The sequence below is a fragment of the Oleiphilus sp. HI0043 genome (assembly GCF_001634935.1).
Map to the genome: position 1 here is coordinate 1 of NZ_LWEY01001489.1, position 57,671 is coordinate 57,671.

57 protein-coding genes (1 of these 57 running past the window's edge) are annotated in these 57,671 nt (G+C 44.5%); 26 read left to right on the plus strand and 31 right to left on the minus strand.

Annotated elements, in window-relative coordinates:
• The 8 genes from A3729_RS21160 to A3729_RS21195 form a co-directional block, all read right to left on the minus strand.
• Positions 1–225 (minus strand): multidrug efflux SMR transporter (locus A3729_RS21160; RefSeq protein WP_068634254.1); only part of this gene is annotated, 225 nt, incomplete at its 3' end.
• A 186-nt stretch (positions 226–411) separates the two neighbouring features.
• Positions 412–702, minus strand: coding sequence for a hypothetical protein (locus A3729_RS21165; RefSeq protein ID WP_068511499.1), 291 nt, complete (start codon positions 700–702; stop codon positions 412–414).
• 102 nt (positions 703–804) lie between these two features.
• A complete protein-coding gene (locus A3729_RS21170; RefSeq protein WP_068634255.1) occupies positions 805–1,125 on the minus strand; it encodes a hypothetical protein in 321 nt (106 codons plus the stop codon).
• Between the two features lie 89 nt (positions 1,126–1,214).
• Positions 1,215–1,529 (minus strand): hypothetical protein, encoded by a 315-nt coding sequence (locus A3729_RS21175; RefSeq protein ID WP_068634256.1) that lies wholly within the window; start codon positions 1,527–1,529, stop codon positions 1,215–1,217.
• A 99-nt stretch (positions 1,530–1,628) separates the two neighbouring features.
• Entirely contained in the window at positions 1,629–2,090 is a 462-nt protein-coding gene (locus A3729_RS21180) for a hypothetical protein (protein WP_068553633.1), read from the minus strand.
• Positions 2,091–2,181: 91 nt separating this feature from the next.
• Positions 2,182–2,670 (minus strand): hypothetical protein, encoded by a 489-nt coding sequence (locus tag A3729_RS21185; RefSeq protein ID WP_068553631.1) that lies wholly within the window; start codon positions 2,668–2,670, stop codon positions 2,182–2,184.
• Position 2,671: 1 nt separating this feature from the next.
• Positions 2,672–3,268 (minus strand): hypothetical protein, encoded by a 597-nt coding sequence (locus A3729_RS21190; RefSeq protein WP_068553632.1) that lies wholly within the window; start codon positions 3,266–3,268, stop codon positions 2,672–2,674.
• Between the two features lie 122 nt (positions 3,269–3,390).
• Positions 3,391–3,807: a hypothetical protein gene (locus A3729_RS21195; RefSeq protein ID WP_156495027.1), complete on the minus strand. Its 417-nt coding sequence runs from the start codon at positions 3,805–3,807 to the stop codon at positions 3,391–3,393.
• Positions 3,808–4,103: 296 nt separating this feature from the next.
• On the opposite strand from A3729_RS21195, the gene A3729_RS21200 reads away from it, so the two are divergent.
• Positions 4,104–5,087 (plus strand): integron integrase, encoded by a 984-nt coding sequence (locus A3729_RS21200; RefSeq protein WP_068509422.1) that lies wholly within the window; start codon positions 4,104–4,106, stop codon positions 5,085–5,087.
• Positions 5,088–5,143: 56 nt separating this feature from the next.
• On the opposite strand, the gene A3729_RS21205 is transcribed toward A3729_RS21200, so the two are convergent.
• Positions 5,144–6,730, minus strand: coding sequence for an ABC-F family ATPase (locus tag A3729_RS21205; RefSeq protein ID WP_082865111.1), 1,587 nt, complete (start codon positions 6,728–6,730; stop codon positions 5,144–5,146).
• A gap of 204 nt (positions 6,731–6,934) precedes the next feature.
• On the opposite strand from A3729_RS21205, the gene mfd reads away from it, so the two are divergent.
• Positions 6,935–10,390, plus strand: a complete 3,456-nt coding sequence (gene mfd, locus A3729_RS21215) for a transcription-repair coupling factor (protein ID WP_068553071.1) — start codon at positions 6,935–6,937, stop codon at positions 10,388–10,390.
• A gap of 74 nt (positions 10,391–10,464) precedes the next feature.
• Here mfd and A3729_RS21220 read toward each other — a convergent pair whose 3' ends face one another.
• The 5 genes from A3729_RS21220 to zapE form a co-directional block, all read right to left on the minus strand.
• The gene (locus tag A3729_RS21220; protein WP_068509416.1) at positions 10,465–11,640 is read right to left on the minus strand and encodes a CaiB/BaiF CoA-transferase family protein; all 1,176 of its coding nucleotides are present in this window, start codon (positions 11,638–11,640) and stop codon (positions 10,465–10,467) included.
• Positions 11,641–11,658: 18 nt separating this feature from the next.
• Positions 11,659–12,804, minus strand: coding sequence for an acyl-CoA dehydrogenase family protein (locus tag A3729_RS21225; RefSeq protein WP_068553075.1), 1,146 nt, complete (start codon positions 12,802–12,804; stop codon positions 11,659–11,661).
• A gap of 75 nt (positions 12,805–12,879) precedes the next feature.
• Entirely contained in the window at positions 12,880–15,033 is a 2,154-nt protein-coding gene (locus A3729_RS21230; RefSeq protein WP_197475970.1) for a 3-hydroxyacyl-CoA dehydrogenase NAD-binding domain-containing protein, read from the minus strand.
• A 13-nt stretch (positions 15,034–15,046) separates the two neighbouring features.
• Entirely contained in the window at positions 15,047–16,255 is a 1,209-nt protein-coding gene (locus A3729_RS21235) for an acetyl-CoA C-acetyltransferase (protein WP_068511130.1), read from the minus strand.
• Positions 16,256–16,531: 276 nt separating this feature from the next.
• The gene (gene zapE, locus A3729_RS21240; protein WP_068511131.1) at positions 16,532–17,644 is read right to left on the minus strand and encodes a cell division protein ZapE; all 1,113 of its coding nucleotides are present in this window, start codon (positions 17,642–17,644) and stop codon (positions 16,532–16,534) included.
• A 232-nt stretch (positions 17,645–17,876) separates the two neighbouring features.
• Here zapE and A3729_RS21245 point away from each other — a divergent pair, with 232 nt between their 5' ends.
• Complete coding sequence (locus A3729_RS21245) at positions 17,877–18,374, plus strand: YhcB family protein (protein ID WP_068642351.1); 498 nt, start codon at positions 17,877–17,879, stop codon at positions 18,372–18,374.
• 4 nt (positions 18,375–18,378) lie between these two features.
• On the opposite strand, the gene A3729_RS21250 is transcribed toward A3729_RS21245, so the two are convergent.
• The 10 genes from A3729_RS21250 to A3729_RS21295 form a co-directional block, all read right to left on the minus strand.
• Positions 18,379–19,140: a Nif3-like dinuclear metal center hexameric protein gene (locus A3729_RS21250; protein WP_068511135.1), complete on the minus strand. Its 762-nt coding sequence runs from the start codon at positions 19,138–19,140 to the stop codon at positions 18,379–18,381.
• A 15-nt stretch (positions 19,141–19,155) separates the two neighbouring features.
• On the minus strand, positions 19,156–20,460 hold the full coding sequence (hisD, locus tag A3729_RS21255; protein WP_369808150.1) for a histidinol dehydrogenase: 1,305 nt from the start codon (positions 20,458–20,460) through the stop codon (positions 19,156–19,158).
• A 48-nt stretch (positions 20,461–20,508) separates the two neighbouring features.
• Positions 20,509–21,141, minus strand: coding sequence for an ATP phosphoribosyltransferase (gene hisG / locus A3729_RS21260; protein ID WP_068511138.1), 633 nt, complete (start codon positions 21,139–21,141; stop codon positions 20,509–20,511).
• A gap of 26 nt (positions 21,142–21,167) precedes the next feature.
• Positions 21,168–22,430, minus strand: coding sequence for a UDP-N-acetylglucosamine 1-carboxyvinyltransferase (murA, locus tag A3729_RS21265; protein WP_068511140.1), 1,263 nt, complete (start codon positions 22,428–22,430; stop codon positions 21,168–21,170).
• Between the two features lie 60 nt (positions 22,431–22,490).
• Entirely contained in the window at positions 22,491–22,730 is a 240-nt protein-coding gene (locus A3729_RS21270) for a BolA family protein (RefSeq protein WP_068511143.1), read from the minus strand.
• A gap of 221 nt (positions 22,731–22,951) precedes the next feature.
• The gene (locus A3729_RS21275; RefSeq protein ID WP_068511145.1) at positions 22,952–23,275 is read right to left on the minus strand and encodes a lipid asymmetry maintenance protein MlaB; all 324 of its coding nucleotides are present in this window, start codon (positions 23,273–23,275) and stop codon (positions 22,952–22,954) included.
• 1 nt (position 23,276) lies between these two features.
• The gene (locus A3729_RS21280; protein WP_068511147.1) at positions 23,277–23,996 is read right to left on the minus strand and encodes a phospholipid-binding protein MlaC; all 720 of its coding nucleotides are present in this window, start codon (positions 23,994–23,996) and stop codon (positions 23,277–23,279) included.
• A gap of 71 nt (positions 23,997–24,067) precedes the next feature.
• Positions 24,068–24,526, minus strand: a complete 459-nt coding sequence (mlaD, locus tag A3729_RS21285; protein WP_068509377.1) for an outer membrane lipid asymmetry maintenance protein MlaD — start codon at positions 24,524–24,526, stop codon at positions 24,068–24,070.
• Positions 24,527–24,572: 46 nt separating this feature from the next.
• Positions 24,573–25,355 (minus strand): lipid asymmetry maintenance ABC transporter permease subunit MlaE, encoded by a 783-nt coding sequence (mlaE, locus tag A3729_RS21290; RefSeq protein WP_068511149.1) that lies wholly within the window; start codon positions 25,353–25,355, stop codon positions 24,573–24,575.
• 32 nt (positions 25,356–25,387) lie between these two features.
• On the minus strand, positions 25,388–26,182 hold the full coding sequence (locus A3729_RS21295; protein WP_197475971.1) for an ABC transporter ATP-binding protein: 795 nt from the start codon (positions 26,180–26,182) through the stop codon (positions 25,388–25,390).
• A 249-nt stretch (positions 26,183–26,431) separates the two neighbouring features.
• Here A3729_RS21295 and A3729_RS21300 point away from each other — a divergent pair, with 249 nt between their 5' ends.
• From A3729_RS21300 to yjgA, 12 genes are all read left to right on the plus strand, one after another.
• Positions 26,432–27,409, plus strand: a complete 978-nt coding sequence (locus A3729_RS21300; protein WP_068511153.1) for a calcium/sodium antiporter — start codon at positions 26,432–26,434, stop codon at positions 27,407–27,409.
• A 45-nt stretch (positions 27,410–27,454) separates the two neighbouring features.
• On the plus strand, positions 27,455–27,997 hold the full coding sequence (locus tag A3729_RS21305; RefSeq protein ID WP_068511157.1) for an HAD family hydrolase: 543 nt from the start codon (positions 27,455–27,457) through the stop codon (positions 27,995–27,997).
• 18 nt (positions 27,998–28,015) lie between these two features.
• A complete protein-coding gene (lptC, locus tag A3729_RS21310) occupies positions 28,016–28,585 on the plus strand; it encodes an LPS export ABC transporter periplasmic protein LptC (RefSeq protein ID WP_068553988.1) in 570 nt (189 codons plus the stop codon).
• Positions 28,569–29,177, plus strand: a complete 609-nt coding sequence (gene lptA, locus A3729_RS21315) for a lipopolysaccharide transport periplasmic protein LptA (protein WP_068511162.1) — start codon at positions 28,569–28,571, stop codon at positions 29,175–29,177. The genes lptC and lptA overlap by 17 nt, the downstream gene beginning before the upstream one ends.
• 12 nt (positions 29,178–29,189) lie before the next feature.
• Positions 29,190–29,915, plus strand: a complete 726-nt coding sequence (gene lptB, locus A3729_RS21320; RefSeq protein WP_068511164.1) for an LPS export ABC transporter ATP-binding protein — start codon at positions 29,190–29,192, stop codon at positions 29,913–29,915.
• 310 nt (positions 29,916–30,225) lie between these two features.
• Positions 30,226–31,770 (plus strand): RNA polymerase factor sigma-54, encoded by a 1,545-nt coding sequence (locus A3729_RS21325; protein WP_068511168.1) that lies wholly within the window; start codon positions 30,226–30,228, stop codon positions 31,768–31,770.
• A 102-nt stretch (positions 31,771–31,872) separates the two neighbouring features.
• Positions 31,873–32,181 carry a ribosome hibernation-promoting factor, HPF/YfiA family gene (gene hpf / locus A3729_RS21330; RefSeq protein WP_068510392.1) on the plus strand — a complete coding sequence of 103 codons (309 nt, stop codon included), beginning with the start codon at positions 31,873–31,875 and terminating at the stop codon, positions 32,179–32,181.
• Positions 32,182–32,207: 26 nt separating this feature from the next.
• A complete protein-coding gene (gene ptsN, locus A3729_RS21335) occupies positions 32,208–32,669 on the plus strand; it encodes a PTS IIA-like nitrogen regulatory protein PtsN (RefSeq protein ID WP_068510396.1) in 462 nt (153 codons plus the stop codon).
• A gap of 42 nt (positions 32,670–32,711) precedes the next feature.
• Entirely contained in the window at positions 32,712–33,584 is an 873-nt protein-coding gene (gene rapZ, locus A3729_RS21340) for an RNase adapter RapZ (RefSeq protein ID WP_068510397.1), read from the plus strand.
• Between the two features lie 37 nt (positions 33,585–33,621).
• Positions 33,622–33,891 (plus strand): HPr family phosphocarrier protein, encoded by a 270-nt coding sequence (locus tag A3729_RS21345; protein ID WP_068509651.1) that lies wholly within the window; start codon positions 33,622–33,624, stop codon positions 33,889–33,891.
• A gap of 233 nt (positions 33,892–34,124) precedes the next feature.
• Complete coding sequence (mgtE, locus tag A3729_RS21350) at positions 34,125–35,489, plus strand: magnesium transporter (RefSeq protein ID WP_068553992.1); 1,365 nt, start codon at positions 34,125–34,127, stop codon at positions 35,487–35,489.
• 50 nt (positions 35,490–35,539) lie between these two features.
• The gene (gene yjgA, locus A3729_RS21355) at positions 35,540–36,064 is read left to right on the plus strand and encodes a ribosome biogenesis factor YjgA (RefSeq protein WP_068508115.1); all 525 of its coding nucleotides are present in this window, start codon (positions 35,540–35,542) and stop codon (positions 36,062–36,064) included.
• Positions 36,065–36,070: 6 nt separating this feature from the next.
• Here yjgA and A3729_RS21360 read toward each other — a convergent pair whose 3' ends face one another.
• The 6 genes from A3729_RS21360 to A3729_RS21385 all read right to left on the minus strand — a co-directional run bounded on the left by A3729_RS21360 (position 36,071) and on the right by A3729_RS21385 (position 44,943).
• Positions 36,071–36,895, minus strand: a complete 825-nt coding sequence (locus A3729_RS21360) for a carbon-nitrogen hydrolase family protein (RefSeq protein WP_068510930.1) — start codon at positions 36,893–36,895, stop codon at positions 36,071–36,073.
• 37 nt (positions 36,896–36,932) lie between these two features.
• Positions 36,933–40,925: a YhdP family protein gene (locus tag A3729_RS21365; protein WP_068507585.1), complete on the minus strand. Its 3,993-nt coding sequence runs from the start codon at positions 40,923–40,925 to the stop codon at positions 36,933–36,935.
• Positions 40,926–40,934: 9 nt separating this feature from the next.
• Positions 40,935–42,410: a ribonuclease G gene (rng, locus tag A3729_RS21370; RefSeq protein ID WP_068507582.1), complete on the minus strand. Its 1,476-nt coding sequence runs from the start codon at positions 42,408–42,410 to the stop codon at positions 40,935–40,937.
• Between the two features lie 80 nt (positions 42,411–42,490).
• Positions 42,491–42,970 carry a rod shape-determining protein MreD gene (gene mreD / locus A3729_RS21375; protein ID WP_068507580.1) on the minus strand — a complete coding sequence of 160 codons (480 nt, stop codon included), beginning with the start codon at positions 42,968–42,970 and terminating at the stop codon, positions 42,491–42,493.
• The gene (gene mreC / locus A3729_RS21380) at positions 42,967–43,884 is read right to left on the minus strand and encodes a rod shape-determining protein MreC (protein ID WP_068507578.1); all 918 of its coding nucleotides are present in this window, start codon (positions 43,882–43,884) and stop codon (positions 42,967–42,969) included. Before mreC ends, mreD begins: the two co-directional genes overlap by 4 nt.
• A 21-nt stretch (positions 43,885–43,905) precedes the next feature.
• Positions 43,906–44,943 carry a rod shape-determining protein gene (locus A3729_RS21385; RefSeq protein WP_068507576.1) on the minus strand — a complete coding sequence of 346 codons (1,038 nt, stop codon included), beginning with the start codon at positions 44,941–44,943 and terminating at the stop codon, positions 43,906–43,908.
• Between the two features lie 273 nt (positions 44,944–45,216).
• Here A3729_RS21385 and gatC point away from each other — a divergent pair, with 273 nt between their 5' ends.
• The 4 genes from gatC to A3729_RS21405 all read left to right on the plus strand — a co-directional run bounded on the left by gatC (position 45,217) and on the right by A3729_RS21405 (position 49,990).
• The gene (gene gatC, locus A3729_RS21390) at positions 45,217–45,504 is read left to right on the plus strand and encodes an Asp-tRNA(Asn)/Glu-tRNA(Gln) amidotransferase subunit GatC (protein ID WP_068507575.1); all 288 of its coding nucleotides are present in this window, start codon (positions 45,217–45,219) and stop codon (positions 45,502–45,504) included.
• An 81-nt stretch (positions 45,505–45,585) separates the two neighbouring features.
• Complete coding sequence (gatA, locus tag A3729_RS21395; protein ID WP_068507573.1) at positions 45,586–47,043, plus strand: Asp-tRNA(Asn)/Glu-tRNA(Gln) amidotransferase subunit GatA; 1,458 nt, start codon at positions 45,586–45,588, stop codon at positions 47,041–47,043.
• A 15-nt stretch (positions 47,044–47,058) separates the two neighbouring features.
• On the plus strand, positions 47,059–48,507 hold the full coding sequence (gene gatB / locus A3729_RS21400; RefSeq protein ID WP_068554455.1) for an Asp-tRNA(Asn)/Glu-tRNA(Gln) amidotransferase subunit GatB: 1,449 nt from the start codon (positions 47,059–47,061) through the stop codon (positions 48,505–48,507).
• Positions 48,508–48,724: 217 nt separating this feature from the next.
• Positions 48,725–49,990 (plus strand): 6-phosphofructokinase, encoded by a 1,266-nt coding sequence (locus A3729_RS21405; RefSeq protein ID WP_068510974.1) that lies wholly within the window; start codon positions 48,725–48,727, stop codon positions 49,988–49,990.
• A 129-nt stretch (positions 49,991–50,119) separates the two neighbouring features.
• On the opposite strand, the gene A3729_RS21410 is transcribed toward A3729_RS21405, so the two are convergent.
• The gene (locus A3729_RS21410; RefSeq protein WP_197470100.1) at positions 50,120–50,455 is read right to left on the minus strand and encodes a DUF6122 family protein; all 336 of its coding nucleotides are present in this window, start codon (positions 50,453–50,455) and stop codon (positions 50,120–50,122) included.
• 103 nt (positions 50,456–50,558) lie between these two features.
• Between A3729_RS21410 and A3729_RS21415 the strand changes: the two genes are divergently transcribed.
• The 7 genes from A3729_RS21415 to A3729_RS21445 form a co-directional block, all read left to right on the plus strand.
• Positions 50,559–51,959: a M17 family metallopeptidase gene (locus A3729_RS21415; protein ID WP_068510979.1), complete on the plus strand. Its 1,401-nt coding sequence runs from the start codon at positions 50,559–50,561 to the stop codon at positions 51,957–51,959.
• 56 nt (positions 51,960–52,015) lie between these two features.
• Entirely contained in the window at positions 52,016–52,276 is a 261-nt protein-coding gene (locus tag A3729_RS21420) for a DUF5062 family protein (RefSeq protein WP_068510982.1), read from the plus strand.
• Positions 52,277–52,514: 238 nt separating this feature from the next.
• Positions 52,515–53,234, plus strand: a complete 720-nt coding sequence (locus A3729_RS21425) for a 1-acyl-sn-glycerol-3-phosphate acyltransferase (protein WP_068510984.1) — start codon at positions 52,515–52,517, stop codon at positions 53,232–53,234.
• A 216-nt stretch (positions 53,235–53,450) separates the two neighbouring features.
• A complete protein-coding gene (nhaD, locus tag A3729_RS21430; RefSeq protein WP_231872250.1) occupies positions 53,451–54,878 on the plus strand; it encodes a sodium:proton antiporter NhaD in 1,428 nt (475 codons plus the stop codon).
• A gap of 196 nt (positions 54,879–55,074) precedes the next feature.
• Positions 55,075–56,211, plus strand: a complete 1,137-nt coding sequence (locus A3729_RS21435) for a flavin reductase family protein (RefSeq protein ID WP_068516105.1) — start codon at positions 55,075–55,077, stop codon at positions 56,209–56,211.
• A 9-nt stretch (positions 56,212–56,220) separates the two neighbouring features.
• Positions 56,221–57,525 (plus strand): acyl-CoA desaturase, encoded by a 1,305-nt coding sequence (locus A3729_RS21440; protein ID WP_068516104.1) that lies wholly within the window; start codon positions 56,221–56,223, stop codon positions 57,523–57,525.
• A 75-nt stretch (positions 57,526–57,600) separates the two neighbouring features.
• Positions 57,601–57,671: the start of a pseudouridine synthase gene (locus A3729_RS21445; RefSeq protein WP_068516111.1), read on the plus strand. It continues 640 nt past the right edge of the window; the window shows 71 of its 711 coding nt (coding positions 1–71); the start codon lies at positions 57,601–57,603; the stop codon falls past the right edge of the window.

A 57,671-nucleotide genomic window follows, 5' to 3' on the forward strand; every position in this document is an offset into this window, starting at 1 on the left:
TGCGATTAGAGTTACTAAAACTATGCCAAGCCCTGACCAAACTGCATATGCAATACCAACAGGGATTGATTTCAGAGTAAGTGAAAGTAAATAGAAAGCAGCGCCATAGCCAATAATAACAAGCAGCGATGGGGCGATTTTAGTAAAACCTTCACTAGACTTAAGACTGGATGTTGCAATTACTTCACAAATAATAGCAGCGGATAAGAATAACCAGTTTTTCACAGTTTTCTCCAATGTATATATTTTTCGAAAGATTAAACTAACCCTTTAAAAATGAACAGTCTTGTTCTTTTGGAGAGGCTGTGAGCACATGGGGCATCTAACGCCCAGCTAAACGGAGGAGTAACAATGGCGGCATTTTTGGAACAAAAATGATGCGATTGTTACGGAGTCCGTTTGAGCTGTTGGTTATGTGCATTTTTTCTTTGTTACTTTGATGTCAGTATAAGTATTCATGCAGCTAATACGCTGTTCAGTTTCACTTAGCTCTATTGAAGGCGGAATATCAAAGTGCAATCGTAAAGCTTCGAAGTTGATATCCTTGACCAAGTGACAAAAGTATCCCGTTCTGTTTACACCCCAAATATATTCGTTGGCAGACTTATTTCCTGAGCTAAGCAAAAACTCTACAACGAGGTTAAGATGGCTATAATCAGGTTCTCCTTTCTTAGGATACTCCAATATTTTTACTTTGCTCATTGCAAGAATTCCATTCATTAATACACATAACGCCTTTAGCTGCGGCGAGCGATAGCGAGTCCAGCCCCGGGGCTTTTTCCGGGGCGAGGCAGGCTAAACTTGTTAGAGTTGATTGAATACTTTTGCTGCATTGTTCTTAATTGATTCCTGGCAAAGCTCAGACTCTACGCATTGTTTAAGTTGAATTTGAAGAGACACGGACAAACTGCTTAAAGTTTCCCTAGCCTGAATAACATTGCCATGATCAATATCTTTGATTGCTTCGCTAACCAGCGAGCGATCTATTAAAGCTTGACCAGCAGTGCTAGACAACCACCTTGCCGTAGTATCTTTATTAGCAACTGAGTAACCGTAACCACCACCAATTAAAAAGGCTACGACTACTAGAATAACAATGGAGATTGCCTTTAATTTCTTTTTCATATTTTTACTCTAACGCTTTTAGCTGCGGCCGAGCGCAGCGAGGTCCAGCCCAAGGTTCCCTTGGGCGATGCAGGCTAAACTGGTTATGATTAACTTCCCCATTTATGTGCCCCAGATATAAACCAGCCTTTATCATTTTTGTCGAAATAGTAGGTAAAGCCTTCTTGGTTTTCTCTGCTTTCGAGCTTACCAGCCATTACATCTAAGCACTTGGGTGACCAGAAACTCATATATACGATAGTTTGGCCCTCTAATAAGGAAATGATTTTCGGCATTTCTTGGGACAAAAATTCTGGAGTAACACCTAATACTGGAAAGTGAGCTTTGGGCTTTCGGAATTCCTCACAGGCTTGAGAGGCCCCTGATAAAAGTAGTAGGAATACAATAAGCACACCTTTATACATTTTTACTTCCTTGATCATAACGCCTTTAGCTGCGGCGAGCGATAGCGAGTCCAGCCCAAGGCGTCCTTGGGCGATGCAGGCTAAACTTGTTAAGTTTGATCATGATGAGCAAAACTCGAAATATTTTTGCTTTAAGACGGTATTGATAATCTCATCGCGAGCCGATCCATGCAGTCTGATAGCTTCAGCAAGGACCGATAAATAAGGGTACAAAACTGCATAAGTGTTTAAAACTAACGGATCAAGAGTAACTTCTAGATATTCGCTAGTTAGTGTTTTCCAGCAAACTTTGATCGATTCTAACTCGAGATACAAAGTATGGACATAATCTGGAGAATCTTCATTTTGCGCGATTTCTTGGATTAATTTAGCAGCGCGACTAGCCAAGTGTATGCGGCGTTTATCATTTTCATATAGATCAATTATTTGTTTATCAATGTCATCACGTATACCATTTCTATCGACATCAGGTAAAAAATCAAGAGGCGCAAAGCCCGACATTTCGGCTTTAGCTGCGCTGCATACGATCAGTGCGGTAAATAATATTAAAATCCTTATCACTAAAGTAACCTTCCTTTATGAGACTTAACGCCGCGTTAACCGCGCGAGCCGAAGGCGAGTCCGGTTGAACGCTTGGTTAGAATTTCTTTATTTAGTACGTTTTAACTTCAAAATACTTTATTTTCTTGTTTTCAATAACTGGATCGATCACGTATATATTCCCAGCTTCCAGCCGCGCGATGATATTATTATCTTCTACTCTAGTTCGCTCCATTTCTGCGTATGCTTCAGAGCTTGCTACAATGGCACCAGTATCAACGCTTGCCCCCATGGCTCCGCCAGCAACACCTCCTGCAATAGCTCCTGCGATATATGCACCTTCATTGTACTTGTGACTGGTTACCTCAATTTCATACTCTCCGGGTTTGACATATAACCATCGTTTAGACTTTCCAGAAAGTTTTTCGCCATTAATTGACTTAAGTAACACTGTATAAATTGTTCCAGCCCTTTGTCCTTCACTGTATGTATACAAGATTGCTGACTCGCTTTTAGGGGTATTCTTTGAGACGTTGAAATAGCTAGAGGCACACGAACTAAGCAAGCTAGCGAGTATTGTTATTGAAAGTAGCTTGATCATCTTAATTTAACTCCAAATAATCCTGAGAAACATTATCCACTATAGAGGCAATATCGTCTCCAACATCGTCCGAACTCATAAATGGAATCATAGAAAACCCAGCCATTTGATACATATGACTTGAATACAAATGGCTAGACACAATTTGACCATTTTCAAATCGGTTAATTTTTACGAGCACATCGAAATCGGTGCTAATCATAGGTAGAACAAAAACTGACAAGCCACACCAAACTGCAGATAAATACGAAAGGGGATCAAAGTCACGACTTTCATCACCTGCGGTATTATCAACAATAGAAACAATTTCAAGATAACTCTGAGGAAGCTCATCTTTCTCAGAGAGAAATTTTGCTTTTATACCTTTTTTAGAAAAGCTTTCTTGGAGTGCATCTGCAACTAGCGTGTTAACCGTTGAATAGTCAGACCAATTGGCATAACTATTAATCTTAAGAAATACAGAATCACCAGTGTTAAATGTAGTTTGATCACCTTGAACATATTCTTCTTGGAAAGAACTTGAGGAAAAATGAGCGCAAGCTGGTAAAAGAGCAGAACAAACAGCAATGAAAATTAATATTCGTATTTTTTTAATCACTAATACTTCCTTTTGTGGATGATGCCTAAAAATTCTAACGCTTTTATAAACGGCGCGCGTGTCTTCGCGCGTCCAGTGCAGCCCACGTTCCTTTGTGGGCGGAACGAGGTTTGATAAACTTGTTACATGCTAAACTTCTTGGCAAAAGCTACCATTAACATACCACACAATATCACCCAAATAGCCAATGACTGTAATCCAATTTTACCAATTAGCTTGAATGCATTTGGTTTAGATCTGAAATACAATCTTGGATTACTATCATGAACCCACACCGTAAAAGGTGAACCTACACGATAATCTGTTTTGTCGTACATTGGGTCAATATGTATTTGCTCGATAGCAAGGCTATGGCGAGTCTTAATTTTGATATTGATCGATATAACAACATCAACGTCTTTTTCAACTTGAACGATCTCAGCCTCGACTGCCTGTGCTTTAATAACCTGCCAGTTATTTTTGACACGCCAAACCGCAATAGCTAAAGCTATAAATACAACAATTGAATTGTAATATAGTAGAAATTCAGTATCAGTCATTTTGGCATGTAACATTTGAATCTACGACATAAGGTCGTATATCCATTTGTCGTATATCCTTTTTTAAAAAAATTCTATATCACACGAATCCTACATCATTTCTGGAGTCCGATGAAGTCCAAAGTTTTTGCAATTTACAAAGTGCGACTCGTGTCGCCTATCCTTTTATTACAAGCCTTCATAATTATTTGTTTTTAAATAGCTTTTACCGTATTTTAACGGTAGCTATAGATATACGACAGGAGGTCGCTTTTCATAGCTATTTTGACTCACTCTTAAACTAAAGGATTAGTTTTATGGATGATATACCACTACCTCTCCCTAAAAAGCCCGTGCGCTTTATTGATCAGTTTCGAGCATTTATTCGTAGTAAACAAATGGCCTATAAGACCGAGAAAACCTATTGCCATTGGGTAATACGTTTTATTCGTTTTCACAACAAAAGGCACCCCAAGGAAATGGGGGCTGTCGAGGTCGATCAGTTTCTGAGTTCTTTAGCGCTCGATCAGAGCGCCGGGGTCAATACGCAGAAGACTGCGCTCAATGCCTTGGTTTTTATGTACCATAAGTTTTTGAAGATTGAGCTAGGTGATCTTGATTTCAAGCTGAGCAACCGGCCGCAAACAATTCCTACGGTATTTAGTCATGCCGAGGCGCTGGCGGTAATAGGTAAGTTAGATGGCGTTTACCTTATGCTAACAAAGCTGATGTATGGGGCTGGCCTTAGGGTCATGGAGGCGGTTCGTTTGCGGGTTCAAGACATCGACTTTGCAAATAACTGCCTAATAGTGCGTGAGTCTAAGGGGCTAAAGTGGCGGCGCACGCTGCTTCCCAAGTCCTTGATTGAGCCCTTAAAAGTTCAAATAGACTATGCACTCGCGCTGCACGCGAAAGATCTTGAAGAGGGCTATGGGGCGGTCTATCTTCCGGGTGCCTTGGCACGTAAGTATCCGAATGCTGCAACAGCCCCTGCATGGCAATACGTGTTTCCGGCGAATTCGCTTTCGAAGGACCCGCGAGCTGGTATTTATCGCCGTCACCATTTAGGTGAGCGTGCGGTTCAACGGAAGATTAAAGAGGCTTTGAAGCTCGCTAACATATATAAAAAGGCTGGCTGCCATACCTTTAGGCACAGTTTTGCTACCAACCTACTACGAGCGGGAACAGACATTAGGGCAATTCAGGAAATGTTGGGGCATTCCAATATTTCAACCACCCAGATCTACACACACGTTGTTGGCATACAGGAGCGAGGTGTCGTAAGTCCGGTCGATATATAACAATGCTAAAAAAGGGGCTTTACGCCCCTTCATTCAAAACCTTAAGAGCAAGGTTTTTACTGGGCCTGGCTCTCTAGGTATTCATCATAGTTACCGTTAAAGTCGACTATGCCATCAGGCGTAATCTCGATAATACGTGTCGCCAAAGATGAAACAAATTCTCTATCGTGAGAAACGAACAGTAGAGTTCCTTCAAACTTTTCTAGCGCCATATTCAAGGATTCAATAGACTCCATGTCCAAGTGGTTAGTCGGCTCATCCATCACAAGAATATTTGGCTTCTGAAGCATGATCTTGCCAAATAGCATCCTGCCCTGCTCTCCACCCGAAATCACTTTGACTGACTTGTTGATATCGTTCTGAGAGAAAAGTAAGCGACCAAGAGTGCCACGAATCACTTGTTCGTCATCACCTTCTTGCCCCCATTCACCCATCCATTCGAATAGATCTTTGTCTTCTTCGAAATCTGAAGCGTGATCCTGAGCGTAGTAACCAATATTGGCATTCTCAGACCACTTTATTGTACCAGCATCATGCTCGATGCTATTTGTAAGGCACTGAAGCATGGTGGTTTTTCCGATACCGTTAGGGCCAATAATCGCGATACGCTCGCCCACTTCAACCATCAGGTTAAGGTCTTTGAAGAGCGTTTCTTCATAGGTCTTGGTCAAGCTTTCAACTTCAAGCGCCATTCGGTGAAGCTTCTTTTCTTGGTTAAAGACGATGAAAGGGTTTTGGCGGCTCGAGGGTTTGATATCATCAAGCTGAATTTTATCAATCTGTTTTGCACGCGAGGTGGCTTGCTTAGATTTAGATGCATTGGCTGAGAAACGAGCGACAAAGGCCTTTAATTCTGAGATCTGTGCTTTCTTCTTCGCATTATCAGACATCTGGCGTTCACGTGCCTGAGTCGATGCAAGCATGTATTCGTCATAGTTGCCCGGATACAGACGTAATTCACCGTAGTCGAGATCAGCCATATGCGTACAAACACTATTTAAGAAGTGTCTATCGTGCGAGATGATGATCATCGTACAGTTACGCTCGTTGAGAACACCTTCTAGCCAACGAATGGTATTAATATCCAGGTTGTTGGTCGGCTCATCGAGCAGCATGATATCGGGTTCAGAGAAAAGTGCTTGCGCGAGTAAGACACGAAGTTTCCAACCCGGTGCAACTTCGCTCATTGGGCCATAATGCTGCTCAACCGGAATACCAACGCCAATCAGTAATTCACCCGCTCTAGATTCTGCACTGTAGCCGTCCATTTCAGCGAATTCAGATTCAAGCTCGCCTGCGCGAATACCGTCTTCTTCACTCATTTCAGGCTTGGCGTAGATCGCATCACGCTCCGCTTTGATTGACCAAAGCTCTTCATGCCCCATGATAACGGTATCGACAACACTAAACTCTTCATAGGCGAACTGGTCCTGCTTTAGCTTACCAATTCGTTCATTAGGGTCTTTAGAGACATTCCCCGAGGTAGGCTCTAAGTCACCGCCCAATATTTTCATAAAGGTTGACTTACCGCAGCCATTGGCACCAATTAGGCCATAGCGGTTGCCCTCACCAAACTTAACTGAAACGTTTTCAAATAACGGCTTTGCGCCAAACTGCATTGTAATATTCGCGGTAACTAACAAGGTATTGCCTCAAGATCTGGGTCATGGTTCAGCTATCTATTAATAGCGGCGCGAATTATGCCACAAAGAAAGCGCTTTCGTTAAACCAAAGCAAAGATTTTTGTATCTCGTTTGCTAAGGGCTTATATCGGGGTGCAATATTCCTCGATCAAAGCTATTATTCGCCCCTTATTTCTGCCGCCAATTCGAGAACAGTAACTTAGCATGAATGTCTCTTCTATTTCGTCAACGCTTATTCCTTCAGTGCCCGCTGACCATAAATACTGGGGCTCCATTCCTCAAGGTGCTAGCGCGGCGACACTTTACGAGTTACTTAATGAGATAGAAGGCTTTTGTTTATATATCGCTAAAGATTCGCAACAAGCCTACGCAATGGAAAGCGCGTTTAAATTCTTTAACGAAGGCAAGCATGAGGTTTATGTTTTCCCTGACTGGGAAACACTTCCCTACGATACATTCTCACCCCATGAAGATATTATTTCTCAGCGTTTGGAAACTCTCAGCAAGCTTCCTCTTGCTAAGCGCGGCTTACTTATCATCCCGCTTAATACGCTATTGCATCGTTTGCCACCAAAAAGCTTTTTGAACGCGCACACCTTTTCTTTAAAGAATGGGCAGACATTTGAGCTTGAAAAGTACCGCCGTATGCTTGAAGAAGTTGGCTACAGAAATGTTAATACCGTTTATGAGCATGGCGAGTACGCAATACGAGGCTCAATCTTTGACCTTTACCCTATGGGCAGTGAAGAACCCGTTCGTATCGAGTTGTTTGATGATGAGATAGAAAGCCTGCGTACATTCGACCCGGATAACCAGCGTTCAAAAAATAAGATCAAATCGCTAAAGATTTTACCTGCAAACGAATTCCCATGGGACGATAAAAGCCGCATGAGTTTTCGGAACCGTTGGTTAGAGCAGTTCCCAAATGCGGCATCAAACTGTCCTTTATATCGAGATATCAAAGACGGAATCAAACCACACGGCGTTGAATATTACAGCCCGCTGTTTTTTGAAGAGATGACAACACTGTTTGACTATTTACCTGAACAGTCACTTGTCATTACGCCAAGTGACATGCCTGAATTGCTAGATCATGTGTGGAGCGATATTAACGGCCGTTACGAAGATCGAAGGCACGATATCCAGCGCCCTATTCTTCCGCCTAGAAACCTGTTCCTGACAACTGACGAATTATTTTCTGATTTAAAGCAACACCCAAGGTTAACCTTATCCACCGCGAGATTAAGTGAAGGTGCAGGTAAATCAAACTTACCTTTTGATGTACTAGGGCAAGTAGGTGTCGATGACAGAAATACCGATCCACTCAGTGCGCTTAAAACGGCAATAGACGCCTTTGCCGGTAAGACGCTGATCATTGCTGAAACCGCGGGCAGACGTGAAGTACTAAGCGAGTTGTTCACACAGTACGCCTTCGCATTCGAAGACACTCAAAGCTGGCAAAGCTTTCTGCAAACAGACAGCCAGGTACAGTTAGTAACTGGCAGTTTGTCGCACGGCTTTATTTCGCAAGAAGCGTCACTTCAGGTTATCACCGAAACAGAATTGTTCGGCCAGCGAGTTGTACAGAGCCGACGCCGTAAGAAATCTAGTGATAATTCTGAAATGATGGTGAAAAACCTGACGGAATTATCCATCGGCGCGCCGGTCGTACATATTGATAATGGCGTTGGCCGCTATCGCGGTTTAGAAACGATCAAAGTGGGTGATCAAGTCGATGAGTTTCTAATGCTTGAGTATGCCAACGAAGCCAAGCTCTATGTTCCTGTATCTAACCTCAACCTTATTTCTCGATATAGCGGAACTGACGAATCACTCGCTCCGCTGCACCGTCTGGGAACTGAAAAGTGGAGTGCAGCAAAGCAAAAAGCCTTAGAGAAAATTCGTGATACGGCCGCAGAATTGCTCGAAGTTTATGCAAAGCGTGAAGCACGCTCCGGATTTAAATGTGATAAACCTGGTGAAGCTTACCGCGCCTTCTGCGCCAATTTCCCGTTTGAAGAGACACCCGATCAGCAAGCTGCGATTAAGGCAGTGCTTCGCGATATGACACGCGAACAGCCGATGGACCGGCTCGTCTGCGGAGACGTTGGTTTTGGTAAAACTGAAGTGGCGATGCGTGCCGCATTTGTCGCAACCTACTCGGGTAAGCAGGTCGCAGTGCTCGTTCCTACGACACTTCTTGCGCAGCAGCATTACGAGTCTTTCCAAGATCGATTTGCAGGCACGGCGGTTAAAGTCGATGTGCTATCAAGATTCAACTCTCCAAAAGATCAGGCTAAAGCGCTGGAAGACCTAAAGGCTGGAAAAATAGATATTATTGTCGGTACCCACAAGCTGATTCAAAAAGATGTTAAGTACAAAGACCTTGGTCTTTTGGTTATTGACGAAGAACATCGATTCGGTGTGCAGCAGAAAGAAAAGATTAAGTCTTTCCGCAGCGACGTAGATATTTTAAACCTTACCGCCACGCCAATACCGCGTACTTTAAATATGGCGATGGGCGGCATACGCGATCTATCGATTATCGCCACACCACCTGCTAAGCGTCTGTCAGTAAAAACTTTCGTTCGTGAGCGCGAAGATGCTTTGATCAAAGAGTCTCTCTTGCGTGAGATTCTGCGTGGTGGTCAGGTTTACTACTTATTTAACGATGTTAAAAATATTCATAAAGAAGCTGAGTACTTAACTAAACTGGTACCTGAAGCGCGAGTTGGCATTGCCCACGGTCAAATGCGTGAGCGTGAACTTGAAACCGCGATGTCAGACTTTTATCACCAGCGCTTTAATGTTTTAGTTTGCTCAACCATCATTGAGACCGGCATCGATATTCCTAATGCCAACACCATCATGATAGACCGAGCTGATAAGTTCGGCTTGGCACAGCTACACCAGTTACGTGGACGCGTCGGACGATCACACCACCAGGCTTACGCCTATCTCATGACACCCAGCTCTAAAAAACTTAGTGGCGATGCTGAAAAACGACTTGAAGCAATTGTTGCCTCGCAAGAACTTGGGGCGGGCTTCATGTTGGCAACGCACGACCTAGAGATACGTGGTGCAGGTGAACTATTAGGTGAAGAACAAAGCGGCCAGATTCAGAATATCGGTTTTACCCTATATATGGACTTGCTAGATCAAGCCGTTAAATCGCTTAAACAAGGAAAAGAGCTCGACCTTGAGAACCCAATGCATGGCACCGAGGTGAACCTGCGTATTCCCGCAATTATTCCTGACGAATATTTACCAGACGTACATATGCGTTTAGTACTCTATAAACGTATTGCTAACGCTGCCGATAAGGACGGCCTAAAAGACATTCAAGTCGAAATGATTGACCGCTTCGGTATGTTACCTGACGCTGTGAAAAACCTAATGCGTCAAACAGAGCTGAAGCTCAAAGCCGATCCTGTTGGCATCGATAAAATCGACGCAGGCGAGACCTCCGGTAGTTTTGAGTTTTCAAAAGACACGAAAGTCGACCCCTTGGCCATCGTTCAGCTAGTGCAAAAGAACCCGATAAAGTACAAGCTAGAAGGCGCCACAAAACTTAAGTTTGAGCTTGAGGCCAAGAACGCAGAAGAGAAATTAAGTGAGATTGAAGCGCTGATTGCGTTATTGAGCAAGGCCCCGACTTAGCCTCAGCTGTAGGCAGAGCCTTCCACGGCTCGCTGGCAGGTTAGCACGAGTCAGGTTCACAGCGAGATATATGCTTACTTAACACACTTCCCCTCTCTAAGCCCCTGAACTTGCTCATCACTATAGCCCAAAGACTTTAATACATCTGAGGTATCTGCCCCCAAAGGTCTCCCTGCTTGCTTTATGCCTTCAGACTTAAATGGCAATGCGCTATTTATTTGTTGAATCTCGTTGCCTGTCTCATCTACAGCGGTGGTAATCATGCCCCGCGCTATGAAGTGAGGGTGCGCTGCAGCCTGGTTGATACTCAATACAGGTTCTACACAAGCATCTAAGTTGCCAAAGACGTCATTCCAGTGAGCTTGGTCTTTTTCGATCACTTTTGCTGCAATTGCTGCCTTGATTTCTGTTTGGGTTTCGGCTCGTTGGTCGGCAATCTTATTCTGGTAAGCTGTCAAACCTAGGGTAGATAGCAAAACCATCGCGAAGTTTGGTTCCAGGCTACCGACCGAAATATACTTGCCATCTGCCGTCTGGTAGTAGTCGTAGAATAAACCACCGTTGAGCATCTCTTCGCCACACGCTGGGTCCTTGCCACTGACTAGCGCGTTGGCGCCGAACATCGTGCTCAGCGCCAAGGCCGCATCACTCATACTGATATCCAGGTGCTGGCCTTTTCCAGTAGAAGCACGTTCAATCACTGCGGCAAGAATCGCCATTACGGCATGATGTGAACCACCTGCAATATCGGCAACCTGTGTTGCAGATAAAGTGGGACCGGTTTCTTTTCTGCCAGAGAAACTGGCTAAGCCCGACAAAGCCAAATAGTTAATATCATGCCCTGCCCGATCTTTTAAGGGCCCTGTTTGACCATAGCCTGTGATCGAGCAATAGATTAATTTAGACTGAAACTTTACCAAGGCCTCATAATCCAGACCTAGACGCGCCATAACACCTGGTCTGAATTGCTCAATCACAATATCAAACTCACTCACCAACTTATGAACGATCTCTTTTGCACTCTCATGCTTTAAATCAACAGCAATCGTTTTCTTATTGCGATTAACGCTGGCGTGCGAGGCAGAAACCTTACCTACCATTGGCGGCAAGAGCTTTAGTAGATCGGGTCGCGTAGGTGACTCTACTCTTACAACCTCTGCGCCCATATCTGCCAACAATTGCGTTGCATAAGGGCCCGGTAATAAGGTGGTAAAGTCGAGAATCTTAATTCCCTTGAGTGGTTGTGACATTACTTACCCCTACTTCCTTTAGACCATCGAGCGGCCGATAATCAACTTCATGATTTCATTTGTACCAGCATAGATCTTCTGAACACGCGCATCTGCGTAAGCGCGCGCAACCGGATACTCCCACATGTAGCCGTAACCACCATGTAGCTGTAAACATTCATCTATCACGTCACACTGAATCTCGGTAGTCAATAATTTAAGCTTCGCTGCGGTCACCACATCTAGTTGCTTATTAATATGCAGCTCTAAGCATTTATCGACAAATACACGCGCCATCGTCAAGGTTGCTGACATTTCGGCAAGCTTAAACTGGGTGTTCTGGAACGATGCTATTTCACGGCCGAAGGCTTTACGCTCTTTAACGTATGCGACTGTTTGCTCAAGAATCGACTCTGCACTAGCGATCGCGTTTAAGCCTACCGATAGCCGCTCTTGTGGTAGCTCCTGCATAAGGTAGATAAAGCCCATGCCTTCAGCACCTAGCACGTTTTCTTTTGGGACTTTTACATCCTGGAAGAATAGCTCTGACGTATCCTGTGCCTTCATACCGATCTTATGAAGATTGGTGCCTTTTTCAAAGCCGGGTGAGTTTGCCTCAACTAACAGAAGGCTCGTACCTTTTGCGCCAGCTTCAGGGTTAGTTTTAGCCACCACGATAATTAAATCTGCTAACTGTCCATTAGTGATAAAGGTCTTAGAACCATTGAGTGTATAGAACTCGCCTGACTCGTCTAACACAGCATTGGTTTTCACACCTTGTAAGTCAGAACCGGTGCCAGGCTCTGTCATGGCAATCGCGGTCACAATTGAACCATCAACACAACCCGGCAGGTACTTTTGCTTTTGCTCTTCGGAACCGTAAGCCATGATGTAAGGCACCGCGATGTCTGAGTGCAAGCCAAAGCCGATACCACTTAAGCCGTAATTAGCAACTTCTTCATCGATCACCGCATTGAAACGAAAGTCACCTTCAACACCGCCGTATGCTTCTGGGACAGTTGGGCTTAAAAAGCCGTGTTCACCAGCCTTCTTCCATAGTTCACGAGATACCTGACCGTCTTTCTCCCATTGCTCGTGGTGAGGCACAGCTTCAGCTTCAAGGAACTTCTTAAACGCATCGCGAAACATTTCTTGTTCAGATTCAAATACTGTTCGTTTAATCATCTTTTTCTACCTTTCTTAGAATTATTCAAAGCTTGTGAGGCCCAAAACCTCACAAACTGGTTGATATAGATTTAGCTAGTCTTTGAACGTCAAATTGTCTCGGGCCATATCTTTAAGCAGTTGAGGGACTTCGTATCGCTCACCGCATTGCTGATGCAAGGCTTCGGCCCTTTCAATAAAAGACTCTAAGCCTGTTTGGTTGATAAACTGCAAGATGCCGCCCGTCCAGACCGGATAACCAATTCCCATGATGGAGCCGATATTAGCGTCTCGAACGCTGGTCAGTACTTTTTCTTCGACGCAGCGGACAGTCTCAATCGCTTGAATGTAAAGCAGGCGATCTTTGATCTCATCAACACTAACTTCACGGTCGGGTTGTTCGAACTTATCCTTTAGACCTGACCATAAGTGTTTTTTACCTTGAGCCGGATAATCGTAATAACCACCACCCGCAAGTTTTCCTGCACGTTCTAGCGCAAGCATCTTATTTACAACTTCATCGGCTGGGTGCGCCAGATAAGGTTTGCCTTCCGTTTCAAGATCCTTAATCGTTTGCTTACGAATCTTTTCCATCAAGGTCATGCTAACTTCATCGGTCACTGCCAACGGTCCTACCGGAAAACCTGCCAGGAAGGCTGCATTTTCGATCGCTGCGGCCGGTATCCCTTCACCCAACATGGCGATCCCTTCGTTTGCAAAAGTGCCGAAAACACGGGAAGTGAAGAATCCACGGCTGTCATTAACTACGATTGGCGTTTTACCAATTTGCAAAACGTAGTCATAAGCTTTGGCCAGTGTTTCATCTGAGGTCTTGTCACCACAGATGATTTCTACCAGCGGCATTTTGTCGACTGGCGAAAAGAAATGAAGGCCAATAAAGTTCTCTGGTCGCTCAGAGGCTTCCGCAAGACCAGTAATGGGTAAGGTAGAGGTATTCGAAGCAAATACAGCTGATGACTCTAATTGCGCTTCAGCTTCCTGTGTGACCTTTGCTTTTAGAATTCTGTCTTCAAATACAGCTTCAATGACTAGGTCACAGCCTTTCAAGTCCTGCGCATTATCGGTCGCCAGGATGGCGTTCATGGCAGCATCACGCTTATCACTGCTCAAGCGTCCTTTTTTCACTTTCTTATCAAGGATCTTCCGAGAATACTCTTTACCTTTTTCAGCATTTTCTACTGAAACATCTTTTAACACGACCTCAATGCCCTTAGCTGCTGATGAATAGGCAATACCTGCACCCATCATACCGGCGCCCAAAATTCCCACCTTACTCACCTTTGACGCTTCTACGCCATCAGGACGCGCTGCCCCCGCCTTGATTTCATTGAGTTGATACCAGAAAGTACCGATCATATTCTTCGCTACCTTGCTACAAACCAGCTCAACGAAATATCGTGTCTCAATGCGCATTGCCGAGTCGACATCAACTTGTAGGCTTTCAACCATTACCGAGAGAATCGACTCAGGAGCTGGCATGGTGCCTTTGGTTTTTTCGCGCATCATTGCGGGTGCAATCGGTAACATCTTCGCTAAGGCAGGCGTTGAAGGTTTTCCTCCTGGCACTTTATAGCCTTTTACATCATAAGGTTGTTGGGCTTTAGGGTTGGCTTTAATCCAAGCAATAGCCGAAGAAACAAGTTCTTCAGGTGTACCCACAATCTCATTGATCAAACCAAGGTCTTTACCTTTCTCAGGTTTGAACTGTTTGCCTTCGGTCAAAAACGGCAATGCCGCCTGAAGGCCTAAGAGACGAGACATACGGACAACACCGCCACCACCGGGCAACAAGCCAAGCGTCACTTCAGGTAGACCTAGCGTCACACCTTTGCTTAAAGCGACACGGTAATGACACGAAAGCGCAAGCTCCCACCCCCCCCCAAGTGCAGCGCCGTTGATACAAGCAACAACCGGCTTACCAGATGTTTCTAGCTCTCGCATTGCCAGTTTTAGGCGGTCAACCATCTTATACAGAACCGAGGCATTTTGACGTGTAGTTGCATAGAGGTCATCAAGGTTGCCACCGGCAAAGAAAGTCGACTTATTTGAACGGAATAGCACACCTGCGAAGTCTTCATCACGAAGTTGTTCGACTGCTGCGCATAAGGAGTCTGTAAATTCCTGGTCCATTAAGTTGGCACCGGAATTGGGCTTATCAAGAATTAAGTGAACGATATTATCTTGATCTTTTTCTACAATCACTGAACTCGTGTTGTTATTTATACTCACGGCCGTTCTCCTCTTAAACTCTTTCGATAATCGTTGCGATACCCATGCCACCGCCGACACACAAGGTCGCTAGACCAGTCTTTAAGTCACGCGCTTCGAGCTCATCTAGTAACGTACCCAAAATGATTGCGCCTGTTGCGCCTAAAGGGTGACCCATCGCGATTGAACCGCCATTAACATTTACTTTTTCTTCACTCACTTCTAGTTCGTCCATAAAGCGCATGACCACAGAGGCGAATGCTTCGTTCACCTCGAACAAGTCGATGTCCTTAACGTCCATGCCAGCTACTTTAAGTGCTTTTCGTGCAGCGGGCGCAGGACCTGTGAGCATAATCGTCGGGTCAGTTCCAACAACAGCTGTAGAAACAATACGAGCCCGTGGTTCCATACCGAATTTTTTACCAGCAGCCTCACTACCAATTAAGACAGCTGCAGCACCATCAACAATACCCGAGGAGTTACCAGGTGAATGGATGTGATTGATTGACTCAACTTGCGGATAACGCTGACGAGCAACACCGTCAAAGCCCATCTCGCCCATCATCTGGAACGAAGCTTTTAACTTACCCAAGGTCTCCATGGATGCATCCGCCCGAACCAACTCATCGTTCGCTAAAATTTCGATACCATTACGATCAACGACCGGCACCACAGATTTTTCGAAAGAGCCGCGTTCCCAAGCCGCCGCTGCTTTATGATGCGAACGCATAGCAAAGGCATCGACGTCTTCACGGGAGTATCCACCCAAGGTAGCGATCAAATCTGCACCAATGCCCTGCGGCATAAAACCCGTTTTAAAGTTCGTTTCGGGGTCCATTGCCCAAGCACCACCATCGCTCCCCATCGGGACTCGTGACATAGACTCGATACCCCCAGCGACCACGAGATTTTCCCAACCTGAACGAATCTTCATTGCAGCGGTGTTAACCGCCTCGAGCCCCGATGCGCAAAAGCGATTAAGGACAACACCTGCAACATCATCATTCCATCCTGCAGCCAATGCTGCAGTTTTTGCGATATCAGCACCTTGGTCGCCAACAGCGGTAACGCAGCCCATGACGATATCGTCAACCTCAGCTGTATCGAAACCATTGCGCTGTTGAAGAGCGTTTAATAAATCTGAAAGAAGTGTTACCGGTTTTACTTCATGAAGAGCGCCGCTCGCTTTACCTCGGCCCCGAGGTGTGCGAATCGCGTCAAATATTAGGGCTTCATTTGTCATTGTACTTATCCTATAAAATTTGTTCGTCCATTGAATGGAAAACGCATTATTAGGATAGCTGGCTAAGCGAAGGTCTCAATGATATTTCATAGCAATAAAGTTGATCATTTATTGCAAGCTTAGAAAGGGTCTACAGAAAACGCCGACTTTATAGGGGCAATAGCGTATCTATTTCTGTAGGCAGGGGGCTCGCTCCCTCGCAATGAATCTGTATGGTGTCTGCCCGAAGCCAAACCGCCTGCGAGTCGAGGAAGGCTCTGCCTACATTGAGCATTATTAAGCTTTATGCGCCTGTTCTAGATATTCGTGACTTTGCATTTCTAACAAACGGCTTTCTGTACGTTCGAACTCAAAGCTAAGTTTGCCGCCCTGGTAAATTTCATGGATAGGCGCTTCAGCAGAGATAATCACCTTAACGCTGCGGTCATAAAATTCATCAACCATATTGATAAAGCGCCTCGCCTGATCATCTGTATCGATACTCATCTGAGGGACGTTACTCACGATCACTGCGTGAAATTCTCTTGCGATCTCAATGTAGTCATTCTGGCTTCTAGGTCCATCGCAAAGCTCGGAAAATGTAAACCAAACAACATCGTCAGCGTGCCGTAGCGCTTTAAGAGGGCGACCATTAATCTCAAGCTCTAGCTCGTGTGAACCTGCTTCAACAGCGAGCTGTTTAAAGTATTTATCCAAATTGATATCGGCTTGTGCGTCTAAAGGAAAATGATAAAGCTCAGCCTGCTCAAGTGTACGTAAGCGGTAATCGTTACCGCCATCAACATTCACAACCTCGGTGTACTTGTTAACAAGATCGATAGCAGGCAGAAAGCGATCACGCTGTAGGCCATCCTTGTATAAACCATCTGGAACAATGTTTGAAGTACATACAAGGGAAACACCGTTCGCAAAAAGCTCTTGCATTAAACCGCCAAGAATCATTGCATCACCGATATCGGAAACAAAAAACTCGTCGAAGCAAATTATACGGGCCTCATCACTCAACTTCTTCGCAACGATATGCAATGGGTTCTTTTCGCCTTCAAGCGTAGTCAGCTCCTGGTGAACCCTTTGCATAAAGCGATGGAAGTGAATGCGCATTTTTTGCTCAAAAGGCAGGCTTTCATAGAAGTTATCCATTAGATAAGTTTTACCACGACCCACCCCGCCCCAGAAGTAAAGCCCTTTGACAGGCTCTGGCTTCTTTTTAGAAAACTTGTTAAACCACTTCCCGGCTAAGCGCTTGCGCTCTGCTTCATCTGAAATTAGATTTTCATACAGCGTTTGCAGTCTATCTACCGCCATTTTCTGTGCAGGGTCTTTAACGAAACCTTCCTTTTGCAAATCTTGTAAATAACGTTGCAAGGGAGAGAGCGGTAAAGACGACATATTCGAAAAATCCTAATACGAGTAAAACTAACTCTGGAAGCTTTTCTGTGAAACTTTTTTCAGAGGCCTAAAAAAGCGGCTATTTTGAGGCTTGTTGCCGCCTAGGTCAATTTTCGATTAAAAAACTATTTGCTATTGTCTTCAGACTAAAGAGGTTTTAGTATCAATCTATTATATTTTAGTTTTTTATATAACTAACATTTCTAGTTAGCCATAAGAGTGAGAGTAGTCTGTGAGCGAAACAATGATTCAACTTCTGTCGGGTGTGGGTCTGTTCTTTTTAGGCATTGTCGTGGGAGCGGTCTTTCATCGATCTGTCCAAGGCGAAGCAAGTAAGAATAAACGTTTGGAACAAAAATTAGCCGAGCTACAGGCTCGTCATGAAAAGTACCAGGCTGAGGTCAGTGAACACTTTATGGATACCGCGCAAGCTGTACACACCCTCAATAAAAGCTACCGAGAGGTGCATGAGCAGCTCGCCAAAGGCGCAAGCCGCTTGTGCAATGAAGAGCAAGCTGAAGATTTTCTCGCAATCGGCCAATCTAACGCAAGTACTGATAGTGCTGCACAGAAACCCCGCGCTGAAGTTTACACACCACCTATGGACTATGCTCCAAAGAATAGCGACGCCGACACAGGCACACTGTCAGAAACTTATGGCATTACTAAAAAAGAAGTTAGCTCGGAGCAAGAAGAAGAGCTGCTTGTTAAAGAGCCACCAAGAATCTAGGCCATTAAACTGGATTATCGATATCGATAAACTCAAACTCGATATCAAACTTTTCCTGTAAATGTTGCCCAAGTGCTTGAATCCCCCCTTTCTCGGTCGCATGATGGCCTGCGGCGAAATAGGCGACCCCGGTTTCTCTTGCGACGTGAACGGTTGGCTCGGATATCTCACCACTTAGGTAAGCATCAAGGTTCTGACTCACTGCAAGGTCAATCATCCCCTGGGCTGCACCAGTACAAAACCCAATATTCTGTATTAACCGGTTAGGCTCACCAACAAACTCGCATTGGCGACCTAGCTTGTTAGTCACATGCTCGGAAAACTGCTCAACTGTTACCGCCTTATCTAAGCGACCAACCTGCCCCACAGAACGCGGGTTTCCGAGTTCCAGTGGCCCCGTTATATCGATACCAAGACGCAGCGCGAGCTGAGCGTTATTTCCACACTCTGCATGAATATCGACAGGTAGGTGGTAAGCTAAGAGACTAATGTCGTTGACAAGTAACTGCTTAATTCTCTTTTTCTTAATACCCGTAATAGGCTGAGCTTCACCTTTCCAAAAGTAACCATGATGAACCAAAATAGCACAAGCATTCTGCTCTACTGCCGCATCTATTAATGCTTGGGAGGCGGTTACTCCACCAACGATTCGCTTAACAGAAGCTCGACCTTCTACCTGGATACCGTTCGGGCAATAGTCCTTAATCTTATCAACCGATAAATATTGCTGAAGATAGGTACTCAATTCTTGTAAGTTAACCGACATGATTACGGACCTAAGCTACTTGATGCGATATTCAGCGGAACGAGCGTGGGCTGTCAATCCTTCACCACGAGCAAGTACCGATGCCACCTTCCCTAACTCACTTGCACCCTCTGCTGAGAAGTGCAAAATCGAAGAGCGTTTCTGGAAATCGTACACACCTAGAGGCGAAGAAAAGCGTGCAGTTCCAGAAGTTGGTAATACATGGTTAGGTCCAGCACAATAGTCACCAAGCGCTTCGGCGGTATAGCGGCCCATAAAGATTGCGCCTGCATGGCGAATCTCTGTCAACAAGGCATCGGGATCTTCTACTGATAACTCCAGGTGCTCAGGTGCTATCAGGTTGCTAACATGAGCCGCTTGGCTCAGAGAGTCGACCTTAATGAATGCTGCCCTGGATACCAGCGATGCTGTGATTATTTCCTCACGCTCCATCGTTGGCAACAATTTGCTAATACTGGCTTCAACCTGATCTAAAAACTGCTCGTCTTGTGATATCAAAATAGGCTGAGCGTTTTCATCATGCTCTGCCTGTGAAAACAGGTCCATTGCAATCCAGTCTGGGTCAGTTTTCCCATCGCAAATCACAAGAATCTCTGAAGGACCGGCAATCATATCAATACCAACGGTACCAAATACTTCTCGCTTGGCGGTCGCCACAAAAATATTTCCTGGCCCAACAATTTTGTCGACTGCTGGAACAGTCGCTGTACCGTAAGCTAAGGCTGCAACCGCTTGAGCACCCCCAATAGTGAAGACACGGTCGACGCCGGAAAGCGCCGCAGCTGCCAATACAAGCTCGTTAACTTCACCCTTAGGTGTTGGCACCACCATGATGACCTCAGGCACACCTGCTACCTTTGCAGGAATAGCATTCATCAAAACAGACGAAGGATAAGCCGCTTTACCACCTGGCACATACAAACCTGCCTTATCAAGTGGTACTACTCGCTGGCCAAGGCGCGTGCCATCCACTTCAGTAAAGTCCCAAGAACCCTGATTCTGTTTTTCGTGATAGCCTTTTACCCGCTGTGCAGAGATCTCCAAAGCCTGCTTTTGATCGGTAGGTAGGCTTTGAAGCGCTTCCATTAAGCGTGCCTTTGGAATCTCTAGCTCAGAGGCACTTCCAACACTCAAACCATCAAACTTAGAAGTGTATTTAACCAAGGCATCGTCGCCAGTAGATTTAACGTCATCCAGAATCGTTTTGACCGTCGCATGAACGTCATGATCAAGCTGATCATCCCATGCAACCAATTGCTTTACAGCAGCTTCAAAATTATCATCAGTACTGGATAAACGTTTAATATCTACCATTGAGATTTTCCTGTGTTAATAGTCATAACTCACCGAAGGTCAGCTTTGATAGCTTTATTTAACGGCTTTCTTCATTTTTTCAATAATTGGTTGAATTTGTGCGTGCTTCATTTTCATTGACGCACGATTCACAACAAGACGAGTTGTAATATCAGGGTGAATCATTTCCCTTGGCTCTAAGCCATTTGCTTTTAGGGTATTTCCGGTATCGACGATATCGACAATTTCATCAGCTAAATCTAATAGGGGCGCCAACTCCATCGCCCCATACAGCTTGATGATGTCAGTCTGAATACCTTGCTGCGAATAGAATGCTTTAGCCAGGTTTACAAACTTAGTGGCAACACGAATTCTTCCCTTAGGGCTAACACTACCTTTTTTCGCAGCAGTCATTAACTTGCATTTGGCAATACCTAAATCTAATGGCTCGTATAGGCCATCCGCGCCATGTTCCATTAGGACATCTTTTCCGGTAACACCGATATCTGCGCCGCCGAATTGAACATATGAAGGCACATCGGTGGCCCGGAGAATAATCATTTTCACATTCTCTACAGTGGTATCAAAAATCAGCTTTCGACTACTGGTGACATCTTCTAGCGGCTCGATTCCAGCCTCTTTAATCAGCGGAAGCGTCTCTTTCAAGATGCGCCCTTTTGACAAAGCAATTATTAGATTCTCTGACATAATTTTTTACTCTTAAACTTCACCGTCTAACTAGGCAGGCGCTTTATTTTTGCACCCAGTAGCTGCAGTTTTTCTTCAATGCATTCGTAACCACGATCAACATGGTAAATACGATCAACAAGCGTATCACCTTTCGCAACAAGCCCCGCAATTACCAATGAAGCAGAGGCACGAAGGTCAGTTGCCATAATAGGCGCAGCATGTAATTGCTCAACCCCGGTAATGATCGCAGTGTTGCCTTCGAGCTTAACGTCAGCCCCCATGCGCATTAACTCGTGAATATGCATAAAACGGTTTTCAAATACTGTTTCTGTAATTGAACCTGTGCCTTCTGCTACGCAATTCATCGATGCAAACTGTGCCTGCATATCAGTTGGAAACCCGGGATAAGGTGCAGTTTTCACTGATACAGCTTTAGGGCGCTTACCCTTCATATCCAGCTCAATCCAGTCTTTCCCTGTGGTAATGTGTGCCCCGGCTTCCTTAAGCTTGACCAGAACTGCTTCCAACAAATCAGCACGTGTGTCTTTAAGCTTTACGCGGCCACAGGTCGCAGCGGCAGCACAAAGGTAAGTACCTGTTTCAATACGATCTGGCAGCACGTCATAATGACAACCTTTTAAGGATGCAACGCCATTAATTTCAATCGTTGCGGTACCGTGACCTTTAACATCAGCTCCCATCGCATTCAGACACTCACCCAAGTCAACGACTTCAGGTTCTCGTGCAGCGTTATTCAGGATGGTTTTACCCTCAGCCAAAGCGGCAGCCATCATCAGGTTTTCAGTACCCGTTACAGTTACCGTATCAAGAAAGATGTTTGCACCTTTAAGCCGACCATTGCTAGAAGCTCTAATATAGCCATCTTCGACCTGTATATCGGCCCCCATTGCTTCGAGACCGCGCAGGTGCAAGTCCACTGGTCGACTTCCTATCGCACAACCTCCAGGCAAAGATACTTCCGCCCGACCGAAATGAGCAAGCAAAGGTCCAAGTACCAAAATAGACGCTCGCATGGTTTTAACCAGCTCATAAGGAGCAGTTAGTTCTTTAATAGTTGACGCATTTATCTCGACACTCATTTTTTCGTCGATCGTCAACTCAACCCCCATGCGTCCCATCAACTCAATCATCGTCGTGACGTCGTGTAAATGAGGAAGATTGCCAACAGTAACGGGTTCATCAGCCAACAAAGCTGCAGCCAGAATGGGCAAAGCTGCATTCTTAGCGCCAGAGATACGAATATCACCGTCAAGCTTTACACCACCACCAATTAATAACTTATCCACGATAAGCATCCTTCTATGTATTTGTTAAATTTGTCTACTGAGATATGCCTAAACAAAAGACTAAGCTTTTTCAGCCCACTCTTGGGGAGTATAGGTTTTGATGATGACCGCGTGTATCGTCCCATCAATTATATATTTATTAAGGCATGCGTAGATTAGCTGCTGTTTTTTTACGGGGCTTAGGCCAGCGAAGACCTCGCCTATCGCTGTAACCTGGTAGTGATAACCGTCAGACTCTACCCTTACTTCGACATCGTCCATTTGATCAAGAATTAGCTTTTCAACTTCTGATGCTTGCATACTCGCCCACTACCCAGTTAATTAATGATTGAAAAATAATAATATCGCTACACATGACAAAAAGGCATGCGTAAAAAGGCGGTATCATACAGGAATCGCAGAAGGGACTAAAGCCGCTTTATTACAAAGCATGCAAGAATAACGAGCAATATAGCCTTAATAAAAGACCAAGCTCTAGACACTAATTAGAGAGCAAAAGGCTAAGCAGATCCACCAGAGAGCTATTCAGCGCCCGCCAAGATCGATTCAACACCACCAACGCGCGCCATATTAAACAAATATTCAGGAAGATTGACATAAGATAATACGCAAGAGTGCTTGTTAGCGGCACGTAAACCACTCAGCAGAATGGCCACGACAATACTACTGACACTCTCTACGCCAGATACATCAATTTTAACAGACTTGTGTTCCGAGGAAGACTCCTGAACAAAGCTCAGAAGCAATGATTTTGCCTCACGAGCCTCACGCTCTGATAACGAACCAGCAAGTGATGCTTCAAGCATATCGCCCTGACTACCTTCCTTGCGTGAAATAGATATCACCTTAGGCACCCTCGGCTACAGAAGCCGTTTCTGGCTTAGTAATGATAATATCAGTACCGTCAGGTTTCTTAATATCTAGGTCGACACTCCACCCATCAATAACTAAGTCGAGGTCGCCTTTGCTTTTCCTATATTGAAGAGCAAAACGATCCCTGAAGGCCAAACCAACGTTGACACCGAAAACAATTACGTTTTCCATCAGCCACTGATTTTCTTTATTTAAATACATCGAATAAGCAACCGGCAGCACAGTGCCATTATCTGTTATCACTTGCATATCAACCACAGCTTTCTTATCACTACGGCTATTAAGCTTGGCTTTTGTTACTTTGATATCAAAGACACCACTTTCCACCAATGTTTTGGTATAGGTCGTATACAAACTATCTTTAAAAACCGAAACAAATCGATTTTTTTGTTCCTTAGAAGCCCTGCGGCCATACTTTCCCATGACACGTGCAGCGATACGACGAAAGTCCACTATTTTATTTAGTGCACCATCCATACTCGCTAAAAAGCGCTCTGGATCAGTTTCGTAGTATTCCCTTTCTACCTTAAATAATTCCAACACTTCAGTAACATTTTTCTCAACAGTCAGCCTGATTTCTTCAGACTCCAGACCCTGACTTGCGGTCGTGGTCGCTGCGTAAGATACTTGAGCTGCTGCAATACCAAGCGCCAAAACCAGCCAAAGAGTAACCAACTTAAATGCTTTATTCATAACGTTAAATTCTTATCAAATAAAAGTGAACCAGATTAGGAACTACCCAAAACTAGTCATTACACCATTAATTAGAGATCTATCTGGCCCGAGGCGAACGCACCAATAATTTTCTCTAAATTCATCGCAGACTGCGTATCAAAAATGGTATCGCCGTCTTTCAATAGCTCTTCTTCCCCACCAACACTGAGATCAACATACTTCTCTCCCAGTAAACCGGCCGTCTGAATCGATGCGACACTATCTGCTGACAGCTGATCAACAGATGAATATATTTCCATCTCTACCAGCGCTGTGTAAGACTGCTCATCAAGACTGATCCCGCTAACCTTTCCAACCGTTACACCAGATAATGACACCCGTCCTCTAACAGCGAGACCGCCTAGGTCGTCAAATTGGGCATATATTTTGTAGGTATCACGCGCCGAATCGCTTGTTAAACCACTCACTTGTATTGCCAAAAACGCCAAGGCAGCGAATCCGGCTATCATAAATACCCCTACAGCCGCTTCTATTGTTCTCTCATACATATGACGTCATTTTCCCTAAAAAGTTTAGTTTATTTTAAATAATTGTTTAGAAAGAGCTAAACATTACCGCTGTTAGTAGGAAGTCCAAGCCAAGCACCGCTAGCGATGAATATACGACGGTTTTAGTGGTAGCTATACTAATCCCTTCTGATGTAGGAATACTATCGTATCCTTGGAACACTGCTATCCATGTACAGACCAATCCAAACACAACACTCTTGATAATGCCATTTACAATATCTTCACGAAACTCTACCGAGCCCTGCATATTAGCCCAAAACGACCCCTCGTAAACACCCAACCAGTCTACGCCAACGAGCAAACCGCCAAAAACACCAACCATACTAAAGATTGCAGCCAGAAGCGGCATCGAGATAAAACCAGCCCACAAGCGAGGTGCAATAACGCGCTTTAAGGGGTCAACACCCATCATTTCCATACTACTGAGCTGCTCGGTAGCCTTCATCAGGCCAATTTCTGCCGTTAAAGCTGAACCTGCGCGGCCAGCGAACAGTAACGCTGTCACCACCGGCCCCAGCTCTCTAACCAGTGTTAAGGCAACCATCTGCCCAACAGCTTGTTCTGAACCATAATCGACGAGAATGCTGTAGCCCTGTAAAGCAAGCACCATACCGATAAACAAGCCGGATACAATAATAATAACAAGCGACAACACTCCGACGTGATATAACTGTTTGACCAGAAGGCGAAAGCCTTTGAGGTTTGGCGTTAAACCGAAAATAGCACGGAGCAAGAAAATCCCCGAACGCCCCATCGCCGCCCAAAAATCTATTCCCTTACGTCCATATTGAACAAAAAAATCAATCACTAAGCTAATCTCACACTTGAAGGAACTATGGGCTACCCTAACAATTCGCTACGAAAATCTGTAGCCGGGTAATGAAAAGGAACAGGGCCATCAGGCAAACCGTTAAGAAACTGCTTTACCAGCGGAGAGCCTGAGGTTTTTAGCTCCTCTGGAGAACCTTCACCAATGACAACACCGTCAGCCAAGATTACAGCATGATCACAGATGCTTAGGGACTCTGTAATATCATGCGAAACCAGCACGCTCGTTAAGCCTAATGCATCATTAAGCAAGCGAATCAATTGAACCAGCACTCCCATCGCAATAGGGTCCTGACCTGCAAAAGGTTCATCATACAAAATTAATTCGGGGTCCAAAGCAATGGTTCTTGCCAGGGCAACTCGCCGCGTCATCCCGCCCGACAACTCAGAGGGCATCATCTCTCTTGTGCCTCGCAAGCCCACGGCATGGAGCTTCATCAAGACAATATCTCGAATGATATCCTCAGGCAGATTAGTATGTTCGCGAAGAGGGAAAGCAACATTCTCATAAACACTCAGATCGGAGAATAGCGCTCCACTTTGAAAGAGCATTCCCATTTTCTGACGAGCTTCAAACAAATCTTTACGCTTAAGCTTGCTAACATCGACTCCGTCAACCAGTATCTCACCACTTACAGGCCGTAACTGACCACCGATCAATCTCAGCAGAGTAGTCTTTCCGGTTCCACTAGGCCCCATTATTGCGGTAACTTTTCCACGAGGGATATGCAAGGTCGCACCATTGAAAATACTTCGATGCCCTCTGACAAAATGGAGATTATTAATTGTTATATATGAATCCAAGATAGATTATCCCTAAACCTAGTAAATTCGCCACCGACTGACGCATTGCTTGGCTATTTAAACAAAGCTGCCTCATAGAGCCAAGGAAATTTAGCAATTTATTTGTACTTAATTCTCATCTTCATCAAATTGCTTTGCAATTACAAATTGGACATAATCACTTGCTTGCAATACCTGGCGATATCTTCACTAATAGGTATACTAAGGCCCTTCATTACACCCCTAGAAAAAACATTGATTAGATACTAACCTATGCTTCTATTTTCTTTAGCAATTATCCTCGGGCTTATTGTTCTTATTTGGAGTGCTGACCGATTCGTCAGTGGCGCCGTCGCTACAGCGCTCAACCTTGGCATGACACCGATGATGATCGGCTTAACAGTTGTTGCCTTCGGCACCTCAGCTCCCGAATTAATTGTTTCAGGTACTGCAGCACTAGACAATGCAAGTCACCTTGCGGTAGGAAATGCGATCGGTTCGAATATCGCAAACATTGCCCTAGTACTTGGCGCAACAGCACTGGTCTCGGCCATCCCCCTTAAAAAGGCAATTCTGAAGGTTGAGTTCCCGGTACTCATGGTCGCGACTTTCTTGGCCACCCTATTACTCAGTGACGGCATGCTGGATGCACTCGACGGTGTTGCACTATCTATAATTTTGTTTATTTCACTCATTGCTCTCGCCAAACTTCAAAACGCACCCGCGGGAGAAATCGATGAAATAGAAGACAGCAGATCCATCTCTGCAAAAAAAGCCTACATTCTTCTAGCTATAAGTATTGCTCTATTGCTCGCCAGTTCAAAGCTTTTGGTTTGGGGGGCAGTTGGCATCGCTACCGAGCTCGGCGTGAGCAAAATCATCATCGGCTTAACGATTGTTGCCATTGGAACCAGCCTACCCGAACTTGCAGCCTCCATTGCAAGCGCCCTTAAAGGCCATCACGACCTTGCCTTGGGAAACATTATCGGCTCAAACTTGTTTAATCTATTAGCAGTGCTAGCAATTCCTGCATTTCTTCACCCAATCTCACAGGGTGGCATCCCGATTAGTGAAGAGACACTATTCCGAGACTACGCTCTCATGTTTGCCCTGACCTTCGGGCTCGCTGCCATGGTTTATATCAAGCACGCAACCAAGAAGAACAGCCTTGGACCGGTAGCCGGCACGCTATTACTTGCTATCTATGGTGGCTACCTTTATGTATTGTACGAACAAACTGTACTTGCCTAGTTACAACACCTTCAACTTCACAACTAAGACTTTAGGGCCACCAACATGACTTTTAACGCACTTCCAAAAAACATTGCAGATAAAGCAGCCAGTATTAAACTCGTCGCACTCGATGTTGACGGCGTCATGACTAGCGGCAGTGTTTATTTCTCTGCACAAGGAGACGAACTAAAAGCCTTTAATATTCTTGATGGCCAAGGAATTAAAGCACTAATGAAGCATGATATCGAAGTCGCTATTATCACAGGTCGAACCTCAGCACTAACGGCGAGGCGCGCAAAAGACCTTGGCATTAAAAACATCCTTCAAGGAAGAGAAGACAAAAAAATTGCCCTAGGTGAAATTAGCGAAGAACTCGGTATTTCCTTTGACCAAATATGTTACGTGGGCGATGACTTACCTGACTTATCTGCAATCACCAGCGTGCAGCTAGGCATCACAGTTCCCAATGCGCATAGCCTTATTAAAAAGCATGCAGCACATTGCACTCAAACCCCTGGCGGCCAAGGTGCTGTCCGTGAAGTTTCTGACCTTATCCTGGAAGCTAAAGGACTTCTGGAAGCGTACCACCAGAGCTATTTATCTTAGACTCAAAACAGGCTATTTATGCTTAACCCGAGCCATTACAGACCTTTAATCATTGCCCTAGCCTGCCTTGCACTGGGTCTACTTTTATTTTCTGAAGAAAAGATAAAAGATACCCAAAAAAGCGCATCAGAAGCAGGTACAGACAGGCCCGCTGCATTCGTCGAAGGCGCAAGATTTACGCTATATGATGACAAAGGCTTCTCAACCAACTTACAAAGTAAAAGCGCATTATTTTACGCACAATCTGACCAAATCGATATCGAGCACATTGAGGCGACACTCTCAAATGAACAGGGAGAAATAATTCAACTTAGTGCCAACAATGGTGAAATCCAGCCAGACAGCGATACACTAATGCTTTCCGGAAATGTCATCATCGAGCAGATTATCCCCAGCGATAAAACATGGAGCATTGAAAGCGATCAAATATCGATAGACCGAAAACAGGCCTTTATCTCATCAAACCAAGCCGTTACCATTAGGAAAGATCAAAGCGTCATTCAAGCAACCGGCTTAAACGGCTGGCTTAATGAAAAACGCATTGAACTCCTTAGCAATGTCAGAGGACAGTATGCCTTCAATAAATAGCTTGCTCCGTGCCACCCTGTTAACCCTTTTGCCTGCTTTTTGTTTTGCAATCGACCCGAGCAGTAAACTTCCAATATCCATAGAGTCAGACCAGGCTAGCCTTGACGACCAGAATGGCACGTCAACCTATACCGGCAATGTCATAATCTCCCAAGGTTTATCTCGCCTAGAAGCAGATAATATTTCTGTAAAGGCGACAAATCGCAGCATTACAACCATCCAGGCCTCTGGCCAGCCAGCACACTTTGTACAACAAGTAAGCGCCGATAGCCCGAACACTCATGGCTATGGCAGCTCTATTACTTATATTGCAAAAGACAACTTGTTACGTTTTTCCGGCCAAGCTAAGTTAGTACAACAAGACAACTCCTTTTCAGGTGAAGAAATAGAGTACGACATTGTACGAAGAGCTATACGCGCCAAGGGAGATCAGACCCAAGGGTCTCGAGTTAAAATTCATTACTACCCTAATGCCGAGACCGCATCGGAAAATACTGAAGTGCCACTAATAAAAGGTTCTCCAGAAAACGAAAACAAACTGCCACTCGAACCTGCTCCAAATGCCGAGTCCGGTGCCGAGCAAAAGCAATAGACCTGAGCAACAATGAAAACTTTAAAAGCAGAAAACCTAGCCAAGGCCTATGATAAACGCCAAATAGTTAAAGATGTTTCCCTGACTATCAACAGCGGTGAAGTGATCGGGCTGCTCGGCCCTAACGGTGCTGGTAAAACCACTTGTTTCTATATGATTGTAGGCCTGGTTAAGCATGATAAAGGCAAGATATCAGTTAATGATACCGACCTATCATCCATGGCTATGCATGATAGGGCACGAAACGGTGTCGGCTACCTGCCCCAGGAAGCTTCAATATTTAGAAAGTTAAGTGTTCGAGACAATATCCTGGCGGTACTAGAGATTAGAAAAGATCTTTCTCGCAGCGAAAGGCGACAAAGAATGGAAGCCTTACTCGAAGAGTTTCACATCACTCACATCAAAGATAGTCTTGGCATGGCCTTGTCAGGCGGTGAACGTAGGCGAGTGGAAATAGCCAGAGCTTTAGCAATGGAGCCTGACTTCATTCTACTCGATGAGCCCTTCGCAGGTGTCGACCCAATATCGGTCAACGACATCAAGTCAATCGTCTCTCACCTTAAAAGTAAAAATATCGGCGTACTCATAACCGATCACAACGTTAGAGAAACGCTGGATATTTGTGAAAAAGCCTATATTGTTGGTGATGGCCATATCATTGCTTCAGGAAGTGCTGAAGACATTCTGAATAATGAAAAGGTCAAACAAGTCTACTTGGGCAATCAATTCAAATTATAAGCCAGTGGCTAGTTCATAGCATTCGATTCGAACAGCATATACAAACAATTAAGCATGACTTTCAGCTTAGAAATGAGTAGCATGCAATTTTCACGTCAACAAGACGATAACTTGATCTAAAACAATTATTTGTAGGCTGGTAACGTAAATATACTTTTATTTGTTTCACACTTTGCTATCTTCGCACTACACTTGTGTAAATGAAGTAAATATAAATACGTTTATTCACAGCGACCATTTCCGCAAAATATAATAAGCGACAATACATGATTCAAAATTTAAGTCTTAAGTTGGTGACATCCTCATGAACATGAAGGTTTCTCTCCAATTAAAGCTCGGTCAACAACTGACAATGACACCTCAATTGCAGCAAGCAATCCGCTTGCTACAATTGTCGACTCTTGACCTTCAAAACGAAATACAAGAAGCATTGGAATCTAATCCTATGCTCGAACTCCAGGACGATAACAACGAGCCTGGAAATACAAGTGATAAACAAGAAAATCAGAATGAAAGTCATCAAAATGATGGCAACGAGTACGCCTCTCAGGACAACCAACAAAGCAGTAGTACAGACACCAGTTCGAGCGAAGCACCTGCTAGCAATGAAGCCGACACGCCTAGTGAAGAGTGGTCAGATACTATACCGGAAGATCTGCCTGTTGATACGGCTTGGGATGACATATATACAAACAATGCGCCCAGTGGTCCCGTTCCCGAAGATGACAACAATGCCTTCGAACAAAGAAACGCTGCTACCGAGTCTCTTGCAGATCATCTAGATTGGCAACTTAACCTTACCCCCATGTCTGATCGCGACCGATACATTGCGATGTCATTAATCGACGCAACAGATACAGACGGCTACCTAACGAATACCGTTGAAGAGATACACGAGGGGCTGCACAACTCAGATGACGAAGACCCGGTTGAATTAGATGAAGTTGAAGCCGTCTTAAAACGCGTGCAGCACTTTGATCCACCTGGGGTATTTGCCAAAGACCTGCCCGACTGTTTGCTGCTACAGTTACGCCAGCTACCAAAAGATACGCCCTGGCTACCACAAGCAAAGCTTGTAATCAGCCACTACCTGAACTTATTAGGATCAAGAGACTACGCTCAACTAATGCGACGCAGCCGCCTTAAAGAGCATGAACTGAAAGAGGTTATCTCTCTAATTCAGTCTTTGAACCCTAAACCAGGTGAATCCATTGCTTCTTCCGAGCCTGAGTACATTGTGCCAGATGTCGTCGTAAAGAAAGAAAAAGGACGCTGGAAAGTTGAGCTCAACCCAGAGATTGCGCCAAAAATAAGGGTCAATGCAAATTATGCTTCGTTTATAAAGAGAGCTGACTCCAGTAACGACAACACCTTTATGAAGGATCAACTTCAAGAAGCAAAGTGGTTTATTAAAAGCCTACAAAGTCGTAACGAGACGCTTCTAAAAGTGGCAAGTAAGATAGTAGCTCACCAACAAGGCTTCCTTGACTATGGTGATGAAGCGATGAAGCCGCTGATTTTACATGATATTGCTGAAGCGGTAGAAATGCATGAGTCCACCATATCTCGTGTGACAACACAAAAGTACATGCATACGCCACGAGGCATATTTGAACTCAAATACTTTTTCTCAAGCCACGTCAGCACAACTACTGGCGGAGAGTGCTCGTCAACAGCGATTCGCGCAATTATTAAGAAGTTAATATCAGCAGAAAACCCTAAAAAACCTCTTAGCGATAGCAAGATTGCCGACTTGTTGAAAGAGCAAGGAATTAACGTCGCCCGCCGCACTATCGCAAAATACCGCGAAGCGATGTCGATCCCCCCATCGAACGAAAGAAAAAGATTGGTTTAATACAATATTTGATAACTTGCTGCCTGCAGCAAGTTGATTTGATAAGCGAAAAGTGAGTCAATATTCAACTCTCGCTAAAAATAACGATGATAGGAGAATACTATGCAATTAAATATCACTGGCCATCATGTAGATTTAACTGATGCACTTAAAGAATATGTGAAAACCAAATTGCAAAAGCTAGAGCGCCATATTGGCGGCATTAGCAACGTACAGGTAACCCTTTCTGTATCGAAACAAGCACATATTGCTGAATCAACGCTACATATCGCTGGTGCAGATATCCACGGCCACGCCGAGAACGACGACATGTATGCCGCTATCGACCAGCTAGTTGATAAGCTAGACCGTCAAATTCTTAAGCACAAGGAAAAGAAAGTTGACCGCGCACACGGCGCAGCAGCACGCTAGTTATTAGCGATCTTTAGAGTCGAAAAATGTCTGAAAATAAAATTACTATCGAGGCCATCTTGTCACCGGAGCTAACCCAACGCGGTTTGCCCGGTGGTAGCAAGAAAAAAGTTCTTCAACAGGCTGCACACCTGGTCTCAAAACAATTTCCTCATCTTGATGAAACTGAAATATTTGACAACCTTATTTCTCGTGAACGACTGGGAAGCACGGGAGTTGGGCAAGGAATTGCCATTCCCCACAGCAGACTGGAAAACTGCAAACAAGTTATTGGTTGTCTATTTACACTTGAAAAAAAGATACCTTTTGACTCGATAGATAACGAAGACGTTGATATTCTTTTCGTTTTACTTGTCCCCTCCGAGGCGACGAGCGAGCACCTGGATCTTTTAAGTCAAATTGCAGAGAAGTTCAACAACACTGCTTTTTGCGATAGTTTAAGGGAATCTGCTACAGGCACTGAACTTTATCAGAAAATAATTGCTTAAGACCTACAAACCTTAGAAGCTCAAAATTGCTAGGAACTTCTTATGAAGCTCGTTATTGTCAGTGGCAGATCCGGTTCCGGAAAAAGCACGGCCCTTCACGTCCTTGAAGACATGGGGTATTACTGCATTGATAATTTACCGGTTGGGCTTTTACTAAACCTTGGTAAACAATCACTACAAGGTAAAGATACAAGGTTAAGTAACGTTGCGATCAGTATCGATGCTAGAAATCTGCAGGGTGGAATAGAAGCATTCCCCCAAGTTTACGAGAAGCTAAAGCAGATGGAGATTGATGTCGATATCATTTTTCTTGACGCACAAAGTGAGACGCTCCTAAAGCGCTTTCACGATACTCGACGCAAACACCCACTTAGCAGCACAACACACTCACTCACCGAAGCGATTGAAACCGAAAGAACGCTTCTCGACCAGCTGGCACTAAAAGCTGACCTGACTGTCGACACTACGAAACTAACCCTATACGAGTTAAGAGACCTCATAAAACTTAGAGTGACAGGCAAACGAGAGCAAGAGCTCGCCATACTCTTTCAATCATTTGGTTTCAAAAATGGTGTTCCTAGCGATGCAGATTACGTATTCGACGTTCGCTGTTTGCCAAACCCATACTGGGACCCAAACCTTCGTACTTTTAGTGGATTAGATAAGCCCGTCGTAGACTTCATGAACGCCCAACCCGAATCCATACTAATGAAGGAAGATATCATTAACTTTCTCAGTAAATGGCTTCCTCAATTCAAAGCATCAAACCGTAGCTACATGACTATCGCGATCGGCTGTACCGGCGGCCATCACAGATCGGTCTATATTAGCGAACAGCTTGGTGCGCACTTCAAGTCGCAATTTGATAATGTCCAAATTCGCCACAAAGAGCTACCTTCACCTCACAAAACGTAATAAACTACCCTCTTTTCATTAGCTTAGTAGAACATCCATGCTTTCAGAACAAATCGAAATTATTAACAAACTTGGTCTCCATGCCCGTGCAGCCGCTAAATTTGTCGGTACTGCAACACGCTTTGAAAGCAGTATTAAAATCGCAAAGGATGGCCGAGAAGTCGATGGTAAAAGCATTATGTCTGTGATGATGCTCGCCGCAAGCTGCGGATCTTTTGTTGAAATCAGCTGCGAAGGTGCGGATCAGGAAGAAGCAATGACAGCGATCAAAGACTTGATCAATGATAGGTTTGGAGAAGGCGAATAAGCGCTCACTAAATTTCAAGCCCCCCACTCTTATCAGCTCCAATAAACTAGAACTCACTTTATAAAAGCAAACTAAGGCTCTGTTTATTGGATTATTCTGACTGTCGAAGTGTCAATTCATGCGCTATACTTAAGCAAACGTTTAAGCTATCTATATAGGTCTAATTGTAATCATCACTTCACCAGGCTTATCTGTTTTATCACTTAGCAGTTAACTAGAGATCAACGTGTTCCATGCCTAGCCAATTTTCAAACAAAAGCGCTAAAGAGAAACTTCATAGTGTAAATGAAGTAATCGAAAGCGGCTCTATCCGGCAAATTGAAAGGGTTGTGAACAAGGGGCTAAACGCAAGTGATATTGCACACCTAATTGAATCCTCTCCACCGCGAGAGCGAGCACTAATATGGCGCTTGCTGAATGACGATTTAAAAGGTGAAGTCCTACAAGATCTCTCTGAAGACATACAGGCGCACTTCCTCAGCAAGTTAAATGCTCAGGAAGTCGTAAACTTCACAGAAGACCTCGATACAGATGATCTCGCCGACATACTTCAGCAGCTACCTGACAATGTATCAGCTGAAGTCCTTGAGTCAATGGACACGCAAGACCGTGCCCGTGTCGAGGAAGTCCTCTCATATCACGAGGACACTGCCGGCGGCTTAATGAATACAGATACCGTCACCATCCGCCCCGGTATCACTATTGACGTTGTGTTGCGTTACTTAAGAAGACACCGTTCCTTACCAGAAATGACTGACAAATTGTTGGTTGTTAGTCGTAAAGATGAGCTAGTCGGAACTCTGCCACTTAATAAATTACTTGTCTCTAATCCCACTGCCACGGTTCGGGAAGTAATGGAAACTGACACCATTACCATAGATGTCAATCTGACCGATAGCGAAGTAGCTAATCTATTTGAAAGAAGAGATCTCGTCTCTGCGCCGGTTATTAACAAGGAAGGCATCCTTCTGGGCAGAATTACAATCGATGACGTGGTTGATGTCATCAGAGAAGATGCTGACCATTCGCTAATGAGCATGGCAGGTCTTGATGAAGAAGAAGATACATTCGCCCCCGTTAAGCAAACAAGCAAGCGCAGAGCTATATGGCTTGGCATCAACTTGATTACTGCCTTCATCGCATCAACAGTGATTGGCGTATTCAAAGAAACCATCGAGCAAGTCGTAGCGCTCGCCGTATTGATGCCTATCGTCGCCAGCATGGGGGGCGTCGCAGGTAGCCAAACATTAACACTGGTTATTAGAGCTATTGCTGTTGGCCAAATCAGCCATTCAAATCTGTCATGGCTGTTAAACAGAGAGTTTCTAGTATCCATAATCAACGGCACACTTTGGGCTTTTGTGGTCGCTGTCGCCGCCATTCTTTGGTTTAACGACCTAACGATTGGCCTGGTGATCGCTGCAGCAATGGTCATTAATCTAGTCGTAGCCGCCATCGCTGGCACAATCCTGCCTATTTACCTAAAATCAAAAAGCATTGATCCTGCACTAGCTGGTAGTGTTATCCTTACCACAATTACCGATGTTGTAGGCTTTTTGTCATTCTTGGGCTTGGCAACTTTTGCCTACGCGAACTAGTAAGACTCCATTAATATATTTTTTTGTTATACCATACAGGTACCCAAGTAATGAGCGATTTTGACCAATACCACGACGAAGATGATCTAGAATTTGAGAAAAGTAAAAGTCAGGTCAAGCGCGAGATGGAAGCACTCCAGGCTTTAGGCCGAAAACTTACTGAACTAAAGCCAGCTCAGCTAAAAAAAGTGCCAATGAGTGAAGATCTGACTCATGCAATAAAAGAGTCCTACAATATTCGTCAAAATGAGGCGAAAAGGCGGCACCTTCAATTCATTGGTAAGCTAATGCGCGCAGAAGACGCTGAAGCGATTCAGTTCGCAATTGATCAGTTTGACTCCAGCAGTCAACGATATGCTCAAGAGCTTCACCAAATGGAGTCCTGGAGAGACCGTTTGATTAGCGGTGGAAATGATGTGCTTAGTAATTTTATTTCCGACAACCCTGATACAGACGTACAACACCTGAGAGCGCTCGTTCGCAACGCTAAGAAAGATCACGACCAGCAAAAGAATACTGGCGCGGGTAAAAAGCTGTTTCAATATATTCGAACGATTACTCAAGATATTGAGTAAAGCCAGCTAACTTGAAAATAGCGGCATCGCTGCGCGAATTTTATTCAAGCCTTTAAAATCCAAATTCGCACTACAAATACCAGCTCCTTTGCCGAGCTGGTTTAATATGTTTCCCCAAGGGTCGATGATCATACTCTGTCCCCAAGTTTTACGCCCACGGCTATGCTCTCCACCCTGATTTGCAGCAATAACAAAGCACTGGTTTTCAATAGCTCGCGCACGCAACAATAACTCCCAATGAGCTTGGCCGGTTTTTTCGGTAAAAGCAGAAGGTACAAGTAATATTTTTGCCCTTGCCCTACGCATGTCCTGATACATCTCTGGAAAGCGCAAATCATAGCAAATTGAAAATCCGATTCCGGCCTGAGTACCATCTTCGAAACTTATCGTTTCAACTACGGTTCTTTCACCGGGACAAAAGGTATCCGACTCACGATACTCGCCATGCTCATCACCGACCTCAACATCAAATAAATGTTGCTTATCATAGTAGGCCTGTACTTCACCTGAGATATTAATCAGAAGACTACGACTAAAATATCGTTGCTTCCCTTGTGAACTAAGTGAGAGCGAAGCGGGGAACGGCAAACTACCCAAAACCAGGTTGATAGAATTATTTTTGGCAAATTGACGAAAGGCTTCCAAATATCCTTCGAACTTTTCCTGAAGCTGGGAATTTAGTGCGCTGCCGAAATAAAGAAAGTTTTCAGGGAAAACAACTAGCTCACAATCAGAACCAGAAAATTCACGCTCGAGTACCTCCATCGCCAGCTTGAAATTTTCTTCTGGCTCATCAGTACTGACCGTTTGAATGCATGCAACTCGAACCACGGCGTTACCTTATATAATTGATTGATGTCGTAGTATTTTAATTCGGTGCCAAATTGCTTTCTGCACCCGCATCACTCTCTTCTATTGGTGGCGTTACTCGCTGAGGCGTTTGAGTCGTCTTACGTTTTTTCTTGCTCGCGTTTACCGCCTCTTTTAATTCCACTATAGGCTTTTGCCACGTACCCGTAATATCGTATCGGGAAGTAGTTAAAGCACTTAAGGGTTCACCAAGCAATTTGTCTGCAAGCCAAACTAAACCTCCAATTTGAGGAGCACCAAGAACGAGAGCTGCCAAAGGCACATTCTGCGAAAAAGGCAGCTCAATAAGCATGTCCAGGTCCAGCGCCTTACTCGCTAAGTCACTACTTCCGTTTATGGTGTACTTCCCTGCCGGCCCATCAATGACCAAGGGTTTAGAGAGTGTAAGTAAGCCCTGATCTATACTTGAGTTCATCGTAAAAGAGTCGAAGCCGACCCCACTTTTATACAGGTCGGAGAAATCCAGCTTTAAACGACGCATTATCGCTTCAGCGTTCAAGATGCCGAACAGACGTAAAGCACCTGTTTTTTCATCGTCAGTTTGCAGAAATCCATCTTCGAGTATCAGTGACAGAGAGCCTGATAGTTTACCTAGCGAAAAGTCCTTAGGTGCACCAGGCCAGGTAAGCGCAAGCTTTGAACTAAAGTCATCACTACTCACAAGAGGATCAATACCTGCCAATCTGAATACATTTTCAAAATGCCTACCTTTGCCATCCATTGTCAGAATGCTGGTCTGTAAATTGTCTTCTGAAACCTGCCAATTAAGCCGTCCGGAAAACTGGCTACCTTTAACACTGCCTTTTATATTTGAGAATATCGCTCCTGTTGGCGACGACTGCAAATTACCACTCCAAGCACCTAGTTTTCGACCATCTAACTGCAAGTTAGACGCGGAGAATTCGACATTACTAAGCGTTCTAGGGTCAATTGGCGCACTATCTTCCTTTAAGTCTGAACTTGGTGTATCGCTACTTAATACCAGTTTGCTGAAATCTGCCTTGATAGAGCCATCAGTATTCGGCAGAACTATTTTTCCGGAGATATCCTCGCCTCTCAACTCAACTTGCCACTCATCACTTGGCTGAGAAATTTCTATACGAGCTTGTTTTAACTTATGATCAAATGCAGTTGTAGAAGCAACATCTAACTGAACTTTCTTAAGAATACTTTCCGTATTATTATCACTATCCAGCTCCCAAGGTAAGGCTATTAAATCGCCTACAAAGTCGATCCATGAATCTGCATCTAGTTCATTGAGATTAGCCGCGATGTTGAGGCCACTTAAGTCTGGCGCTTCCATACTAGCCTTATTTATCGAAACCTCTCCAAATGAAAATTTACCATCCACAAACAATAATTCGGTGTTGAGCGCCTGACTATTATCCAAGTTCAGTTTAGACAATACCAACATCTGCGAAGGTTTGAGTTTTAGACGAGTAATGAAATCCTCTCGTTGATCAACATGTTTCGCCAAGGGCCAAGGCCAGTCGCGCGTCAAGCCTTTTAAATTACTTCGAATATCAACAAAAGGCTCAGACTCCTTATGATTTGGGAGGTATAGTTCAGCGAGGTAATCGAAGCTTCCACCCAAAAACGCCGTAGTTTGATAGCCAAAAAAGTCGAAAACCTGTTCGATATCGGTATTACCTGCCAGGCTTATATTCGTTTGTGAGAGGTCTCTAAATTCATTACTTTCAAGATCAGTAAGCAGATAATCGTATGTAGCTGGATCAAAAGAAGTAGAAATATTTAGCAATGCAGGCTTCCCGAAAGCAATAACCTCTACGTCATTAGCTGTTACGCCCTTATCTTCTGTAACGTCGAGGACACCTGTCACGCGGTCAAAACTGATTCCAGAATCGGGATGATGAAGCTTAACCCCTTCTAAAGTCGAGCGAATAAGATAAGCAAGCTCAGCGCCGTCATCTCCTTCGGATACGGGTATATCCAAGAGTACGTCAACATCAAAGTCACCTTCGAACACTAACTGCTCTGCAACAGCTTCAGTATGTTCAGAGATTGGTGACTCAGCCAACCAATACTGTAAGTTTTCAGATGTAGCCTTTGTACTGCTTTCTATTCTAAGTATTGAGCTGGCTGCCCCTTCAGGCTCAAGCATTGTAGCTCGAACTTCATTTAGCTTTGTGTCGACAATTTTGGCCTCAGGAGCAATAACCAGCAACTGACCATTTTGAAGTGAGATATTCGCGTTTAGTTGCTCAGCAGGCGGCCAATTCCTGTCAAAGTCGAGCACCAGGTTTTCAGTATTCAGGTCGATGCTAGAAGTAAAGCTGTTGTCTGCAGTAATAGTTTCAACTGATCCGTGCCCCAGGTAAACTCCTGAAACAACGGTACCGGACCTTAAGGCATCGACTAACCAATCATGTAGACCTGAACCAACAATATAGTAAGGCACAAAAGACGGAGCGCTGGGAGCACTAAGATCTTGAAGAGCAATGGCTAAATCCAAGTAATCTTCATCGCCCTCTCCGTTTAGCCTTATAGAAAAATCACCATATACCAAACCTCCGTCTTGTTGCACCAAGCGCAAGCCATCAGAATAAACGTCTACGCCGTCTTCTTGAATATCCCACGCAACGTAACCATCAGCCTTTGCCATCGTCCAAGGCTCAAGAAATAATTCCGGGAAACCCAGCTCAAAGTCATGACTTGAAAAGTTTACGAAGCCTCCCTGATTATCAGCAAATACATATCCATTGATACCCATCCCGGAGGGTGTTCCTTCATAAGCATCTAGAGAGACCTGATCAAGCTCAGCTTCAAAGGTAAATGATGAGGCGTCTTTTTGATGTTCGATATTGATCCAGGCGTTTTTTAGTTGCCCTTCTGGCTGACTAATCTCAAGACGATCATGAAGATTATCTGACAAAAGCCCAGACGCGAGCCCCAATTGAGCAAGACAGTAAATATCGAGTTCTGACATCGATACCTTTGTTTGCGATGCATCACTGTTAATATTAATAACATCGCTTTGACACAAGCTCCCTTTCCAGGAGAAATTAAGGCCGTAAACAGACATATTCTGACCCTGATTGCTCTTTTGCCAATGGTAATCGAAAGCCAGGTTTCGTATTGGCGGAACGGATTGTTCCCCCGCACGCCAATTCATTTCATTTAGCTGAAGGTTGCCTTGAATTGATGTAAGACTAAACCCTTCGAATTCTAACCATGCACGCGTGCTTGCGGAAATATCATCAATTGATAGACTTTCCCAGCTATAAACTTGTAGCAATTTACCAAAGAATTCAGCGGAGCGTGCTTCGATATATAAGCTAGTCTTCATTCTTGATTCAGTTAACACGCCCTTACCTTCCAGAGAAAAAGATAATAAGGAACTAGCACTGTCAGACTCTCGAATCGAGCCGCTAATGAAGACACTATCATCGTGGTAAGTTAAGGAGCTGTTGGGAATTCTAAGAGTTTGAACCAAGCCTTTATTGTTATGTAAGGAGAGGCTTAAATCGTTAAGGTAGATTTTCGCTTGCCCAAGTAGAGCTTCTATATCTATTGGCAAGGCAGTTGGTGTCGCCTTCTCTTGCTGCTGTAACAATTCTTTTAAATCTACCGGTGTTGAAGCGACGGACCAGGCACCATCCTCAAACTGTTGCATACTAAGCTCAGTATGCTCAATCATGATTTCCTTGATAGAAGGCTGGAGATTAAGAAGAGAGTTGAGGAATGAAGCCTGTATACGTATACGCCCAACATAAGCGTAGCTCTGCCCGTTGACGCTAAGGCCGTGAATATTGAGCGTTGGGTCAAGACCACGCCAAGCAGAGTTCAATTGACGAATTTCAACACGCTGACCACTTAACTCAGATAGGTAACGCTCTAGATCAGGACGGTAGTCTTCAAGAAATATACTGGCTATTCTTAGCCCGAGTACGTACAAGGCAACCAGAAATAATACCGAAAAGGCAATCGTTATTAACTTAATCCTAATGATTTTCAGTATTTTATTCTTCACATTGTCACGCTAGACTAAGACTACATCAAATTGTCCCTGATTATACATGACTTCTACTTGAAACTTGATTTGCTTGCCAATGAAGGTTTCCAAGTCAGCAACATTGTCAGACTCCTCATCGAGTAAGCGATCAATCACGTTTTGCGAAGCCATAACCAAATAGATATTTGCGTCATAAGCACGATTCACCCTGAGAATCTCACGCATAATTTCATAACAGACTGTTTCAGCGGTCTTTAACACACCAGTGCCATCACATACAGGGCAAGGCTCACACAAGGTTTGCCCCAAGCTTTCAGTGGTACGCTTACGTGTCATTTCAACCAGGCCAAGCTCTGAAACGCAACTTACCGTTGTACGTGCATGGTCTCGCTCAAGCATTTTCTCTAACATTCGTAGAACCTGGCGCTTATGTTCCTCATCCTCCATATCGATGAAGTCGAGAATGATAATCCCGCCAAGATTTCTTAAGCGCAATTGCCTACCAATGGTCCTTGCAGCTTCGAGATTGGTCTTGAATATGGTCTCTTCAAGATTACGATGCCCGACAAAACCGCCGGTATTCACATCAATCGTGGTCATAGCTTCGGTTTGATCAATGATTAGATAGCCACCAGACTTAAGTTGAACCTTTTTTCCCAGCGCCTTCTGAATTTCATCATCAACATTATATAAATCGAATACAGGTCGTTCACCTGGGTAATACTCAAGCCGCTTACTAACATCAATGAGAAAGTTTTCGGAGAACTCCTTTACAATCCCATAACTTTCTTTTGAATCGATTCTAATTTTCTCGGTTTGAGGCTTTACCAGATCTCTTATCGCACGTGTAAACAGCGGCAAATCCTGATAGACAACAGATGGAATTGCGTTCTCTTTGATTCGCTGCTTTAGTTTTTTCCAAAGGCGCTCCAGGAACTTTATATCTGCCGTAAACTCATCTTCTCCTGCACCTTCGGCCGCAGTACGCACAATAAAGCCCGAGCCTGCCTCTTCGTTATCTACCTGACAATTCAAAACAAGCTGCTTTAAACGCTCTCGCTCTACTTCATCTTCGATACGTTGAGATATACCAATATGTGAAACACTTGGGATATAAACCAAGTAACGGCTAGCAATTGACAGCTGAGTGGTTAAACGGGCACCTTTCGTACCAATGGGATCCTTGATGACTTGAACAACAAGCTCTTGACCTTCGCGCAACAATAATGCGATATCTGCATTATTCTCACTTTCGCCAGTTTCACCGACTTGTGGGTTAGAGGTGATATCAGAAACGTGTATAAATGCGGCGCGCTCAAGACCAATATCAACAAATGCAGCCTCCATTCCAGGAAGCACACGGACTACTTTTCCTTTGTAGATATTACCAACGAAGCCACGACAACTTGAACGCTCGATATACACTTCTTGCAGCATTCCGTTTTCTACAAGCGCTACACGAGTTTCAACCGGCGTAACGTTAATTAAAAGCTCTTCACTCATAGCACTACCTGAAACTTTCCTGTCAAAATAATAAGATTAGCAGCTATTGAAACGAAGCGGCATATCAAAGCGTTTTTTTATTATCGCAATGCAAAAACAAGACGGTCGGTGAAAATTAATACAAAAGGCCAAACTAAGGCGCTTGATAGTGCAGCTCCCAGATAAGACATATTATTATCGACAGCGCCAAGCGCTCCTCTGATAGTCATCACAATCATCAACAAAATTCCGATAATAAAAAATATTACCAAGGACTGCTGTAGTACCGGAAACATTTTTAAGCGTTGATGCATCGTCAAAACCAAATAAGAGACGATACAGCAAGCAATTATATGAATACCGAGATAAGTACCTGACAGCACATCCATGATTGCGCCCACAATAAAAGCAGAAAACAGACCAATACGTTCGGGGTGCCTCAATAACCAGTATATCAAAGTCAATACCATCCACTCAGGACGAAAGGCAAGTAGCATTTGCGGCATTGCTAACAATTCCAATACGGCAGCTGCGGCGAAAGACAATGCAACGGCCACCCAACTTACTCTCGACTGAGTCATTCGTTTACCTCGTCAGACGCATGCTGCTTAGTACTAGATTGTTCTTTATTCTCATCGATGACGGTACTATCGTTTTGCCCCTCTTTAAACACCAAAAGCAAGAGACGACTTCTATTCAACTGTGCTTCAGGCCTGGCGCGAACCTCTGCAAAGGAGCGTCCATCATGGTGCGATATCTGGCTAATCCTTGCCACTGGATAGCCTTCCGGGAAGCGCCCCCCTAGACCAGAACTTACCAAAAGATCACCCACCTCAATATCAGAGGTATCTGGAACATTTCCTAGCTCAAGATAGTCGAGCGCCCCAACACCATAAGCAATCGCCCTAACACCATTTCTATTTACTTGGACAGGAACCGCATGACGACTATCAGAGATAAGTAGGACCCGGCTGGTAAATTCATTTACTTCAACCACTTGCCCCATCAATCCCTGTGAATCAAGAACGGCCTGACCGAGATAAACCCTGTCTTGACTGCCCTTGTTAAGCAAGATGTATTGATTGTCAGAATCAGGGCTAACACCGATCATTTCGGTAACAACGACACCATCGTCAACAATGCGAGAAGCATTCAGTAGCTCACGCAAGCGATTTAACTCAGCCGTTACTGATGCGAGTTTTTGAGCTTTGCGCTCAAGCACCAACATGCGGGATTCCATTAAATCGATTTTTTCTTGGAGATCGGAACGGCTCGTAAAGCTTTCACTCAAGCCTTCACTAATAGAAACCGGTAAATCACTCAACCAGTGAACCGGTGTTAACGCAGAGCTTATTACTCCACGAACAGGGTCTAGATAGCTAAATCTAACATCAATGAATATCAATAAGAGTGATACGACTGATGCTAGAATTAACCTGTATACGAGATAAGGGCCTTGAACAAAAATTGTTTTATCAGAAGCGCCAAGTTTCATTACTCAATGTTACCCAGCTTTTTATTCAATTGGATATAAGCCATCCGAGCTATTATCGATCAATTCGATTGCTTTACCACCACCACGAGCAACGCAGGTAAGCGGGTCTTCTGCGACAATAACAGGAAGGCCTGTTTCTTCACTTAAAAGTCGATCAAGACCTCGGAGCAATGATCCGCCACCTGTCAGGACAATACCACGCTCGGCAATATCTGATGCAAGCTCTGGAGGTGACTGCTCTAAAGCCCCTTTCACTGCCTGTACAATCGCAGATAATGACTCTTGTAGCGCTTCGAGGATTTCTTCACTGTTCAAGGTAAAGCCACGAGGCACACCTTCTGCCAGATTGCGACCACGTACATCGATCTCTCGAAGTTCAAGACCTTCGTATGCACAACCGACTTCCTGTTTAATCTTCTCTGCAGTGGTATCACCAATTAGGCTGCCGTAGTTACGACGAACATAAGTAACAATTGCTTCATCAAAGCGGTCACCACCAACTTTTACTGAGTCAGCATAAACAATGCCGTTTAGAGAAATGATGGCAATTTCAGTCGTACCACCACCAATATCAACGACCATAGAGCCACTTGCTTCTTCAACGGGTAAACCGGCACCAATCGCAGCAGCCATTGGTTCTTCAATCAAATAAACTTCACGGGCACCTGCACCTAGAGCAGACTCGCGTATGGCCTTTTGCTCAACTTTAGTTGAACGACTCGGTACACAAACCAAAACACGCGGGCTAGGTGTTATAAAGCTGTTTTCGTGAACTTTGTGAATAAAGTGCTGCAACATCTTTTCAGTCACAACGAAGTCTGCAATAACTCCATCCTTCAATGGGCGAATTGCTGTGATATTACCAGGAGTACGACCAAGCATACGCTTTGCTTCAGCACCAACCGCTGCAACTGTTTTTTGCGCTCCGTTGCTACGAATAGCGACTACAGAAGGTTCATCCAGAACAATGCCTCGTTCCCTAACATAAATAAGCGTATTAGCTGTCCCTAGGTCAATAGATAAATCGCTGGAAAATAAGCCTCGGATCTTTTTAAACATGGTGTGAGATCAACCTAAACAATTCGTAGAAAATAATCGAGCAACTTTAACAACGGTACCTATATAGAGCAAGACGGAATTGAAAAATGAACGATAATTAAAGCTAATTTACCCCATTTCTGAACATATATTAAACAATACGATTTAATTAACCCCTCTTATTTGTCTGGCCGGAATTATTCCTGATATTATGGCGGCAATTTTTTAATTACCTAACACCTAATCTGTGGCTTCGAATTGATGCTCCAGAAAAGACAACGCTTGAGGATTAACATGTCCATCGATCCAGAAGACATCAATAAAATTGCTCACCTGGCTCGGCTTCATATCGAAGACGATAAAGTTGAGAAAATCAGTAACGATATAACAAATATTCTGTCATTGGTTGATCAGCTACAAAATGCCAATACTGAAGACATTCCACCAATGGCTCACCCAATGGATGCTGTACAGGTTCTACGTCCAGATGTTGTCACTGAAAGCGATAAAAGAGAAAAGCTCCAAACTGTCGCCCCCAACACTGAAGACGGTTTATTTCTTGTGCCAAAGGTTATTGAGTAAGGTGAACGTCCACCTATCCATTAGCAACATCACATTATTATCGATAGCACAACATTCACTCTATTCGAAAGCTAACTAAACATGCTAAACAAAACTGTAAAACAATTATCAACAGGGCTTGCTAGCGGCGAGTTTTCAAGCCTCGAGCTCAGCCAATACTTTCTAGACAGAATCAAGAAGCTTGACGGCCAATATAATAGTTTCATTACCGTTACCGAAGAACAAGCGCTTGCACAGGCGAAAGCAGCCGATGAGATTATCGCAAGCGGCAAGGCAACACCCTGGACAGGTATTCCCTTTGCACATAAGGACATCTTCTGCACCGAAGGCGTGTTAACTACCTGCGCCTCAAAAATGCTAGATAACTTTATTCCGCCTTATGACGCCACCATCGTCAGCAATTTTAAAAATGCGGGCGCAGTTTGTTTAGGTAAAACAAACATGGATGAATTCGCGATGGGCTCATCTAACGAGACAAGTTATTTTGGCAAAGTTATCAACCCTTGGAGCCAAGAAGAGCAACTTGTACCCGGTGGTTCATCTGGCGGTTCAGCAGCTGCCGTTGCCGCTCGACTTGTGCCAATAGCAACCGCAACCGATACCGGCGGCTCTATTCGCCAGCCTGCTTCTCTTTGCGGCTTAACCGGATTAAAACCAACCTACGGCCGTGTTTCACGCTACGGAATGATTGCCTTCGCATCAAGTCTTGACCAAGCTGGCCCGATGGCTCTCACTGCAGAAGATGCGGCAATGATGCTGAACGTGCTTGCAGGACATGACGCCAAGGACTCAACCAGCCTAGACCGCGAAGTACCAGACTACACAGCGAACTTGAATAACTCACTTGAAGGCCTCCGAATTGGTCTACCAAAAGAGTTTTTCAACGAGCACTTAAGCGCTGAATTGCAGGATGTATTGCAAACCGCTATTAAGGAGCTGGAAAAGCTGGGAGCGACGTTTAAAGAAGTGTCGCTACCACATTCTGACCTGTCAGTACCGGCCTACTACGTGATTGCGCCAGCAGAATGTTCTGCAAACTTGTCACGCTTTGACGGCGTTCGCTTTGGGCACCGTTGTGACGACCCGAAAGATCTGATGGACATGTATCAGCGCACCCGCTCTGAAGGCTTCGGCGATGAAGTTAAACGACGTATTCTAATAGGTGCTTACGCCCTATCCGCCGGCTACTACGATGCCTATTACAGAAAAGCACAGCAGGTTCGCCGTTTAATTAAGAATGACTTCGTCAGCGCCTTTGAAGAAGTTGATTTGATCTTAGGCCCAACCTCTCCGTCGGAAGCATTTGGCTTTAATTCCAAAGGTGATGACCCTGTAAAAATGTATCTTGAAGATATCTTTACTATTTCAACCAACCTCGCCGGGCTGCCTGGCATGTCACTTCCAGCAGGCTTATTAAATGGTCTGCCTATTGGCATGCAACTTATTGGTAACTACTTCGACGAACAACGTATGCTTAACGTCGCGCATCAGTTCCAACAAGTTACCGATTGGCACACCTTAGCACCACAGAACATTTAAGCCTGGAGAAACACTATGCAATGGGAAACAGTAATCGGGCTTGAAGTTCACGTCCAGCTCGCCACCAAAACGAAAATATTTTCCGGCTCTTCTACTGCCTATGGCGCAGAGCCAAACACTCAGGCAAACGAAGTTGACCTAGCCTTGCCTGGCACCTTGCCTGTACCAAATGAGCAAGCCTTTCGTTACGCCGTTATGTTCGGCTTGGCTATCGACGCAGAAATCGGTAAACGCTCGGTTTTCGAACGTAAAAACTATTTTTACCCAGACTTGCCCAAGGGTTACCAGACCACGCAGCTAGACCTGCCGATCGTTGGCCCTGGTGTTGTTGAAATTGAACTAGAGGACGGCAGCAAGAAGTCTGTTCGTATCCATCACGCTCACCTTGAAGAAGATGCCGGTAAATCGCTTCATGAAGATTACCATGGCATGTCAGGCATAGATCTGAACCGCGCGGGAACACCGCTTATTGAAATCGTGTCAGAGCCTGATATCAGCAATAGTGAAGAAGCAGTCGCCTTTGCCAAAAAACTACACTCAATTGTTACCTCTCTTGGCATCTGTGACGGTGAAATGTCACAAGGCTCAATGCGCTTTGACGTCAATATCTCGGTACGCCCCAAAGGTCAGGAAGAGCTTGGTACACGAACCGAAACCAAGAACCTTAACTCCTTCCGCTTCATGGAAAAGGCGATCGCCCTTGAGGTTGAGCGTCAGATAGATATTCTTGAAGATGGCGGCAGCATCACGCAAGAGACCCGCTTATACGATGGAGAGAAAGATATCTCCCGCTCCATGCGTAGCAAAGAAGAAGCAAACGATTACCGCTACTTCCCATGCCCTGACCTGCTTCCTGTCGAATTGTCTGACGAGTTTATTGATCAGATTAAAACTGAGATGCCAGAGCTTCCTGATGCACGAAAGGCAAGGTTCTGCGCCGAATACGGCTTATCAAGTTACGATGCAGGCTTGATCTCAGCACAGGCAGACCTTTCTCATTATTTCGAGACAGCCAGTAGCATTTCAGGTGACGCTAAGCTTTCTGCCAACTGGACAATGGGAGAGCTAAGCGCGCGACTCAACAGCGACAGCATCTCCTTAAAAGATTCTCCTATCAGTGCAGAGCAACTTGGGCAACTGGTGCTTAGAGTTAAAGACAACACTTTGTCGTCTTCAGGTGCAAAGAAAGTATTCAATACACTTTGGGAAAAATCTGGTGATGATGTTGACGCAATTATTGAATCACAAGGTCTAAAGCAGGTATCTGATACCGGTGCGCTAGAAGCATTGGTTGACGAAGTACTCGCTGGCATGGCTGATCAGATTGCACAGTATAAAGAGGCCGATGACAAAAAGCGTAAAAAGCTTATGGGCGGATTTATGGGGCCTTTAATGAAAGCCTCTAAAGGACAAGGAAACCCTAAACTGTTCAATCAGATTCTTGCCAAGAAACTTAATAGCTAGCTTTAATTTTTGACCTGAATAACAGTAGAAGTGAGAGTGCACCGCTCTCACTTTTTTATACTTTCGATACGAATCGCCAAGGTTAATTGTCAACAGTTTTTATTTTAAGACTGATACCGACTGATTAGTAATCAGGCTCATGAAACTTTCATAAAAATGCAGTATGATGCGCGAAATTTATGAAACCTTTCATTTTTATCGAAGAATAGGATATTCAATGACTATCAAAAATGCTTTCTACGCACAGTCAGGTGGCGTAACTGCCGTAATCAACGCTTCAGCTTGTGGCGTAATCGAAACAGCTCGCCAATTCCCAGACAAAATTGGTAAGGTTTACGCTGGACGTAACGGCATCATTGGAGCACTCCGTGAAGAGTTGATCGACACCAGTCTGGAAAGCATCGAAGATATCGCCGCACTAAAGCACACTCCAAGCGGTGCATTTGGTTCTTGCCGCTACAAACTGAAAAACCTTGATGAGAACAAGCGTGAATATGAACGTCTGATCGAAGTATTCAAAGCTCATGATATTGGGTACTTCTTCTATAATGGCGGCGGCGACTCTCAAGATACAGCTTATAAGGTTTCTCAACTAAGTGAAAAAATGGGTTACCCGATTACTTGTATCGGTGTGCCAAAAACCGTAGATAACGACCTTCCGTTCACTGATTGCTGCCCGGGCTTTGGTTCGGTTGCAAAATACGTCGCTATTTCTACTAAAGAAGCGGCAATGGACATCGCTTCTATGTGCGAGTCCTCAACTAAAGTATTTATTCTTGAGGTCATGGGCCGTCACGCAGGTTGGATCGCCGCAGCTGGTGGTTTGGCCGGCACCGAAGCGCACGAAGCACCACACGTTATTCTATTTCCAGAAATAGCCTTTGATAAACAGAAGTTTTTAGCACGTGTAGATGAAGCAGTAAAAAATTACGGTTACTGCGTTGTCGTGGCATCTGAAGGCGCTCAGTACGAAGATGGCCGCTTTGTAGCAGACGCAGGCGCAGTTGATGCGTTTGGTCATACCCAACTAGGTGGCGTCGCACCAACGCTTGCTAATATGGTTAAAGATGAATTTGGTTATAAATACCACTGGGCAGTTGCCGACTACCTTCAACGCGCAGCACGCCATATTTCCTCTTCAACGGATGTTGAGCAGGCCTATGCCATGGGCAAAGCAGCTGTTGATTTCGCTGTAAATGGTAAGAATGCAGTCATGCCAATTATCGTTCGCGAACAAGCCGCTCCATACAAGTGGTCTATCGGTGAAGCACCGCTTAGCCAGGTTGCTAACCAAGAAAAGAAAATGCCTATTCACTATATTTCAGATGATGGTTTCGGAATTACTGCTGAGTGTCGTGAATACCTAACTCCACTTGTTCAAGGCGAAGACTACCCGCCTTACGATGAGAACGGTATGCCGCGCTACGTTAAGCTTCAGAACAAGCTTATTGAAAAGAAGACAGGAAGTGAGTTCGAAGTTTAAAGCTTCGCAACACGCTTATCTAACTCAGAGACTCCGCCTACCCAAAGTTATGTAGGCGGCCCGTCTCGGGGCGCAGAACGGACATGCCGTTAGTTTCAGCCCTACGTATGCAGAGGGTTTCATCCTTCGCTAATGAATAGCCCCATAAAAACCTTGCCGCCAACAATCCTGGGCATCCAGGCCCATATGGATTAGCAAGCCTATCCCTATCCACCGAGTTGCTGGAAACAAAGCCATCAGAGCATAAACCGGAATCATAAATTCTTTATGTAGAGGGTGGAAACCAATACTGCATCGACCTGGGTCATAAATCGGTACCGCAAGTAAGTGATCAAGATCGACTAACATTGTCGCAACCAAAAGCAGATATATTTTTACCGTGAACTTAGAATCTCGTGTTTTGGCAAAGACTGCTGTTGCTACTAACAACGGTACGAGAAAGTGTAATGCGATATGAAGAATGATTTTCTCCCGATTATGTTTATACTGAACTTATCAAAAGCGCGGATGTTAAAGCATAGATATCGCTTTCGCGCTCCCAGCTAACTCCTGAAGGCTTTACCAATCAATGAACGAACAGTTTCCTGTATTAGAAGTTTCAAATCAAGAAAGCACAGCAATCGTTATTATCAATAGCGAACACTACGAAAACTGGGTAGCAAAGCAAGCCGAAAATATTAAGACCTGGTTGAACGCAAATAACTATGAGGGGAAAGGTGGAATCCTCATCCCGGATAGTGACGGCAGCGCACTGCAATGCATTTATGGAATGAGCCCTAAGAGTGACTACTTCATTGCTGGCGATCTAGCGCTACAAATTCCTGCGGCGCGCTACTCGCTGGATTGCAGTCAGTGCAGCGAGCTATTTGAAGACCAAACTGAGTTTGAAACTCAGTTCGCAATCACCTGGGCCCTCTCTTGTTACCGGTACACTGAATATAAAAAGAATGATAAGAGCCTGCCAACACTTTCTGTATCTTCAGAAGCAATACTCAACAAAGCACAGGCATTTTCTTCTTCAGTGTCATTAGTAAGAGATCTGATCAACACCCCAGCCAGTGACTTAATGCCTGAAGATATGGGTACCGTAGCTGAGCAGCTCGCAGAGCAATACGGTGCTAAGCTCGAACAGTTTGTTGGCGACCAACTACTTGAGCACAACTACCCTACCATTCATGCCGTTGGCAGAGCCAGTGTACATGAACCAAGGCTCATTGATCTTACTTGGGGTGACGAAGATGCCCCAAAAATAACACTGGTTGGCAAAGGAGTTTGCTTTGACAGCGGAGGCCTGGACCTCAAGCCCAGTAATGCTATGCGCCTTATGAAAAAAGACATGGGCGGCGCGGCGCACGTACTTGGGCTAGCAAAATTAATTATGGACCAAGCTCTTCCAATCAGATTACGTGTACTAATACCCGCAGTAGAGAATGCCGTATCTTCGAATGCTTTTCGTCCAGGTGATGTAATCACCACACGACAAGGAATTACTGTCGAAATTGACAACACTGACGCTGAAGGCCGCTTAGTCTTATGTGACGCATTGACCGAAGCAGATAGCGAAAACCCGGACATGATATTCGACTTTGCAACACTAACCGGCGCCTGCCGAGTTGCATTAGGAACAGAGTTACCCGGTTTTTTTTGCAATGACGAACAACTTGCATCTTCGTTGCAGGAGTGTGGAAAGAGCAGCCAAGACCTTGTGTGGCAACTCCCCCTACACAGCCCTTACCAGGACATGCTAAAAAGCGATATTGCTGACACCCTTAATAGCGCAGCCACGGGTTTTGGCGGCGCTATTACAGCAGCGCTTTACTTACAATTATTCGTGTCTGATGACACTCCATGGGTTCATTTTGATGTAATGGCCTGGAATAATCGAAAGCTTCCTGGGCGACCAACTGGCGGCGAAGCATTTGGTATTCGTGCAGTCTTCGACCTACTAGAGCAACGTTTCAACAAATAAAACAAATTAGCTATGTTACACATTCACCCTAACTATAAACTTATGAGAAGCCCAGTATGGCGAAGAAGCTAAAAAACGAAGCTCAACTCCTTAAAGAAGCAATTCGCATCGGCACCTTATATGCCGAAAAACGTGGCGTCGCAAAATTCGAAGCTGATGACTCTCAAGACGACAAAATCGAGTACATTTACCGCTTACTAGTACACGACAAGCAGCTTCAACCTCTTGCTAAGGATGATCTGACCTTGGTGAAAATGAAGCACAAAATTGTTATGTGGCTGTATAAGCAGTTACCCGAGGGACATCCGCTTAAATAATTTACTTTGAGCCATTGCTTTAGGCAATGGCTCAGACTATCTTATGCACTATTCACCTTCACGCCTGCCGTAGACAAACGTAAAAGCGAATCTACACTCAGCACGATGATCGTGTTGAACTCTTTTCAGTTGTAGATTCAACCATTAATTTCCAATGATTCAATCCAAGACACTGTAATGAGTTCGCCCAATAGCGTACACTTGTACTCAAACTTTAATTACTTGCACTGAGAGTCTAATGATTCGTTTTATTCGTTATTCCTTATTATCTATTCACTTTGTCATCAGTTGCGCTCTCGGCCTTCTTTACGGAATTATTCGCCCCTTTCACCCGACTAACAGCCGCTGGTGCGCACAGACATTTGCGTTTTTCGGCCTGCCTATTATTGGTATTAAGCCAAAATTGGTTAACGCCCATAATTATCCAAGCGATCGTCCTTTTATCGTGGTAGCCAATCACCAAAGCAACTGGGACTTATTTGTAACTGGATATTCCGTGCCGCCACGCACAGTCAGCTTGGGTAAAAAAAGCCTTAAATGGATTCCATTTTTTGGCCAGCTTTACTGGCTAGCTGGCAACGTGTTAGTTGACCGAGGTAACCCTAAAAAAGCGATGGAAGCAATGGAGATTACCAAAACAGCCCTCACTGAAAAGAAAACCAATATTTGGTTTTTTGCAGAAGGCACACGTAATCGTGGCAAGAACATGCTTCCATTTAAAAAAGGCGCATTTGTAACGGCCATCAACGCAGGCGTTCCTATTGTTCCCGTATGTACAAGCCCTTACTTAAAAGGTTTTAGTCTCAACAACCGCACGAATGGTCAGGCGATTATCGAAATACTTCCACCCATTGAAACAAAAGACCTTAGTAAAGACGACCTTGAAGAGCTAATGCTCAGTTGTCGGCTTGACATGATGGAAACTATCAGCCGCCTAGAGGATGAGTGCGGTAAATAGAGCGACACATCGCGACGCCCAAACTAGCCAGAACCTTTCGCTTCTGGCTAGCCGTCTCTATAAACCTTGCCTAGAATTCCCTTCCCCAAATTGATTTACGTCTAGAATCGTCTAATTAGCCCCCATACGCACATATTAAGCCTTAGAGACACTGGTCAAAACGAGATAAAGTTGTTTATCATCAACTATCCAAAAACAACAATGATTTGAAGCACTATGCTCAAGCCTCTACCCATAATCATGCCAGGCTTACGCTTTGTATTAGTAATCGCTTGCACGCTACTCGCTACCAATGCGCATAGTGAGCCACAACTGATTAAGCCCTATGATTTAAGCTCGTCATGGACTGGCTATCTGGCATTAAGCGTCTTCTGTCTCGCTTATGTTTTTGTCGTACTTGAAGAAAAAATACACCTGCGAAAGTCCAAACCAGTTCTTCTAGCCGCCTCTCTGATATGGATTATTATTGCTTTTGCGTACCACCGCTCTGGTGATAGCGAATTAATTGAGCCTGCAATCCGGCATAACTTCCTTGAATATAGTGAGCTATTTTTCTTCTTACTTGTCGCCATGACCTATATTAATGCCATGGTAGAGAGAGGGTTGTTTGATGATTTACGTTACTGGCTAATATCAAAAGGTTTTAGTTATCGCCAACTTTTCTGGTTCACAGGTTTCCTGGCGTTCGTAATTTCACCGATCGCAGACAATCTAACTACCGCACTTATACTTTGCGCCGTCGTTATCGCTGTCGCAAATGGTAAGTCTAACTTCGTCTCGGTCAGCTGCGTTAACATTGTTGTCGCAGCAAATGCCGGTGGCGCATTCAGCCCCTTCGGCGACATCACCACGCTAATGGTCTGGCAAAAAGGTATTATCGAATTCAGCGATTTTTTTGCACTCTTTCTCCCCTCCTTGGTCAACTTTTTAGTTCCCGCAAGCATCATGCACTTTGCAATCCATAAAGGCACACCCGATGACCCTGAAGGAAATGCTCGCCCGGTTAAGTTTGGTGGAGTTCCTATAGCTATTTTATTTATCCTAACTATTGCGACGGCTGTCACCTTTCATAGCGTCTTACACATCCCACCGGTATTTGGCATGCTCACAGGCCTTGCCTACCTTAAATTCTACGGTTACTTCCTCAACCAAAAGTCCAAATCCTGGAACCACGGCTCTGAGTACCCTCCCGGCGCGAACCAAGACCCTTATGACTTTGATGTATTCTCTAAAATCGCCCATGCTGAGTGGGACACGCTATTCTTTTTTTATGGCGTCATAATGGCTGTTGGAGGCCTGGGATTCCTTGGCTACCTTGGAATTAGCTCTGAGTATATCTACGGTGAATTTGGCGCAACAAACGCTAATATCATGGTGGGTGTCTTATCTGCTTTAATTGACAATATCCCGGTGATGTACGCCATTCTAACAATGAACCCTGACATGCCACACGTACAGTGGCTATTGGTCACACTGACCGCCGGTGTTGGCGGCAGCCTGTTATCAATCGGTTCGGCCGCAGGTGTCGCTCTAATGGGCCAGGCTCGGGGAAAGTATACCTTCTTCAGCCATTTAAGATGGACGCCAGTCATCGCGCTCGGCTACGCTGCCAGCATCTGGGTACACCTATTAATCAACAGCTAATGCTATAAGAATTTTTTATAGACTTGCTAATGCCACCACTCTACACCTATAAAACTCCCCCCTTCAATAAACTGACATACATCAAACTCCAGAGTACACCTGTAAGTTTATATTGACAAACAACACCCCCTTCTATAACGTCTATATCTAAGAGTACAACTGTTCTCCTAAATTACTACCACTCTCGAGGAAAATTATGGACACACTCAGCCAGAAACGACCATTCAATGATGTTGCGTCTTTAAAGCAACTGCCTCGGAAAGTAGCAGATCTTTTCAAGAGCACTGCTGGACTAAACAAACGAGCGAGCGAAGTTATTGATGAACGCTCCCCTACCATTAATGCACGCATTAGCCGGATAGTCAAAGAGACACACGATACCAAAAGTTATTACTTCAAAACTAAACAGTCTTTAAATCATCACAGCGCTGGCTCTCATATTAATATAAAGTTCGACAATAAAGGCGAAACCGTTGAAAGAACATACACCTTGTCTTCACAGCCAGAGCTAGGCTTTGATCATGCACAACAAAACGAGTACGCCATTACGGTTAAGTGCATAGAAAAAGGATTAGCTTCAAACTGGCTATTCTCACAGCTTAAAGTTGGAGACGAAATCAATGTCAGTAAGGCGCAGGGACAATTTGTATTACCCTACCACCCTCCAGGAAAGATTCTTTTTCTCTCTGCAGGAAGCGGCATAACTCCCGTCATGTCAATGCTTCGCTACCTGTCAAAAACAGGTAACCGCAGTGATATTGTGTTTATAAATTACGCTAAGTCAGCCAAAGATCTTATTTTTAAAAAAGAGATTGAAGAGTTAACAAGCAGTCGCTCAAATATTAATAGTCAGTTTGTGCTAGAAACTGGCTCACGCGGAAAGAAAAGCGGCCTAATAAATAGTTCACAACTTCAATCACTCGTTCCTGACTTATCAAGTCGCGACATCTACATGTGTGGCCCCCAAGGTTTTATGAAGGCATCTATGGAAATATTTGAGCAGCTAAGCATAGCCCCTTCAAAAATCCATCTAGAGAACTTCACTTCAGACCTGGCTGATGCCAGTACATTAGGCTACTCGAGCGAGCTTCAATTCGACTCCTTAGATGCATCAGTCGTATCAAGCCCAGCAAGAACAATATTGCAGGAAGCTGAAGCGGCCGGTTTGAAGCCTAAATCAGCATGCCGCACCGGAATCTGCCGAACCTGCCGCTGCAAGAAAGTTTCAGGCACTACCGTCAATCTAGCAACCGGGGAAGAGTCGACAAAAGATAATGACTACATCCTTCCCTGCATATCCGTTGCGAAAACAGCAACTCACATCGAGTTATAGGACAGTTTTATGAGCAATCAAAGCAAGGTTCAAGAAAGTACAAAAAAAACACTGGTCGATATTAAAACAGCGTTTAAAAGTAGCGATAAGCCAGATTTAAGCCCTCAGCAAATCAATGACTTCCAAAAAGAACTGGACGAGTTACGCTACTCTATCGAGTCAAAGCTAGGAAAAGAAGATATCGACTATTTTCAACAAATTGTCGACATACAGCGTTATTTGGAAATATCAGGTCGCCTATTGATTCATTTTAGTATCGAACCGGTTAGCTGGGCCCTGGGTGTCGCCAGCTTGAGCGCAGCACATATTCTCGAAAATATGGAGATAGGCCACAACGTTATTCACGGTCAATATGATTTCATGGGCGATGAAACGTATAACTCTGACTATGAGTGGACGATGACTGGCACCGCTAAAAACTGGAAACGAGCACATAACCATCACCACCACGCATATACCAACGTAATAGGTAAAGATACCGATTACGGCTTTGGTCTATACCGTTTTTCTGAAGATATTGAATGGAAACCGATTCACTTGCTACAGGTTCCATTCAATGTCGCCAATGCATTGGCATTTGAGTTTTCGGTAAGCCTGTATGATCTTCAGCTTACTCAGTACTTGCTACCAAAATGGTTACGTCAGGCAGAACACGATGACCTACTGCCTCTTCCGGAAGTATTTCAGGAACTTAAAGAATTTGTCGCCAAAGCAAGCAAGAAAGGCCTCAAGGAGTATGTCTTCTACCCCGCACTTGCCGGGCCACTAGCACCAAAGGTTCTTGCCGGAAATGTAAGCGCCCAAGTAATTAGAAACGTGTGGGCTTTTGCTGTTATTTACTGCGGTCATCTACCTGATGGCAATTTCACCTTCACTGAAAAGGAAATGGAGGCAGAGACAAAGGGACAGTGGTATCTACGCCAAATTCTTGGTTCCAGCAATTTTGAAGGGGGCCTTTTAACTCACATTATGAGTGGGCATTTGAGTCACCAGATAGAGCACCATCTCTACCCAGACCTGCCAGCGTGGCGTTATCGAGAGCTTGGCCCAAAAGTCCAGAATATCTGCGAGCGCTATGGCGTTCCTTATGCTAAAGGGAAAATGGTGCCAATGTTAGGTACCGTTGCCAGGCGCTTGGTAGAACACTCTCTTCCCGAAAAGGTAAGCGAAAAAATTACTGAAAAAGTACCTGGTTTGGCCTCTATTAAAAACAAGTTTGCTAGTTTGTTAAACACTGCCAAACCAGGAACTGCCGAGATACAGGTTATTTCACCTAAAACAAAGTCATCCAAGAGTAAGCTGAGCGCTGCGTAAGATCTGTTTAATTTTTCTATAAAGTTCTGTAAAGTGCCCGGCGAAACAGCTATATAAATGACCGGGCATTTAACTATGGGATACTCAGCAACTCGCCTTGATCGCCTAGTAAGCAAAAAACTTTCGATTAGCAAAAGAGAAGTTCA

Bases quoted from the DNA above. Each gene is read 5' to 3' on its own strand.
- A3729_RS21165 (WP_068511499.1), bottom strand. From the start codon at position 702: ATGAGCAAAGTAAAAATATTGGAGTATCCTAAGAAAGGAGAACCTGAT.
- A3729_RS21170 (WP_068634255.1), bottom strand. From the start codon at position 1,125: ATGAAAAAGAAATTAAAGGCAATCTCCATTGTTATTCTAGTAGTCGTA.
- A3729_RS21175 (WP_068634256.1), bottom strand. From the start codon at position 1,529: ATGTATAAAGGTGTGCTTATTGTATTCCTACTACTTTTATCAGGGGCC.
- A3729_RS21185 (WP_068553631.1), bottom strand. From the start codon at position 2,670: ATGATCAAGCTACTTTCAATAACAATACTCGCTAGCTTGCTTAGTTCG.
- A3729_RS21195 (WP_156495027.1), bottom strand. From the start codon at position 3,807: ATGACTGATACTGAATTTCTACTATATTACAATTCAATTGTTGTATTT.
- A3729_RS21200 (WP_068509422.1), top strand. From the start codon at position 4,104: ATGGATGATATACCACTACCTCTCCCTAAAAAGCCCGTGCGCTTTATT.
- mfd (WP_068553071.1), top strand. From the start codon at position 6,935: ATGAATGTCTCTTCTATTTCGTCAACGCTTATTCCTTCAGTGCCCGCT.
- A3729_RS21220 (WP_068509416.1), bottom strand. From the start codon at position 11,640: ATGTCACAACCACTCAAGGGAATTAAGATTCTCGACTTTACCACCTTA.
- A3729_RS21225 (WP_068553075.1), bottom strand. From the start codon at position 12,804: ATGATTAAACGAACAGTATTTGAATCTGAACAAGAAATGTTTCGCGAT.
- A3729_RS21235 (WP_068511130.1), bottom strand. From the start codon at position 16,255: ATGACAAATGAAGCCCTAATATTTGACGCGATTCGCACACCTCGGGGC.
- zapE (WP_068511131.1), bottom strand. From the start codon at position 17,644: ATGTCGTCTTTACCGCTCTCTCCCTTGCAACGTTATTTACAAGATTTG.
- A3729_RS21250 (WP_068511135.1), bottom strand. From the start codon at position 19,140: ATGTCGGTTAACTTACAAGAATTGAGTACCTATCTTCAGCAATATTTA.
- hisG (WP_068511138.1), bottom strand. From the start codon at position 21,141: ATGTCAGAGAATCTAATAATTGCTTTGTCAAAAGGGCGCATCTTGAAA.
- A3729_RS21270 (WP_068511143.1), bottom strand. From the start codon at position 22,730: ATGCAAGCATCAGAAGTTGAAAAGCTAATTCTTGATCAAATGGACGAT.
- A3729_RS21280 (WP_068511147.1), bottom strand. From the start codon at position 23,996: ATGAATAAAGCATTTAAGTTGGTTACTCTTTGGCTGGTTTTGGCGCTT.
- mlaD (WP_068509377.1), bottom strand. From the start codon at position 24,526: ATGTATGAGAGAACAATAGAAGCGGCTGTAGGGGTATTTATGATAGCC.
- A3729_RS21300 (WP_068511153.1), top strand. From the start codon at position 26,432: ATGCTTCTATTTTCTTTAGCAATTATCCTCGGGCTTATTGTTCTTATT.
- A3729_RS21305 (WP_068511157.1), top strand. From the start codon at position 27,455: ATGACTTTTAACGCACTTCCAAAAAACATTGCAGATAAAGCAGCCAGT.
- lptC (WP_068553988.1), top strand. From the start codon at position 28,016: ATGCTTAACCCGAGCCATTACAGACCTTTAATCATTGCCCTAGCCTGC.
- lptA (WP_068511162.1), top strand. From the start codon at position 28,569: ATGCCTTCAATAAATAGCTTGCTCCGTGCCACCCTGTTAACCCTTTTG.
- lptB (WP_068511164.1), top strand. From the start codon at position 29,190: ATGAAAACTTTAAAAGCAGAAAACCTAGCCAAGGCCTATGATAAACGC.
- A3729_RS21325 (WP_068511168.1), top strand. From the start codon at position 30,226: ATGAAGGTTTCTCTCCAATTAAAGCTCGGTCAACAACTGACAATGACA.
- hpf (WP_068510392.1), top strand. From the start codon at position 31,873: ATGCAATTAAATATCACTGGCCATCATGTAGATTTAACTGATGCACTT.
- ptsN (WP_068510396.1), top strand. From the start codon at position 32,208: ATGTCTGAAAATAAAATTACTATCGAGGCCATCTTGTCACCGGAGCTA.
- rapZ (WP_068510397.1), top strand. From the start codon at position 32,712: ATGAAGCTCGTTATTGTCAGTGGCAGATCCGGTTCCGGAAAAAGCACG.
- A3729_RS21345 (WP_068509651.1), top strand. From the start codon at position 33,622: ATGCTTTCAGAACAAATCGAAATTATTAACAAACTTGGTCTCCATGCC.
- mgtE (WP_068553992.1), top strand. From the start codon at position 34,125: ATGCCTAGCCAATTTTCAAACAAAAGCGCTAAAGAGAAACTTCATAGT.
- yjgA (WP_068508115.1), top strand. From the start codon at position 35,540: ATGAGCGATTTTGACCAATACCACGACGAAGATGATCTAGAATTTGAG.
- rng (WP_068507582.1), bottom strand. From the start codon at position 42,410: ATGAGTGAAGAGCTTTTAATTAACGTTACGCCGGTTGAAACTCGTGTA.
- mreD (WP_068507580.1), bottom strand. From the start codon at position 42,970: ATGACTCAGTCGAGAGTAAGTTGGGTGGCCGTTGCATTGTCTTTCGCC.
- mreC (WP_068507578.1), bottom strand. From the start codon at position 43,884: ATGAAACTTGGCGCTTCTGATAAAACAATTTTTGTTCAAGGCCCTTAT.
- A3729_RS21385 (WP_068507576.1), bottom strand. From the start codon at position 44,943: ATGTTTAAAAAGATCCGAGGCTTATTTTCCAGCGATTTATCTATTGAC.
- gatC (WP_068507575.1), top strand. From the start codon at position 45,217: ATGTCCATCGATCCAGAAGACATCAATAAAATTGCTCACCTGGCTCGG.
- gatA (WP_068507573.1), top strand. From the start codon at position 45,586: ATGCTAAACAAAACTGTAAAACAATTATCAACAGGGCTTGCTAGCGGC.
- gatB (WP_068554455.1), top strand. From the start codon at position 47,059: ATGCAATGGGAAACAGTAATCGGGCTTGAAGTTCACGTCCAGCTCGCC.
- A3729_RS21405 (WP_068510974.1), top strand. From the start codon at position 48,725: ATGACTATCAAAAATGCTTTCTACGCACAGTCAGGTGGCGTAACTGCC.
- A3729_RS21415 (WP_068510979.1), top strand. From the start codon at position 50,559: ATGAACGAACAGTTTCCTGTATTAGAAGTTTCAAATCAAGAAAGCACA.
- A3729_RS21420 (WP_068510982.1), top strand. From the start codon at position 52,016: ATGGCGAAGAAGCTAAAAAACGAAGCTCAACTCCTTAAAGAAGCAATT.
- A3729_RS21425 (WP_068510984.1), top strand. From the start codon at position 52,515: ATGATTCGTTTTATTCGTTATTCCTTATTATCTATTCACTTTGTCATC.
- nhaD (WP_231872250.1), top strand. From the start codon at position 53,451: ATGCTCAAGCCTCTACCCATAATCATGCCAGGCTTACGCTTTGTATTA.
- A3729_RS21435 (WP_068516105.1), top strand. From the start codon at position 55,075: ATGGACACACTCAGCCAGAAACGACCATTCAATGATGTTGCGTCTTTA.
- A3729_RS21440 (WP_068516104.1), top strand. From the start codon at position 56,221: ATGAGCAATCAAAGCAAGGTTCAAGAAAGTACAAAAAAAACACTGGTC.